At 75.6% G+C, this 56,074-nt stretch carries 58 protein-coding genes and 1 riboswitch (1 of these 59 cut by a window edge); of the genes, 37 read left to right on the top strand and 21 right to left on the bottom strand.

Translation table 11 applies throughout. The features are described from left to right. Positions 1 to 72 precede the first annotated feature (72 nt). Positions 73 to 1,023: a proteasome assembly chaperone family protein gene (locus tag PGN05_RS00555; RefSeq protein WP_419750235.1), complete on the bottom strand. Its 951-nt coding sequence runs from the start codon at positions 1,021 to 1,023 to the stop codon at positions 73 to 75. Between the two features lie 67 nt (positions 1,024 to 1,090). Then, on the bottom strand, positions 1,091 to 2,404 hold the full coding sequence (locus tag PGN05_RS00560; RefSeq protein WP_419750237.1) for an AI-2E family transporter: 1,314 nt from the start codon (positions 2,402 to 2,404) through the stop codon (positions 1,091 to 1,093). Between the two features lie 79 nt (positions 2,405 to 2,483). Here PGN05_RS00560 and PGN05_RS00565 point away from each other — a divergent pair, with 79 nt between their 5' ends. From PGN05_RS00565 to PGN05_RS00625, 13 genes are all read left to right on the top strand, one after another. Continuing rightward, positions 2,484 to 2,951 carry a PPOX class F420-dependent oxidoreductase gene (locus tag PGN05_RS00565; RefSeq protein ID WP_419750238.1) on the top strand — a complete coding sequence of 156 codons (468 nt, stop codon included), beginning with the start codon at positions 2,484 to 2,486 and terminating at the stop codon, positions 2,949 to 2,951. Between the two features lie 38 nt (positions 2,952 to 2,989). Then, entirely contained in the window at positions 2,990 to 3,577 is a 588-nt protein-coding gene (locus PGN05_RS00570; protein ID WP_419750240.1) for a hypothetical protein, read from the top strand. A gap of 83 nt (positions 3,578 to 3,660) precedes the next feature. Beyond that, a complete protein-coding gene (locus PGN05_RS00575; protein ID WP_419750242.1) occupies positions 3,661 to 4,206 on the top strand; it encodes a hypothetical protein in 546 nt (181 codons plus the stop codon). Positions 4,207 to 4,244: 38 nt separating this feature from the next. Further along, positions 4,245 to 4,991 carry a dienelactone hydrolase family protein gene (locus tag PGN05_RS00580; protein WP_419750244.1) on the top strand — a complete coding sequence of 249 codons (747 nt, stop codon included), beginning with the start codon at positions 4,245 to 4,247 and terminating at the stop codon, positions 4,989 to 4,991. A gap of 44 nt (positions 4,992 to 5,035) precedes the next feature. Continuing rightward, the gene (locus PGN05_RS00585; protein ID WP_419750245.1) at positions 5,036 to 5,434 is read left to right on the top strand and encodes an ankyrin repeat domain-containing protein; all 399 of its coding nucleotides are present in this window, start codon (positions 5,036 to 5,038) and stop codon (positions 5,432 to 5,434) included. Positions 5,435 to 5,501: 67 nt separating this feature from the next. Beyond that, complete coding sequence (locus tag PGN05_RS00590) at positions 5,502 to 6,839, top strand: AI-2E family transporter (RefSeq protein ID WP_419750247.1); 1,338 nt, start codon at positions 5,502 to 5,504, stop codon at positions 6,837 to 6,839. A gap of 96 nt (positions 6,840 to 6,935) precedes the next feature. Next, entirely contained in the window at positions 6,936 to 7,199 is a 264-nt protein-coding gene (locus PGN05_RS00595) for a hypothetical protein (protein WP_419750248.1), read from the top strand. A 14-nt stretch (positions 7,200 to 7,213) separates the two neighbouring features. Beyond that, positions 7,214 to 7,639: an AAA family ATPase gene (locus PGN05_RS00600; RefSeq protein ID WP_419750250.1), complete on the top strand. Its 426-nt coding sequence runs from the start codon at positions 7,214 to 7,216 to the stop codon at positions 7,637 to 7,639. A gap of 79 nt (positions 7,640 to 7,718) precedes the next feature. Continuing rightward, positions 7,719 to 8,138, top strand: a complete 420-nt coding sequence (locus tag PGN05_RS00605) for a DUF350 domain-containing protein (RefSeq protein WP_419750252.1) — start codon at positions 7,719 to 7,721, stop codon at positions 8,136 to 8,138. Positions 8,139 to 8,244: 106 nt separating this feature from the next. Next, positions 8,245 to 9,015, top strand: coding sequence for a 3-oxoacyl-ACP reductase FabG (gene fabG, locus PGN05_RS00610; RefSeq protein ID WP_419750253.1), 771 nt, complete (start codon positions 8,245 to 8,247; stop codon positions 9,013 to 9,015). A gap of 160 nt (positions 9,016 to 9,175) precedes the next feature. Further along, the gene (locus PGN05_RS00615) at positions 9,176 to 9,787 is read left to right on the top strand and encodes a TetR/AcrR family transcriptional regulator (RefSeq protein WP_419750255.1); all 612 of its coding nucleotides are present in this window, start codon (positions 9,176 to 9,178) and stop codon (positions 9,785 to 9,787) included. 80 nt (positions 9,788 to 9,867) lie between these two features. Further along, complete coding sequence (locus PGN05_RS00620) at positions 9,868 to 11,451, top strand: MDR family MFS transporter (protein WP_419750257.1); 1,584 nt, start codon at positions 9,868 to 9,870, stop codon at positions 11,449 to 11,451. Positions 11,452 to 11,492: 41 nt separating this feature from the next. After that, entirely contained in the window at positions 11,493 to 12,116 is a 624-nt protein-coding gene (locus PGN05_RS00625; RefSeq protein WP_419750259.1) for a GDSL-type esterase/lipase family protein, read from the top strand. A 30-nt stretch (positions 12,117 to 12,146) separates the two neighbouring features. On the opposite strand, the gene PGN05_RS00630 is transcribed toward PGN05_RS00625, so the two are convergent. Beyond that, a complete protein-coding gene (locus PGN05_RS00630) occupies positions 12,147 to 13,964 on the bottom strand; it encodes a flavin-containing monooxygenase (RefSeq protein ID WP_419750261.1) in 1,818 nt (605 codons plus the stop codon). Positions 13,965 to 14,088: 124 nt separating this feature from the next. Between PGN05_RS00630 and PGN05_RS00635 the strand changes: the two genes are divergently transcribed. Next, positions 14,089 to 15,258: a GAF domain-containing protein gene (locus PGN05_RS00635; RefSeq protein WP_419750263.1), complete on the top strand. Its 1,170-nt coding sequence runs from the start codon at positions 14,089 to 14,091 to the stop codon at positions 15,256 to 15,258. A gap of 19 nt (positions 15,259 to 15,277) precedes the next feature. Here the strand turns inward: PGN05_RS00635 and PGN05_RS00640 are convergent, their stop codons facing one another. The 5 genes from PGN05_RS00640 to PGN05_RS00660 form a co-directional block, all read right to left on the bottom strand. Further along, positions 15,278 to 18,103 (bottom strand): FAD-binding and (Fe-S)-binding domain-containing protein, encoded by a 2,826-nt coding sequence (locus PGN05_RS00640; RefSeq protein WP_419750264.1) that lies wholly within the window; start codon positions 18,101 to 18,103, stop codon positions 15,278 to 15,280. A gap of 43 nt (positions 18,104 to 18,146) precedes the next feature. Next, positions 18,147 to 18,788: a response regulator gene (locus tag PGN05_RS00645; protein WP_419750265.1), complete on the bottom strand. Its 642-nt coding sequence runs from the start codon at positions 18,786 to 18,788 to the stop codon at positions 18,147 to 18,149. Continuing rightward, positions 18,785 to 20,131, bottom strand: coding sequence for a sensor histidine kinase (locus PGN05_RS00650; protein ID WP_419750267.1), 1,347 nt, complete (start codon positions 20,129 to 20,131; stop codon positions 18,785 to 18,787). Before PGN05_RS00650 ends, PGN05_RS00645 begins: the two co-directional genes overlap by 4 nt. A gap of 224 nt (positions 20,132 to 20,355) precedes the next feature. Then, complete coding sequence (locus PGN05_RS00655) at positions 20,356 to 20,919, bottom strand: glycosyltransferase (protein WP_419750268.1); 564 nt, start codon at positions 20,917 to 20,919, stop codon at positions 20,356 to 20,358. 183 nt (positions 20,920 to 21,102) lie between these two features. Next, complete coding sequence (locus PGN05_RS00660; protein WP_419750269.1) at positions 21,103 to 21,504, bottom strand: cupin domain-containing protein; 402 nt, start codon at positions 21,502 to 21,504, stop codon at positions 21,103 to 21,105. Between the two features lie 124 nt (positions 21,505 to 21,628). Here PGN05_RS00660 and PGN05_RS00665 point away from each other — a divergent pair, with 124 nt between their 5' ends. From PGN05_RS00665 to PGN05_RS00675, 3 genes are all read left to right on the top strand, one after another. Then, a complete protein-coding gene (locus PGN05_RS00665) occupies positions 21,629 to 23,020 on the top strand; it encodes an MFS transporter (RefSeq protein WP_419750270.1) in 1,392 nt (463 codons plus the stop codon). 88 nt (positions 23,021 to 23,108) lie between these two features. Beyond that, positions 23,109 to 24,677 (top strand): FGGY family carbohydrate kinase, encoded by a 1,569-nt coding sequence (locus PGN05_RS00670; protein WP_419750272.1) that lies wholly within the window; start codon positions 23,109 to 23,111, stop codon positions 24,675 to 24,677. Continuing rightward, positions 24,674 to 26,248, top strand: coding sequence for an FMN-binding glutamate synthase family protein (locus PGN05_RS00675; protein ID WP_419750274.1), 1,575 nt, complete (start codon positions 24,674 to 24,676; stop codon positions 26,246 to 26,248). Before PGN05_RS00670 ends, PGN05_RS00675 begins: the two co-directional genes overlap by 4 nt. Before the next feature lie 95 nt (positions 26,249 to 26,343). Here PGN05_RS00675 and PGN05_RS00680 read toward each other — a convergent pair whose 3' ends face one another. Beyond that, a complete protein-coding gene (locus PGN05_RS00680; protein WP_419750275.1) occupies positions 26,344 to 26,967 on the bottom strand; it encodes an FMN reductase in 624 nt (207 codons plus the stop codon). After that, positions 26,964 to 28,067 (bottom strand): LLM class flavin-dependent oxidoreductase, encoded by a 1,104-nt coding sequence (locus PGN05_RS00685; protein WP_419750277.1) that lies wholly within the window; start codon positions 28,065 to 28,067, stop codon positions 26,964 to 26,966. The genes PGN05_RS00680 and PGN05_RS00685 overlap by 4 nt, the downstream gene beginning before the upstream one ends. A gap of 245 nt (positions 28,068 to 28,312) precedes the next feature. Between PGN05_RS00685 and PGN05_RS00690 the strand changes: the two genes are divergently transcribed. From PGN05_RS00690 to PGN05_RS00720, 7 genes are all read left to right on the top strand, one after another. Then, positions 28,313 to 29,035, top strand: coding sequence for a hypothetical protein (locus PGN05_RS00690; RefSeq protein WP_419750279.1), 723 nt, complete (start codon positions 28,313 to 28,315; stop codon positions 29,033 to 29,035). Between the two features lie 126 nt (positions 29,036 to 29,161). Further along, a riboswitch (cyclic di-AMP (ydaO/yuaA leader) is annotated at positions 29,162 to 29,323 on the top strand. A gap of 234 nt (positions 29,324 to 29,557) precedes the next feature. Further along, positions 29,558 to 30,436 carry a lytic transglycosylase domain-containing protein gene (locus PGN05_RS00695; protein ID WP_419750281.1) on the top strand — a complete coding sequence of 293 codons (879 nt, stop codon included), beginning with the start codon at positions 29,558 to 29,560 and terminating at the stop codon, positions 30,434 to 30,436. Between the two features lie 176 nt (positions 30,437 to 30,612). Continuing rightward, the gene (locus PGN05_RS00700) at positions 30,613 to 31,251 is read left to right on the top strand and encodes a class I SAM-dependent methyltransferase (protein WP_419750283.1); all 639 of its coding nucleotides are present in this window, start codon (positions 30,613 to 30,615) and stop codon (positions 31,249 to 31,251) included. Then, the gene (locus tag PGN05_RS00705; protein WP_419750284.1) at positions 31,248 to 31,895 is read left to right on the top strand and encodes a TetR/AcrR family transcriptional regulator; all 648 of its coding nucleotides are present in this window, start codon (positions 31,248 to 31,250) and stop codon (positions 31,893 to 31,895) included. Before PGN05_RS00700 ends, PGN05_RS00705 begins: the two co-directional genes overlap by 4 nt. 55 nt (positions 31,896 to 31,950) lie before the next feature. Beyond that, the gene (locus tag PGN05_RS00710; protein ID WP_419750285.1) at positions 31,951 to 33,444 is read left to right on the top strand and encodes a flavin-containing monooxygenase; all 1,494 of its coding nucleotides are present in this window, start codon (positions 31,951 to 31,953) and stop codon (positions 33,442 to 33,444) included. Continuing rightward, the gene (locus PGN05_RS00715) at positions 33,441 to 34,271 is read left to right on the top strand and encodes an SDR family NAD(P)-dependent oxidoreductase (protein WP_419750286.1); all 831 of its coding nucleotides are present in this window, start codon (positions 33,441 to 33,443) and stop codon (positions 34,269 to 34,271) included. Before PGN05_RS00710 ends, PGN05_RS00715 begins: the two co-directional genes overlap by 4 nt. A 17-nt stretch (positions 34,272 to 34,288) precedes the next feature. Further along, complete coding sequence (locus PGN05_RS00720; RefSeq protein WP_419750287.1) at positions 34,289 to 35,017, top strand: DUF72 domain-containing protein; 729 nt, start codon at positions 34,289 to 34,291, stop codon at positions 35,015 to 35,017. Here the strand turns inward: PGN05_RS00720 and PGN05_RS00725 are convergent. Further along, a complete protein-coding gene (locus PGN05_RS00725; RefSeq protein WP_419750288.1) occupies positions 35,007 to 35,378 on the bottom strand; it encodes a DUF2784 domain-containing protein in 372 nt (123 codons plus the stop codon). The genes PGN05_RS00720 and PGN05_RS00725 overlap by 11 nt on opposite strands. A gap of 59 nt (positions 35,379 to 35,437) precedes the next feature. Here PGN05_RS00725 and PGN05_RS00730 point away from each other — a divergent pair, with 59 nt between their 5' ends. Beyond that, positions 35,438 to 35,854, top strand: a complete 417-nt coding sequence (locus PGN05_RS00730; RefSeq protein WP_419750289.1) for a hypothetical protein — start codon at positions 35,438 to 35,440, stop codon at positions 35,852 to 35,854. A gap of 3 nt (positions 35,855 to 35,857) precedes the next feature. On the opposite strand, the gene PGN05_RS00735 is transcribed toward PGN05_RS00730, so the two are convergent. After that, positions 35,858 to 36,238 carry a VOC family protein gene (locus PGN05_RS00735; RefSeq protein WP_419750291.1) on the bottom strand — a complete coding sequence of 127 codons (381 nt, stop codon included), beginning with the start codon at positions 36,236 to 36,238 and terminating at the stop codon, positions 35,858 to 35,860. Between the two features lie 46 nt (positions 36,239 to 36,284). Here PGN05_RS00735 and PGN05_RS00740 point away from each other — a divergent pair, with 46 nt between their 5' ends. From PGN05_RS00740 to PGN05_RS00750, 3 genes are read left to right on the top strand one after another with little or no spacing between them, the layout of a single operon-like run. Beyond that, positions 36,285 to 36,494, top strand: a complete 210-nt coding sequence (locus PGN05_RS00740; protein ID WP_419750292.1) for a DUF4177 domain-containing protein — start codon at positions 36,285 to 36,287, stop codon at positions 36,492 to 36,494. A gap of 18 nt (positions 36,495 to 36,512) precedes the next feature. Then, on the top strand, positions 36,513 to 37,331 hold the full coding sequence (locus PGN05_RS00745) for a pentapeptide repeat-containing protein (RefSeq protein WP_419750294.1): 819 nt from the start codon (positions 36,513 to 36,515) through the stop codon (positions 37,329 to 37,331). Further along, positions 37,328 to 37,873: a GXWXG domain-containing protein gene (locus PGN05_RS00750; protein WP_419750295.1), complete on the top strand. Its 546-nt coding sequence runs from the start codon at positions 37,328 to 37,330 to the stop codon at positions 37,871 to 37,873. Before PGN05_RS00745 ends, PGN05_RS00750 begins: the two co-directional genes overlap by 4 nt. Here PGN05_RS00750 and PGN05_RS00755 read toward each other — a convergent pair. Genes PGN05_RS00755 through PGN05_RS00775 form a run of 5 tightly spaced genes read right to left on the bottom strand, consistent with a single transcriptional unit; the run spans position 37,870 to position 43,195 of the window. After that, on the bottom strand, positions 37,870 to 38,313 hold the full coding sequence (locus PGN05_RS00755; protein ID WP_419750296.1) for a hypothetical protein: 444 nt from the start codon (positions 38,311 to 38,313) through the stop codon (positions 37,870 to 37,872). The genes PGN05_RS00750 and PGN05_RS00755 overlap by 4 nt on opposite strands. Before the next feature lie 40 nt (positions 38,314 to 38,353). Next, positions 38,354 to 39,313, bottom strand: a complete 960-nt coding sequence (locus tag PGN05_RS00760; protein WP_419750297.1) for an anti-sigma factor RsbA family regulatory protein — start codon at positions 39,311 to 39,313, stop codon at positions 38,354 to 38,356. Then, complete coding sequence (locus PGN05_RS00765) at positions 39,310 to 40,194, bottom strand: MEDS domain-containing protein (RefSeq protein WP_419750299.1); 885 nt, start codon at positions 40,192 to 40,194, stop codon at positions 39,310 to 39,312. The genes PGN05_RS00760 and PGN05_RS00765 overlap by 4 nt, the downstream gene beginning before the upstream one ends. A gap of 51 nt (positions 40,195 to 40,245) precedes the next feature. After that, positions 40,246 to 41,652 carry a Re/Si-specific NAD(P)(+) transhydrogenase subunit beta gene (gene pntB / locus PGN05_RS00770; RefSeq protein ID WP_419750301.1) on the bottom strand — a complete coding sequence of 469 codons (1,407 nt, stop codon included), beginning with the start codon at positions 41,650 to 41,652 and terminating at the stop codon, positions 40,246 to 40,248. 4 nt (positions 41,653 to 41,656) lie between these two features. Further along, positions 41,657 to 43,195 (bottom strand): Re/Si-specific NAD(P)(+) transhydrogenase subunit alpha, encoded by a 1,539-nt coding sequence (locus tag PGN05_RS00775; RefSeq protein WP_419750302.1) that lies wholly within the window; start codon positions 43,193 to 43,195, stop codon positions 41,657 to 41,659. A gap of 291 nt (positions 43,196 to 43,486) precedes the next feature. Here PGN05_RS00775 and PGN05_RS00780 point away from each other — a divergent pair, with 291 nt between their 5' ends. Then, a complete protein-coding gene (locus tag PGN05_RS00780) occupies positions 43,487 to 45,550 on the top strand; it encodes a putative bifunctional diguanylate cyclase/phosphodiesterase (RefSeq protein ID WP_419750304.1) in 2,064 nt (687 codons plus the stop codon). Between the two features lie 44 nt (positions 45,551 to 45,594). Beyond that, complete coding sequence (locus tag PGN05_RS00785) at positions 45,595 to 46,413, top strand: HDOD domain-containing protein (RefSeq protein ID WP_419750306.1); 819 nt, start codon at positions 45,595 to 45,597, stop codon at positions 46,411 to 46,413. A 98-nt stretch (positions 46,414 to 46,511) separates the two neighbouring features. On the opposite strand, the gene PGN05_RS00790 is transcribed toward PGN05_RS00785, so the two are convergent. Then, complete coding sequence (locus PGN05_RS00790) at positions 46,512 to 47,687, bottom strand: acyl-CoA dehydrogenase family protein (protein ID WP_419750307.1); 1,176 nt, start codon at positions 47,685 to 47,687, stop codon at positions 46,512 to 46,514. Then, positions 47,684 to 48,859 carry an acyl-CoA dehydrogenase family protein gene (locus tag PGN05_RS00795; protein ID WP_419750309.1) on the bottom strand — a complete coding sequence of 392 codons (1,176 nt, stop codon included), beginning with the start codon at positions 48,857 to 48,859 and terminating at the stop codon, positions 47,684 to 47,686. Before PGN05_RS00795 ends, PGN05_RS00790 begins: the two co-directional genes overlap by 4 nt. A gap of 145 nt (positions 48,860 to 49,004) precedes the next feature. Between PGN05_RS00795 and PGN05_RS00800 the strand changes: the two genes are divergently transcribed. Then, positions 49,005 to 49,364, top strand: a complete 360-nt coding sequence (locus PGN05_RS00800; RefSeq protein ID WP_419750310.1) for a zf-TFIIB domain-containing protein — start codon at positions 49,005 to 49,007, stop codon at positions 49,362 to 49,364. 40 nt (positions 49,365 to 49,404) lie between these two features. After that, complete coding sequence (locus PGN05_RS00805) at positions 49,405 to 50,232, top strand: hypothetical protein (RefSeq protein WP_419750311.1); 828 nt, start codon at positions 49,405 to 49,407, stop codon at positions 50,230 to 50,232. Between the two features lie 93 nt (positions 50,233 to 50,325). On the opposite strand, the gene PGN05_RS00810 is transcribed toward PGN05_RS00805, so the two are convergent. Beyond that, positions 50,326 to 51,498: a 4-hydroxybenzoate 3-monooxygenase gene (locus tag PGN05_RS00810; RefSeq protein WP_419750313.1), complete on the bottom strand. Its 1,173-nt coding sequence runs from the start codon at positions 51,496 to 51,498 to the stop codon at positions 50,326 to 50,328. Between the two features lie 50 nt (positions 51,499 to 51,548). After that, positions 51,549 to 52,325 (bottom strand): IclR family transcriptional regulator, encoded by a 777-nt coding sequence (locus tag PGN05_RS00815; protein WP_419750314.1) that lies wholly within the window; start codon positions 52,323 to 52,325, stop codon positions 51,549 to 51,551. Between the two features lie 69 nt (positions 52,326 to 52,394). Here PGN05_RS00815 and pcaH point away from each other — a divergent pair, with 69 nt between their 5' ends. The 5 genes from pcaH to pcaC form a co-directional block, all read left to right on the top strand. Next, positions 52,395 to 53,141 carry a protocatechuate 3,4-dioxygenase subunit beta gene (pcaH, locus tag PGN05_RS00820; protein ID WP_419750316.1) on the top strand — a complete coding sequence of 249 codons (747 nt, stop codon included), beginning with the start codon at positions 52,395 to 52,397 and terminating at the stop codon, positions 53,139 to 53,141. Between the two features lie 156 nt (positions 53,142 to 53,297). Continuing rightward, positions 53,298 to 53,954, top strand: a complete 657-nt coding sequence (pcaG, locus tag PGN05_RS00825) for a protocatechuate 3,4-dioxygenase subunit alpha (protein WP_419750317.1) — start codon at positions 53,298 to 53,300, stop codon at positions 53,952 to 53,954. Beyond that, positions 53,951 to 55,276, top strand: a complete 1,326-nt coding sequence (gene pcaB, locus PGN05_RS00830) for a 3-carboxy-cis,cis-muconate cycloisomerase (protein ID WP_419750318.1) — start codon at positions 53,951 to 53,953, stop codon at positions 55,274 to 55,276. Before pcaG ends, pcaB begins: the two co-directional genes overlap by 4 nt. After that, positions 55,273 to 56,052, top strand: coding sequence for a 3-oxoadipate enol-lactonase (gene pcaD / locus PGN05_RS00835; protein ID WP_419750319.1), 780 nt, complete (start codon positions 55,273 to 55,275; stop codon positions 56,050 to 56,052). The genes pcaB and pcaD overlap by 4 nt, the downstream gene beginning before the upstream one ends. Then, positions 56,049 to 56,074: the beginning of a 4-carboxymuconolactone decarboxylase gene (gene pcaC, locus PGN05_RS00840; protein WP_419750320.1), read on the top strand. Its footprint extends 373 nt past the window's final position; only the first 26 of its 399 coding nucleotides appear in the window; it begins with the start codon at positions 56,049 to 56,051; its stop codon lies beyond the right edge, outside the window. Before pcaD ends, pcaC begins: the two co-directional genes overlap by 4 nt.

Consider the following 56,074-nt stretch of genomic DNA (forward strand, 5'->3'; position numbering starts at 1 on the left):
GTCCCACGGTGGGTTCCCGCGGAAACCGCCAGTGGAGCCCCCGTCGGTTGCCGCGGAACCCGACAGTGGGGGTCAGTCGCCGCGGCGGCGTTCCTGCTCGGCGAGGAAGCGCTCGAACTCGGCGCCGATCTCCTCGCCGCTGGGGACCTCGCCGACCTCGCTGAGCAGGTCGTTGCCCTCGCGGGCGGCGGCGAACTGGTCGTACTGCTGCTCGAGCGCCGCCACCACCGCGGTGTTCTCCGGCGAGCGGGCGATCTGCTCGTCGACCTCGGTGCGGTGCGCCTCGGCCGCCTCGCGCAGCGGCTCGATCGGCAGGTGCAGGCCGGTCAGCCGGGAGAGGTGCTCGAGCAGGGTCAGCGACGCGGCCGGGAAGGTGGCCTGGGCCAGGTAGTGCGGCACGTGCGCGGCCACGCCCAGTGCGTCCACCCCCGCCTCGCCCAGCCGCAGCTCCAGCAGCGCCGGGACGCTGCCCGGGATGCGCAGCTCGCCCCAGTACACGGGGTAGGACTCGATGAGCTGCCGGCGGGTGGCGTGCGCGGTGACCGTGACCGGGCGGGTGTGCGGCACGGGCATGGGGATCGCCTGCAGTGCCACCACCGAGGTCACGCCGAGGCGCTCGACCAGCCCGCCGATGGCGGCCACGAACCGCTCCCACGCGAAGTCCGGCTCGGCCCCGTGCAGCAGCAGGAACGGCTGGCCGGCGTCGTCCTCGACCGCGTAGAGCAGGATCTCCGGCGCGGTGAAGGACTCGTAGCGGTCGCCGTTGAAGGTCATCCGCGGCCGGTGGGCGCGGTAGTCCACCAGGGCGTCGACGTCGAACCGGGCGATCAGCTCGTGCGGCAGGCTGGCCAGCAGGTGGGAACCGGCGAGGGCGCCCGCGTGCGCGGCGTCGAACTCGCCGGCGAGCTCGTGCACCAGCACCAGCCCCCGGCGCTCTCCGGGCGCGCCCACCTGCTCCTCCCGGGCCAGGAACGGCTCGGCCTCGGGCAGCAGCTCGACGAGCTCCTCCGGTCGCAGCACCACGGGGTCCTCCTCGGACGGTCGGTTCTCCCTCAGGTCAGCCGTCCGGGCCGGGTCGGCATTCCCGCCGTCACCCGGCGGTGCTGGGCCCGCCGTCCGCCGGCGGGGCGACCTGCTCCCGCTGCACCTCGGCGCCGCCCGCGTCGCCGGTGACCTGCGGGCGGGTGCCGTCGTCGCTCACCTCCGGCGAGCGGCCGTCCAGCTCGTCGCGGACGTACCGGTAGATGACCGCGATGAGCGCCGCGACCGGCACGCCGAGGAAGGCACCGGTGATGCCGGCCAGGCTGCCGCCGGCGGTCACCGCGAGGATCACCACCGCCGCGTGCAGGTTGAACCCGCGGCCCTGGATGATCGGCTGCAGCACGTTGCCCTCGATCTGCTGCACGAGCAGCACGATCCCGAAGACGATCAGCGCCACGGTGAAGCCCTCGTCGACCAGGGCGATCAGCACCGCGAAGGCGCCGGCGACGAACGCACCGATGATCGGGATGAACGCGCCGAAGAAGGTCAGGACGGCCAACGGCAGCACCAGCGGCACGTCGAGGATCCACAGGCCCAGGCCGATGAAGAACGCGTCGACGAAGCCGACCAGCGCCTGCTGCTTGATGAACTCCGACAGGGTCGACCACGTCTTGTGCGACAGCGCGGCCACGTGCGGCGCCGCGCGCGGGCCGGTCTGCGCCGTCAGCCACGGCACCCAGCGCGGGCCGTCCTTGATGAAGAAGAACGCGAGGATCAGCGCGAGGACCAGGTTGATCAGCCCGTTGCCGACGGCGGTCGCACCGGTCAGCGCGGCGCCGGCGATGTTCTGCGCGTTGTCCTGCAGCGAGTTGATGGCGTTGTCGACGGCCTGCCCGACCTGGTCCTCGCCCAGGTTGAACGGCGGCCCGGCCAGCCACTGCTGCACCTGCTGCAGCCCGCTGATCGCCTGGTCGGTGAGGTCGCCGACCTGGTCGGCCACCGACGGTGCGATCGCCGCGATGATGCCGCCGAAGAGCGCGAGGGCCAGCACGGTCACCACGCCCGCGGCCAGCGCCGGCGGCCAGTGGTGACGGCGCAGGAACCGGGTCGGCGGCCACAGCACCGTGGCGAACAGCAGACCGAGCACGATCGGCAGCAGGATCACCCACAGCCGGCCCAGGACCCAGCCGATGACGACGATGCCGGCGACGATGAGCAGCATCTGGGCGGAGAAGACCGCCAGCGACCGCAGCGCCTTCTGCAGGCGCGGCCCGCGACCCGCGCCCGGTGCGGGGGCCGCGGTGACGGCGGCGGCGTCCGGGTCGCTGGTGTGCTCCCGCCCCTCGACGGGACGGTCGGTGCGCGAGCCCGCCGCGGCAGGGACACCCCCGTCGCGGGCACGGCCGGAGGCCCGGAGCCTCATGCGCTCGATCACGGTAGGTGGATGTCCGCTCCGGGCGCACCGGAAACGATCATCGGGCGTGAGTCGTAGCGTCGCGGCCATGCCGAAGACCGCCACCGCCGACCGCGTCGACCGCGCCGCGCTCGAGGAGTTCCTCCGTCCCCGCCACAAGGCGGTGTTCCTCACCCGCCGGGGCGGGGGTGGCATCCAGCTCTCCCCGGTCACCTGCGGGCTGGACGGCGAGGGGCGGGTCGTCGTCTCCACCTACCCGCAGCGGGCCAAGGTCGCCAACGCCCGCCGCGACCCGGCGGTCTCGCTGTGCGTGCTCTCCGACGACTTCGACGGGCCGTGGGTGCAGGTCGACGGCCGGGCCGAGGTGCTGGACCTGCCCGACGCCCTCGAGCCGCTGGTCGACTACTACCGCTCGATCAGCGGAGAACACCCCGACTGGGACGAGTACCGCGCCGCCATGACCCGTCAGGGGAAGTCGCTGCTGCGCGTCACCATCGACCGGTGGGGACCGGTCGCCACCGGCGGCTTCCCGCCGGGGGGCGCCGCCGGCGGGTGACCCGTGCCGCGCCCCGGGAAAGGTGCCAGGCTTGCCGGGTGCCGTTCGTGCTGATCGCCGCCGGGGATGCCGGCTCCCGGCCCGCCGTCCCCGGGCCCGCCGTCCCCGGGCCCGCCGTCCCCGGGCCCGCCGTCCCGCGGCGGCCGGACGGACAGCCGCTGCTCGAGCCGGGAGCCGACGGGGAGTGGCAGGGGGCCGTCACCGACCCGGCCGGGGTCGTCGACGTCGTGCTCGCCCTGGTGCGGACCTCCGGCTGGTGGGTCGGGGTGGGCGCGGGCCCGGCGGCCGCGGGGGTCCGGACGGCGCCGGTGCTGCTCAGTGCCCGCCGCGCGGTGGACGCCGCCCGCCGACGTGGCTCGCGGGTGGCGGTGCGCGGCGCGGTGCCGGCGGACGCCGCCGACGCCCAGGCGGTGCTCACCGCGCTCGCGGTCCTGGTGCAGCGGCGCAGCACGCCGGCGTGGGCGGCGATCGACCTGGTCGGGGACGGGTGCACCCAGGCGCAGGCGGCGGCCCGGCTGGGGGTCTCCCGGCAGGCGGTGGGGCAGCGGCTGGCCGCCGGCATGTGGGAGCTGGAGCGCGAACTGCGGCCCACCGCGGCCCGGCTGCTGGCCCGCGCGGAGGGGTGAACCGGGGCCGCCGTCGCGCGCGGTGATCACCGGGGGCCGAGAATGGTCGGGCGTCGCCGTCCGTCCGTCCCGAGGGAGAGCCCGTGTCCGAGTCGTCCGCGCCAGGCGGCATCCGCCACCTCGAACTGCTCGGCGTCTACACCAACGACCACCTGGCCGCGGCCACCGGCGGCATCGAGCTGGTCTGCCGGATGCTGGGCCGGCACCGCGGCACCGCGTTCGAGCCGCGGCTGGCCGAGCTGCTCGCCGAGCTGCGGGAGGAGCGCGCCGCGCTCGAGTCGACGATGCAGACCCTCGGCATCCCGGTCCGCCAGTACAAGCAGATCGCCACCTGGGTGGGCGAGAAGCTGTCCCGCGCCAAGCTCAACGGGCACCTGCTGTCCCGGTCGCCGCTGAGCGACCTGGTCGAGTTCGAGTTCATCGCCACCGCGGTGCTGGCCAAGCGGGCCGGGTTCGAGACGCTGCGGGAGGCCGCCGCGACCGAGGGCCGCATCGACGCCGCGCTGTACGACCGGCTGATCGCCCAGGCCGACAAGCAGCACTCCTGGCTGGCCGACGCCCGCCGGGAGGTCGCCGCGCGGGTGTTCGGCGGGGACCCGGGTGCCGCGGACGACGCCGCCGCGACCTGAGGGGGCGGCGGTCCGCCGTCCCCGGTAGAAACCCGGGCATGTGCCACGACACCGACAGTCGCCCGCCCGCTCCGCCGCGCTCCGGCGAGGTCACCGAGCGCGGGACCCTGACGCTCACGGCCGCCGACGGCACCGAGTTCGCCGCCGCCCTCGCGCTGCCCGCGGAGCCGGCGCGGGTCGGCGTCGTCCTGCTCCCCGACATCCGCGGGCTGCACCCCTACTACGTCGCGCTGGCCGAGCGGTTCGCCGAGGCCGGGCTGGCCGCCGTCGCGGTCGACTACTTCGGCCGGACGGCGGAGCTGCCGGGCACCGGCACCCGGGACCAGGACTTCGACTGGCAGGCGCACATCCCGCAGACGACGCCCGCCGGGGTGGACGCCGACGTCGCGGCCGCGATCGCCTACCTGCGCGAGCGCACCCGCCCCGACCTCCCGGTCGTCACCGTGGGGTTCTGCTTCGGGGGCAGCCACTCGTGGCGGCTGGCCGGCGGCGACCTAGACCTCGCCGGCTGCATCGGCTTCTACGGGCGCCCGGCCATGGTCGGGGAGGTCCGCGCCACCCGGCCGACGCTCATGGTGGTCGCCGGGGCCGACGCGGCCACGCCCGTGGACGACCAGCTGGCGCTGGCCGAGCAGCTGCGGGGCGGCGGCGCCGAGGTGGAGACCGCGGTCTACGACGGCGCCCCGCACTCCTTCTTCGACCGCGCCTACGGGGACTGGGCCGAGGCCTGCGCCGACGTCTGGCGGCGGGTGCTCGCCCTCACCGACCGTGTCGCGGCCGCCTGAGCCGGCCCGCTCGCCCGGCCGCGCCGACGCCTAGGCTCGCCGGGGTGAGCGAACCGATCGACCCGGGGGTCATCGAGCTGGCCGGGCGCGTCTTCGACCTGGCCCGCGGCGGCGCCACCGAGGAGCTCGCCGCCTACCTGGACGCGGGGGTGCCGGCCAACCTGACCAACGACAAGGGCGACACCCTCCTCGTCCTGGCCGCCTACCACGGGCACCCCGAGACGGTGGCCGCGCTGCTGGAGCGCGGCGCCGACCCCGGTGCGGTGAACGACCGCGGCCAGACCGCCCTGGCCGCCGCGGTCTTCAAACAGTCGGTCGAAACGGTGCGCCTCCTGCTCGCCGCCGGCGCCGACCCGGACGCCGGCGGGCCGACCGCGCGCCAGACCGCGGCGTTCTTCGACCTGCCGGCCATGACCGCGCTGCTGGACGGTGGCGGTCCCTGACCGGCGTGGCGGGTCGTGTCACGCTGAGCAGGACACGCGGCACCGCACGGGGGAGAGCGGGGAGCAGATGGTCGCGCAGCAGCGCCTGCCCGGGGACACCGGCGGTGCGGAGCCGACCCCGGCCCGGGGCCTGAGCGCCGCGGACGCCGCGGCGGTCGACACCGCCGCGGCCATGGGCGCGGCCGCGGTGCAGGGGGACCCGGTGGGCGAGGTCCCCGCGCCGGCGGCCGTGCCCGGCCGCCCGGAGAGCGTCGGTCCGCCGACCGCCGGGCTGCCCCGCTGGCTGGTGCTGCTGGTCGGCGCCGCGGCCGCGACGGTCGCGATCGCCGGCGTCCGGTCGATCGCCTGGCTGGTCGGTCCGGTCCTGCTCGCGCTGGTCGTCGTCGTCGCCCTCATGCCGGTGCAGCGCTTCCTGCAGCGGCACGGCTGGCCGCGGTGGGCGAGCGCCACGGTGCTGCTGGTCCTGGTGTGGGGCATCCTGCTGGCGTTCGTCGCGCTGCTCGTGGTGTCGATCGCCCAGTTCGCCAACCTGCTGCCCGACTACGCCGGCGCGGCCGAGGCGTTGGTCGCCGACGTGGTCGCCGATCTCAACGACCGCGGCATCGTCTCCGGGCAGCTCTCCGACCTGGTCTCCCAGTTCGACTACAGCCAGCTGGTCGGCGTGGCCACCGGCCTGCTCGCCCGGGTCAGCGACGCCGCGACCACGCTCGTGCTGCTGCTGGCGGCCATCGTGTTCCTGGCCATCGAGTCCGGCGGGTTCGGCCGGCGGCTCGGGCTGGTCGCCGCCGAGCGGCCGCACCTGCCCATCGCCCTCGGCCTGTTCGCCCGCGGCACCCGCAGCTACCTGCTCGTGAGCACGGTGTTCGGCGCGATCGTCGCGGTGTTCGACACGATCGCGCTGGCCATCATCGGCATCCCGATGCCCGTCGTGTGGGGGCTGCTGTCGTTCATCACCAACTACGTGCCCAACATCGGCTTCGTGCTGGGCGTGGTGCCGCCGGCGATCCTCGCGCTGCTCGGGGGCGGCTGGACGGAGTTCTGGATCGTCATCGCGGTCTACGCGCTGCTGAACTTCGTCGTCCAGACGCTCATCCAGCCGCGCTTCGTCGGGGACTCGGTGGGGCTGTCGATGACCGTCACCTTCGTGGCGCTGCTGTTCTGGGGCTGGGTGCTGGGCGCGCTGGGCGCCCTGCTGGCCATCCCGCTGACCCTCCTGGTCAAGGCGCTCATCGTCGACGTCGACCCGCGCGGCCACTGGCTGGACGCGCTGCTGCGGGAGGAGCCCAGAGCCCCCCGGACCAGCCGCGCGCGCCAGCGGGCCAACGCCCGCCGGGCGGCCCTCGCCTCGGTGCGGGCGCTGCACCCGCACCTGCCCGGCCGGCGGCAGTCCAGCGGTGACGACTGAGCTCGAAACCGCAGGTCAGCGCGGAATGTCGTACCCATGGAGGACGTTGTCCCCATGTCGGGCGCAGGGCTCGACGCGAGTCCTCTGAGGAGAGCGATGAAGGGCGATCGAGTCGAGATCGTGATCGACGCCGGTGGGTCGACGCGCACGTACGACATCGAGGCCACCCGTGCGGGACGGCGGGTGGACGTGACCCACGGCCGGGGCATCGTGGAGGTCAGCGAGACGACCCGCGGCGGCACCCCGGTGCGCACCGCGCGGTTCATGTCCGGGCGGGTCCTGGCGCTCGTGGAGCACCCCGCTCCGCGGCGGGCCCTGGACGACGACGCCGAGGTGACGCAGCTGCGGCACTCGGCCTGAGGGAGGACCCCACGGTGGCTCCGGAGCTGGTCGTCATGGCCGGGCTCCAGGCCGCCGGTCGAAGGACCCCCGTGCTCCCCACCACTCGCAGGCTCGCGGCGGGACCCTGCACGGCGGCCTGGCCGAACGCCCGGCGCCGGGAGGCGCGGCAGCGGCGCGTGGTCGCCGAGCTGCTGGCCGAGGGGCGCAGCGTCGTCGTCGACAACACCAACCCGACCGCGGAGGAGCGGGCACCGCTGGTCGCGGCCGCCCGCGCCGCCGGGGTCGCCGTCCGCGCGGTGTGGCTGGACACGCCCCTGGCGGTCTGCGCGGGCCGCAACGACGCCCGCGAGGGGCGCGCCCGGGTGCCACCGGCGGGGCTGTACGAGACCGCGGCGCGGTTCGTGCCGCCGTCGCTCGCCGAGGGGTTCGACCGGGTGGACCTCGTCCCGACCGGGTGACCGGCACGCCGGAGGGCCGGGCGCCGGGCCGGTGCGGTAGAACCTGAGCTCCGTTCCCCGCCGACCTGGAGGTCCCACCGTGCTGGCCAGCATCGGATACGCCGTCGCCTACACGGGAGTCGGCATCGTGCTGCTGACCCTCGGGTTCCTGGTCCTCGACCTGCTGACCCCCGGCCGGCTGGGCCGGCACATCCACGAGGAGCGGTCGGTCAACGCCGGGCTGGTCCTGGCCACCGGGTTCCTCGGGCAGGGGGCCGTGGTCTTCGCCGCGATCTGGACCAACGCGACCAACGGGTTCGGCGAGGCCCTGCTCTACACCGTCGTGTTCGGCGTGCTGGGCGTGGTGCTGCAGGCGGTGGCCTTCGTGGTGCTGGACGTGATCACCCCCGGGAAGCTCGGGGCGCACGTCACCGAGGTGGCGTTCCACCCGGCCAGCCTGGTGCTGGCGGCGGTGCAGCTGTCGGTGGCCGCGATCATCATCGCCTCGATCTGGCCCTGAGCCCCCGCCCGCGACCCGCCGGGGGCTACCGGTGGGTAGGGCCGGCGGTCCGCGCCCGTACCGTGTCGGGAGCGCTCCGGACGGCGCAGCAACGAGAGGAACACTGATGAGTGAGTCGAGCAGCACTGCCGCCCGTGTGGCGATCGTGACCGGGGCCGCCCGGGGTATCGGCGCGGCCACCGCCCTGCGGCTGGCCCGGGACGGGTTCGCCGTGGGCGTCCTGGACCTGGAGGAGTCCGCCGGCAAGGAGACCGTGCAGGCCATCGAGGCGGCCGGCGGGCGCGCCGTGGCCGTCGGCGCCGACGTCAGCGACCCGGAGCAGGTCGAGGCGGCGGTCGCCCGCGTCGCCGAGGAGCTGGGCGCCCCCACCGTGCTGGTGAACAACGCCGGGGTGACGCGGGACAACCTGCTGTTCAAGATGACCGAGTCCGACTGGGACGTGGTCATGAACGTGCACCTGCGCGGGGCCTTCCTCATGACCCGCGCGGTCCAGAAGCACATGATCGAGGCCGGCTGGGGCCGGGTCGTCAACCTCTCCAGCACCTCGGCGCTGGGCAACCGCGGCCAGGCCAACTACTCGGCGGCCAAGGCGGGTCTGCAGGGCTTCACCAAGACCCTGGCGATCGAGCTGGGCAAGTTCGGCGTCACCGCCAACGCGGTCGCCCCCGGCTTCATCCAGACCGAGATGACCAAGGCCACCGCCGAGCGGGTCGGCGTCTCGTTCGACGACTTCATCGCCGGAGCGTCCCAGGAGATCCCGGTGCGGCGCGTCGGCCAGCCCGAGGACATCGCGCACGTCGTGTCGTTCCTCGTCAGCGAGGGCGCGGGCTTCGTCTCCGGCCAGGTCATCTACGCCGCCGGCGGCCCCAAGGCCTGAGAGAGGCTCCGTCCTCCTGGGGTGGCCCGGGGGGCGCGGGGGAGATCGTGTGGGGCCCGGCCGGGAGTGTTCCCGGCCGGGCCCCGTTGCGTGTGCGCCGGTGACACGCTGCACAAGCAGCAAGCTTGCACAGTGTGCAGTGAGGGCGTTCACTGGATCCGTGACCAGCCCGGGCCTGCGTGAGCGCAAGAAGCAGGACACCCGGCGCGCGCTCGCCGAGGCCACTCTCCGGCTCGCGGTCGAGTCCGGCCTGTCCGCGGTGACCGTGGAGCAGATCGCCGCGGCCGCGGACGTCTCCTACCGCACGTTCTTCAACCACTTCTCCTCCAAGGAGGAGGCCCTGCTCCTGCCGGAGGGCCGGGACGACGGACGGTTCGCCCGCCGCCTGGCGGAGCAGGACCCGGCGCTGCCCCCGCTCGAGGCGGGGCGCGCGGCGCTGCAGGAGGAGCTGGCCACCCTGGAGGCCGACCGATCCGCGTGGCAGCGGCGGCTGGCCGTGATCGCCGCCGAGCCGCAGCTGGTCCCGCGGCTGGTGGAGCTGAGCTCGGCCAACGAGCGGGAGATGACCCGCGCCCTCGCCGCCCGGACCGGGCTGGACGCCGAGCGCGAGCTGTACCCGGCGCTGCTGGCGGCCGTGCTCGGCTGCGCGGTGCGGGTGACCCTCACCCACTGGTGCGCCGCCGACTCCCGGCAGCCCCTGACCGACCTGTTCTCCTCGGCGCTCGACGCCGTCGCGGCGGGGTTGCCCGCGCCGCCGCCGTCCTCCTCCTGAGCCCGCCGCGCGCCCCCGGGCGCGCAGGCCCCCTGCCGGCGCGCCCGCCGGTGTCCGTCCACCCGATCCCGAGGAGACCCGTGTCCACCACCGACGACGCCCTGCAGGCGTCCCCGCCCGGCGCGGCCGCCGTCGCCCCGATGAGCCGCCGCGAGGTGCTGCAGGCCCTCTCCGGGCTGTTCATGGGGATGTTCGTGGCGATCCTCGCCGCCACGATCGTGTCCAACGCCCTCCCGGTGATCATCCCCGAGATCGGCGGCACCCAGTCGGTCTACACCTGGGTGGTCACCGCCGAGCTCCTCGCGATGACCGCCACCGTGCCGCTCTGGGGCAAGCTCGCCGACCTGTTCAGCCAGAAGCTGCTGCTCCAGGCGTCCTTCGGCCTGTTCGTCGTCGGGTCGCTGCTGGCGGGGTTCGCGCAGGACACCACCATGCTGATCGTCGCGCGGGCGTTCCAGGGCATGGGCGCCGGCGGGCTCACCGCCCTGGTGCAGATCGTGATGGCGGCGATGATCCCGCCGCGCGAGCTGGGCCGGTACGCCGGTGTCTTCGGGGCGATCTTCGCCGTCGCGACCGTCGGCGGGCCGCTCATCGGCGGCGTCATCGTCGACACGTCCTGGCTGGGCTGGCGCTGGTGCTTCCTGCTCGGGGTGCCGTTCACCCTGCTCGCGATGCTGCTGGTGCAGCGCACGCTCAAGCTGCCCGCCGTCGCCCGCCGCGACGTCTCGATCGACTGGCTGGGCGCCCTGCTGCTCACCAGCGGTGTCAGCCTGCTGCTGCTCTGGATCACCTTCGCCGGTGACCGGTACGCGTGGCTGTCCACCGAGACCGCGCTAATGGTGGGCGGCACGGTGGTGCTGCTCGGCCTGGCCGTGCTGGTCGAGGGGCGGGTCCGCGAGCCGATCATCCCGCTGGACATCTTCCGCAGCCGGACGGTCAGCCTGGCCACCCTGGCCAGCGCGCTGGTCGGCGTCGCCATGTTCGGCGGCACCGTGTTCCTCGCCCAGTACCTGCAGATCTCGCTGGGCTACTCGCCGACCGAGGCCGGCCTGCTCACGCTGCCGCTGGTGGGTGGCCTGCTGGTGTCCTCGACCGTGGCCGGGGCGCTGATCACCAAGAACGGCCGCTGGAAGGTCTGGCTGGTCGCCGGCGGCGCCCTCATGACCCTCGGCTTCGGCCTGTTCGCCACGATCGACGCGCAGACCTCCCCGTGGCTGCTGGGCCTGTTCATGGTCGTGCTGGGCAGCGGCGTCGGCGCGCTCATGCAGAACCTCGTGCTGGCCGCGCAGAACGACGTCCCCGCCCACGAGCTCGGCGCGGCCACCTCGGTGGTGTCGTTCTTCCGCAGCCTCGGCGGCACGATCGGGGTGAGCGCCCTGGGGGCGCTGCTGGCCCACCGGGTGGCCGGCGACCTCAGCGTGCTCGGCGGCGGGACGTCGGGCGGCGGCGAGGCGGCTGTGCCCGACGTCTCCACCCTCCCGGAGCCGGTGCGCGCGCTGGTCGAGAACGCCTACGGCGACGCCACCGCGGACCTGTTCCTGGTCGCCACGCCGCTGGCCGCCCTCGCCCTGGTCGTCGTCCTCTTCATCCGCGAGAAGGCGCTGCAGACGACGTCGGGCGCGCAGCGGCTGGCCGAGGAGCAGGCGGCGGTCCCGGTGCACTGACGGCCGGGCATGGCGGAGGGGTGGGCGGTGTTGGACAGAACGTGACCCGCTCGCCCCTCCGACTCCTCCTGCTCGGTGACTCGCTCGCGTACGGCTCCGGCGCCGCCCGGGCGCAGGACACGCTGGGACCCCGGCTGGCCACCGCCCTCGCGGCCGCGGGGTACGAGGTCGACCTGCACGTCCTCGCCGTGCCGGGAGCGGTCTCCCGCGACCTCGCCGCGCAGGTGCGCCGCGCCGTCCCGCTGGCCGCCGACCTCGCCGTGGTGGTGGTCGGGGCCAACGACCTGGCCCGGCTGGTGCCCCCGCCGCAGGCCGCCGCCGCCCTCGGGGACGCCCTGCGCGGGCTGCGCGCGGCGGGCGTGGACGTGGTCGTCGTCCCGGCCCCGGACATGTCGACCGTCCCGTTCGTCCCGGCCGCCTACCGGCCGCTGGTCCAGGCGGCGTCCGCGCGGCTGCAGCAGGAGCAGGCCGTGGTCGCGTCGGCCGCGGGCGCGCTGGTCGCCCCGGTGTCGCACGCGGTCGGGACGGCGTTCGCCGCGGACCCCGCCCTCTTCTCGCCCGACCGCTTCCACCCGTCCTCGGCCGGCTACGCCCGCATCGCCGACGAGCTGGTGCCGCACGTGGTGGCCGCCGCGCACGCCCGCCGGGACGGCGCCGCCGCCTGAGCTGCGCCGCCGCCTGAGCCTCGCCGCCGGTCAGGAGCGGTGCTGCACCTCCGGCAGGCCGTGGACCGGGGTCGGGATGCCCACCTGCCGCGCCTTGAGCTGCAGCGCCAGGAACAGCGAGTAGTGCCGGGACTGGTGCAGGTTGCCCCCGTGGAACCACAGCCCCTCCTGGCGGGTGGGCTTCCACATGTTGCGCAGCTCGCCCTCCCACGGCCCCGGGTCCTTCGCCGTCCCTGACCCCAGGCCCCACACCCGGCCGACCCGGTCGGCGACCTCCGGGGAGACGAGGTCGGCGACCCAGCCGTTCATCGGCCCGTAGCCGGTGGCGTACACGACGAGGTCGGCCGGCAGCTCGGTGCCGCCCTCGAGGACGACGGCGTGCTCGGTGAGCTCGCGCACCGTCCCGTGGGCCAGGCGCACGTCGCCGTTGGCCACCAACTCGGAGGCGCCCACGTCGATGTAGTAGCCCGAGCCGCGGCGCAGGTACTTCAGGAACAGGCCGGAGCCGTCCTCGCCGAAGTCCAGCCAGAACCCGGCCTCCTCCAGGCGGCGGTAGTAGTCGGCGTCCCGCTCCCGGATCGCGTCGTACACCGGCTTCTGGACCTCGGGCAGGAACCGGTAGGGCAGCGAGGCGAAGAGCAGGTCCGCCTTGTCCGTCGTCATCCCCGCCGCCAGGGCCCGCTCGGAGTAGAGGTCCCCGAGGCCGAGCTCCATGAGCGAGTCGCTGCGGACGACGTGGGTCGACGAGCGCTGCACCATCGTGACCTCGGCGCCGTGCTCCCACAGGGCCGCGGCGATGTCGTGCGCGGAGTTGTTCGACCCGATGACCACCGCCTGCTTCCCGCGGTAGGCGTCCGGGCCGGGGTGCCGCGAGGAGTGGTGCTGGTCGCCGAGGAAGCGGTCCTGCCCGGGGAACACCGGCACGTTCGGCTTCCCAGACACGCCGGTGGCCATCACCAGGTGCTGCGGCCGCAGGGTGACCTCGCCGCCGTCCCGCTCCACGGTGACGGTCCACTCGCCCACGTCCTCGTGGTAGGCGGCCCTCGTGACGGTGCTGGCGCCCCAGTAGGTGACCTCCATGACCCGCACGTACATCTCCAGCCAGTCGGCGATCTTGTCCTTGGGGGAGAAGACCGGCCAGTTCGGCGGGAAGTCCAGGTAGGGCAGGTGGTCGTACCAGACCGGGTCGTGCAGGCACAGCGACTTGTACCGGTTGCGCCACTGGTCCCCCGGGCGCGGGTGGCGGTCGACGACGACGTGCGGGACGTCGAGCTGCCGCAGCCGGGCACCGAGCGCGATCCCGCCCTGGCCGCCGCCCACGACGACGACGTAGGGCTGGCGGGTGCGGCCGAGCTCCTCGGTCTCGGCCCGGCGGCGCTCCGCCCACGTCTGCCGGTCGCGCTGAACCCCGTGCTCGGCGCCCGCTGGCCGGCGCTCGCTGAGCGGCTCCTCGTGGCCGGCCAGCTCGGACAGGCTGGTGAGGAGGGTGAACGCCTTGCCGTCGACGAGGCGGAGCAGCCCGCGGCCACGGCCCACGGCGGTCTCGAAGGCCAGCCACGCGGTGATGACGCCGTCGGCCTCGGTCGGCTCCTCGGTGGTGCGGAAGCCGGTCGGGTCGGTGCTGTCGAGGGTGGCGGTGAGCAGGTCCCGGACGCCGTCGGGGGCCTCGACGGTCGTGATGTTCCAGCTGAAGGACACCAGGTCGCGCCAGAAGCTGGTGGGGGCGAACAGGCCCGCCGCGCGGTCGACGTCCCGGTCGGTGAGGGCGGCCTGGAACTCGGCCAGCCAGGCGTCGGTGCGCTCGGCGGGGGAGCCGGTGGTGCCGGGGCGGTCCATCGTCTGGGTCACGGGGCCTCCTGCGTCGCTGCCGGGGGAGTCGGAGGCAGCAGACCGTGCGGCGGGGCGCGCGGGAAGCGTTGCAGGGGGTTGCAGCCCTATCGTCGGAGCCCAGGTCACAGCGAGGAGCCGCCTCATGGCCGTCCAGGGCGCCCTGCCGCCGGGCGCCGACCCGCGGGCACACACCCGGCTGCTCGAACGCGTCCGGGCGGCGGCCCTGGCCGGGGGCAGGCCGCCGGCCGCGCCGCGGCCGGTGGTCGGTGCGTCGTGGGGCCGGGTGCGGGGCGCCGGTCTGGACGCCTCCGACACCCCCGACGTCCCACCGCCGGACGGCGCCGAGCTGGAACGCCACCGCGCCGCGAGCGGCCTGGCCCCGCTCCTGCCGCTGCTGCGGGAGCGGCTCCTGCCGGTGGCCCGCGACGCCGGGCAGGTCCTGGCGGTCGTGGACGCCGAGGGCCGGGTGCTGTGGCGCGAGGGTGGGCCCGAGGTGCGCCGGCGGGCCGACCGCCTCGGCGTCGTCGAGGGGCACCAGCCCTGGACCTGCGCCGCGGCCCCGCTGTACTCGCCGGTGACCGGCCGGCTGCTGGGCGCGGTCGACCTGTCCGGCCCGGCGGCCACCGTGCAGCCGAGCACGATCGCCCTCGTCGACGCCGTCGCCCGGCTGGCCGAGCTGGAGCTGCGGGCCGCCCACGCCCGCCGGCTGGACCGGCTGCGGACGCTGGCCGCCCCGCTGCTGGCCCGGCTCCCGGGTCCGGCGCTGGTCGTCGGCACCGACGGGTGGACGGCGGCCGCCAGCGGGCTGGCCCCGCCCGACCGCGTGACCCTGCCCGAGGACGTGGGCGCCGCTCCGGTCCACGTGCCCGCGCTGGGCCGGTGCACGGCCGAGCCGCTGCCCGGGGGCTGGCTGCTGCGACCCGACGGAGGGACGGACCCCGACCGCCCGGCCGGCCTGCTGCTCGACCTCACCGGTCCGCGGCCGCAGGTCCGGGTGACCGCGCCCAGCGGCACCTGGTCGGCGGGCCTCAGCCTGCGGCACGCGGAGATCCTGCTCGTGCTCGCCGGTGCCCGCGCGGGGCGCTCGGCCGCGGCGCTGTCCGCGGACCTGTTCGGCGACCCGGGGCACGCGGTCACCGTCCGCGCCGAGGTGTCCCGGCTGCGCCGGACGCTCGGGTCGGTCGTCTCGGCGCAGCCCTACCGGGTCTCCGAGGACGTGCACGTCGAGGTCCGGACGCCGGCCGACCCCGCCCGGCTGCTGCCCGCGTCGACCGCGCCGGTCGTCGCGCGGCTGCGCCGGCGCGACCCCTAGCCCGGGCGCGGGCCGGCGGTCACCGGGCGAGCAGCTGGGCCAGGTGCAGGGCCGGCCGGCCGGCCAGCTGGTCGAGCTGGGTGCGGCAGGAGAAGCCGTCGGCGAGCACGACGGCGTCCGGCCCCGCTTCCCGGACGGCGGGCAGCAGCTGGTGCTCGGCGATGGTCACCGAGACGTCGTGGTGGCCGCGCTCGACGCCCCAGTTGCCGGCCAGCCCGCAGCAACCCCCGATCCGCTGCACCGTGGCGCCGGCCGACCGCAGCAGCCGCTCGTCGGCCGCCCAGCCGAGCACGGCGGCGTGGTGGCAGTGCGGCTGGGCGACCACCTCGAGCCCGGCCAGCGACGGCGGCGTCCAGCCGGGGGTGTCCCGGAGCAGCTCGGCCAGCGTGCGGGTGGCGGCGGCGACCGCCTCGGCGGCCGGTCCGCCCACCAGCTCCAGGCTCTCGCCGCGCAGCACCGCGGTGCACGAGGGCTCGACACCGACGATCGGCACGCCGGCCTCGGCGAGCGGCGCGAGCAGCTGCACCGTCCGCGACAGCGTGCGGCGGGCGGAGTCCAGCTGCCCGGTGGTGATCCAGGTCAGTCCGCAGCAGGCCTCGGCGGGCGGCACCTGCACCGCGTAGCCGGCGTCCGCCAGCACCGCGGCGGTCGCCTCGGCCACCTCGGGGGCGAAGTGGTCGGTGAAGGAGTCCACCCACAGCGCGACCGGCCGGCCCTCGCCGGACGCCCCGCGGGCGGCCCAGCCCTGCCGGAAGGTGCGGGGTGCGAAGGCGGGCAGGGAGCGCCGCTGGTCGACCCCGGCGCCCCACTTGGCCAAACGCCCGCCGAGCCGCGAGGACATGACCCCGTTGACCAGCCGGGGAGCGCGGGCGGCGAGGTCGGCCCAGCGCGGCAGCCGGCCCAGCGTGTAGTGCGCCCGCGGCCGCAGCCGGCGCCGGTAGGACTGGTGCAGGACCTCGGCCTTGTAGGCGGCCATGTCCACGCCGGTGGGGCAGTCCCGCGAGCAGCCCTTGCAGGACAGGCACAGGTCCAGCGCCTCGTGCACCTCCGGCGACCGCCAGTCCCGCACCGGCCCGCCGGGCGCGAGCATCTCCTGCAGCACGCGCGCCCGGCCGCGGGTGGTGTCCTTCTCCTCCCGCGTCGCCGGCCACGACGGGCACATCACCCCGCCGGCCGACTGCAGGTCCGCCCGGCACTTGCCGACGCCGGTGCAGCGGTGCACCGCGGCGGAGAAGTCGCCGCCGTCGTGCCGGTAGGCCAGCGCCAGGAGCGGCCGGTCGGTGGCCGGGCGGCGGGGCGCGGCGGCCACCCGGATGTCGTCGTCCACCCGGGCCGGCCGCACCAGGACCCCGGGGTTGAGCACGTCGCCGGGGTCGAAGAGGCCCTTGACCCGCTCGAAGAGGCCCAGCGCGGCGGGGGAGTACATGGCCGACAGGAGCTCGCTGCGCGCCCGCCCGTCGCCGTGCTCGCCCGACACCGACCCGCCGAACCGGGCCACCAGCGCGGCGGCCTCGGTGACGAAGGACCGGTAGGCGGTCCGGCCCCGGTCGGGGCCGGTCCCGAGCGGGAAGTCGATCCGCACGTGCACGCAGCCGTCGCCGAAGTGGCCGTAGGGGACGCCCTGGAGCCCGTGCTCGGCCAGCAGTGCCTCGAAGCCGCGCAGGTAGGTGCCCAGCTGCTCGACCGGGACCGCGGCGTCCTCCCAGCCGGCGTGTGCCGGCCGCCCGTCGGAGGTGCGCGCGGCCAGCCCGGCGCCGTCCTCGCGGACCCGCCAGATCGCCGCGGCCTCCGCCGGATCGGTGACGACCAGGGAGTCCAGCGCGCCGGCGTCGGCGAGCACCCCCGCGGCCTTGGCCTCCACCTCGGCGACGCTGTCGCCGGTCAGCTCGACGATGAGCCAGCCGTCGCCGCGGGGCAGGTCGGGCACGACGGCGGCGGGGACGTCGCGCAGCCGCTGGACGATCCGCTGATCCATGCCCTCGCACGCCGTCGGCTCGTGCCGCAGCAGCCCGGGGGTCGCGTCGGCGGCGTCGGCCATCGAGGGGTAACCGAGCACCACCAGCCCCCGGTACGGCGCGTCGGTGACCAGCCGCACCGTCGCGCCGAGCACCAGCCCCAGCGTGCCCTCGCTGCCCACCAGGGCCCGGGCGACGTCGAACCCGCGCTCGGGCAGCAGGTGCTCCAGCGAGTAGCCCGACACCTGGCGGCCGAAGCGGCCCAGCTCGGTGCGGATGGTGGCGAGCTCGCCGTCGACCAGTCGGCGCAGGTCCTCGAGGACCCCGCCCCCGGTGGTCGGCGCGGCACCCCCGAGGGTCAGCCGCTCACCGGCGCCGGTGACCACGTCCAGCCCCACCACGTTGTCCGACGTCCGGCCGTAGCCCAGCGCGCGGGACCCGCACGCGTTGTTGCCGATCATCCCGCCGACGGTGCACCGGTTGTGGGTGCTCGGGTCCGGCCCGAACCGCAGGCCGGCGGGCCGCGCGGCGGCCTGCAGCGACGCCTGCACCACGCCGGGGTCGACGGTCGCCGTCCGCGCCTCGGCGTCGACGGCGTGCACGCGCGTCAGGTACCGGCTGGTGTCCAGGACGACGCCCGGACCCACGGCGTTGCCCGCGATGGAGGTCCCGGCGCCACGGGCGGTCAGCGGCACCCCGAGCTCCCGGCACACCGCCAGCGTCGCCTCGATCTCCTCGGGGTGGCGGGGCCGGACCACCGCGCGCGGCAGCACCCGGTAGAGGGAGCCGTCGGACGAGTACAGCGCCCGGGCGAGACCGGAGGCGTCGACGTCGGTCGGGCCGACCCGGCGCAGGGCGGCCAGCAGGTCGGCGTCGGAGGGTGCGCTCACCCCGCCAGTCTCGGCCCTGGGCCCGGTCGGCGGCGCAGGGGGGTCAGGAGCCCGCGTGCTCCTCGGTCCCGGGCAGGTGGGTGCGCGCCCAGAGGGCCGCCGAGGTGCGGTCCCGGACGCCGATGCGCTGGAAGACGCTGGTCAGGTGCGCCTTCACGGTGCCCTCCCGGATCCCCAGCACGCGGGCGATCTGCTTGTTGGCCAGCCCGCGGCCCACGAGGGCGAGCACCTCCTGCTCCCGCTCGGTGAGCTCGGAGACCCGCGCGGGGCTGCGGCGGGCGTGCAGGACGGTGCGGGCCACCCGCGGGTCGAGGGGCGAGTGCCCGCGCGCGGTCGAGCGGATCGCGGTGAGCAGGTCGGCCGGCTCGGTGTCCTTGAGCACGTAACCCCCCGCGCCCGCGTCCAGGGCCTCCATCACCCGCTGCTGGTCGGAGAAGGAGGTGAGGACGAGCACCTCGACGTCCGGGTGCTCGGTGGTGATCCGCCGGGTCGCCTCGACGCCGTCCATCACCGGCATGGACAGGTCCATGAGGACGACGTGCGGCGCGAGCCGGGCCACCTGCTCCAGCGCCTCGGCCCCGTCGGCCGCCGCGCCGACCACCCGCATGTCGGGCTCCGCCGTGATCATCCCGGTCAGGCCGGAGCGCATGAGGGCGTGGTCGTCGACGACCAGGACGTCGATCACCGGTGCGGCACCTCCAGCCGCAGGCTGGTGCCGGCGCCCGGGGCGCTGCGCATCGCCAGCGCGGCGCCCTCGGTCGCGGCGAGGTCGGCCAGCAGCCGCAGGCCCAGGTGGCCACGGGTGGGATCGCCCACCGTCGGGCCGAGGTCGAAGCCGACGCCGTCGTCGACCACCTGCAGGACCAGACCGGCCCCGGCCCGCTCGACGACGACCGACACGGTGCGCGCTCGGGAGTGCTTGGCGACGTTGCGCAGCGCCTCCTGGACGGTGCGCAGGACCAGCGCCGCCGTGGCGGGGGAGGGCTCGAGGTCGTCGGCGACCGAGACCCGGACGTCCACCCCCCGCGGCCGCAGCCGCCCGGCGAGGTCGGCGAGCGCCAGCGGGAGGTCGTCGCGGTCGAGGTCGGGCGGGTAGATCTCCACCAGCAGCGAGCGCAGCGACCCCACCGACTCGCGCAGGGCGGCCGCGGCCTGTCCCAGCCCCTCGGCGAGCTCGTGCGGCACCTCCCGGGCCCGGTCGTCGCGCAGCCCGTCGGCGGCCCGGGCGACGAGCAGGGCCGACGCCGAGACGTCCTGCACGATGCCGTCGTGCAGGCTGCCGGCGATCCGGCGCCGCTCCTCGGTGGAGGCGTCCAGCGCCCGCGCCTGCAGCAGTTCCCGCTCCCGCTGGGCCGCGCGCAGCTGGGTGACCATGCGGTGGGCCAGCGGCAGCTGCACCGCCAGCAGGGTGAGGACGACGGCGACGGAGATGGGCGCGAACTCCGACCAGATCTCGAACTGCCGGGAGGTGGCCGCCTGGTACTCGGAGTAGGTCTCGAGGAGCAGCGGCCGGCCGTCGGGCCCGTTGATCTGGCGGTAGACCTCGAGCAGCCGGCCGAACGACCGCTCGTACCGGTTCTCCGGCCGGCTCAGGTCGCTGACCTCCGCCCGCGTGACGCCGTCCCGCAGCGCCTGCCGGTCGTCCTCGTCGAGCGTGTGGACCTGCCCGATCAGCCGCGGCTCGTCGGAGTAGAGGATCCGGCCGTCGCCGTTCCAGATCTTCACGCGGATGACGTCGGCCCGGGCCATCCGGTCCCGCATGCGGGCGTCGAAGTCGGCGAGGGCGTCCGGGTCGCCGGCGAGCAGCGGGGCGTTGAGGTTGGGCTCGACCAGGATCGCCGCGAGCAGGTCGGTCGTGCGGCGGGCGTCGGCCAGGGACTCGTTCTCCGCCGCCTCGACGGCCGCCCACACGCCGCCGCCGAGCAGCAGGAGGACCGCCACCAGGTTGGCGGCCACGAACCGGCCCACGACGCGCTGCACCGAGGGGGCCAGCGGCCGCCGGCGGGCGGAGCCGTCGACCAGCGGCACCCACGGCGGTCCACCCGCGGGCGGCGGCCGGACCTCGGCGTCCGCCGGCCTGGAGCTCGTCGCCATCCCTCACCCCCGTGCCGCGGCGCAGCTCGACCGTGCCGGTCGGGCCGTCGTCGGCAACGGAACGGGACCTTCCCGTTCCGACCTGCGGGGACGTTGTGTCACCCGGTGGGCGGGGTGCGCAAGAGTCCTGCGGCCCGCAGCTGGATCCGGCCCCGGCGTCAGCCGGTCACCCGGTGCCACAGGCGGTGGAGGGCTCCGTGCGGGGGCAGCTCCCGGGAGGTCTGCCACGGGAGGCTCGCCAGGGCGACGGTGAGGGACGCCCGGTCGAGCACCTCGGCCATCGACGTGGCCAGCGCGATCGGGTCGTCGGGCGGCACCACGAGGCCGTTCTCCCGGTGCCGGAGCACGTGCGGCGGGGCCGCGGCGGACGTCGCGACGACCGGCCGGGCGGCGTCCAGGGCCGCGACGAGCGCCGGCGACGGGTCGAACGACTCGCCGGAGCGGTGGGGGAACACCAGCAGCGCGCAGCCGTGCACCGCCGTCCGGACCGCGGCGTCCGGCAGGGCGCCGCAGAAGTCCACCCGGTCCTCGATGCCCAGGTACAGGGCGTGGTGCCCGAACACGCGGCCCAGCGGACCGCTGCCCACGATCTCCAGCCGCAGCTCCGGCCGGTCGTCGGCCAGCAGGCCGAAGGCGGTCAGCAGGACGTCGACCCCGCCGGCCGGCACGAGCGGCGCGACCGACAGCAGGGAGCGTGCACCGCGTCCCACGGACGTCGACATGCCGGGCTCCTCGGTTGAGTCGGTGCCTCCACTGGACCACCCGACCGGGCGGCGGCACACCTGGACACTGGTCCTACGACTCCGGGCACCGTGCGCAGTCGGCCGGTGGCCGTGCGGTGCTCCGGTCGCCGGACGCGCGGAACCGGCACCGGGGGTGCGCCGCTGCGCACCCCCGGCCGCCGGTCACTGGGTCGGCGGCTCGTCCTTGCCGGCCTCCTCGAGCTCGTCGGCCTCCTCCTTGGTCTTGTGCACCGCGCCGTCGGCGTGCTCCGGCGGGCCGTAGACGGTGTAGAGGACCAGCGGGTTGGGCCCGGTGTTGACGAAGTTGTGCTTCGTCCCGGCCGGGACGACGACCAGGTCGCCCTGCGCCACCTTCTTCTTGCTGCCCGAGATCTGCGCCTCGCCGGTGCCGCTCACGAAGGTGAGGATCTGGTCGATGTCCTCGTGCACCTCCTCGCCGATCTCCCCACCCGGCGGGATGGTCATGATGACCAGCTGGGTGTTCTTGCCGGTCCACAGCACGCGGCGGAAGTCGGCGTACTTCTCGGCCTCGGTCGCGATCGTGTAGTGGATGACGGACGCCATCGAGGGCGCTCCTCTCGTCGGTCGAGCACGGACGGACGGCCGGGTGCCCCGCGGGCCCCGGCGGACGGCGGTCCTCCTGCCCGGTGACGTGCGGAGTTAGTCGTCCCCCGGGGACCACGTCCGGGTGAGGGGACTCACCCGCGCCCGGGGGAAGAAACCGGGCCGCCGGGGCGTCGCCATGGAGGTGACGCCGCCGATCGCTGCCCGCCCGACGGTCCGCGGCTACACCGTGTGGCTGGTCGCCCTCGCCGCCTACGCGGTCGCCGTCTTCCACCGCGCCTCCCTCGGCGTCGCCGGGGTCGAGGCCCAGGAGCGCTTCTCCGCGGGCGCCTCGGCGATCTCGCTGTTCCTCGTGCTCCAGCTGGTGGTGTACGCCGGCATGCAGGTGCCGGTCGGGGTCGCGCTGGACCGCTTCGGCTCCCGCCGGCTGATCCTCGCTGGAGCGCTCACGATGGCCGCCGGGCAGGCGCTGCTCGCCCTGGCCGGGGACGTGCCGACCGCCGTCGCCGCGCGGGTGCTGGTCGGCGCCGGGGACGCGATGACCTTCGTCAGCGTGCTGCGGGTGATCGGCTTCTGGTTCCCTGGGCCGACCGTCCCGCTGATCACCCAGCTCACCGGCATGCTGGGGCAGTTCGGGCAGATCGTCGCCGCCTATCCGCTGGTCGCGCTGCTGCACTCCACCTCCTGGGAGAGCACCTTCCTCGGCGCGGCGGCGGTCGGCGTGCTGGTCGCCGTCCTGGTGGTGGTCGCGCTGCGCGACACCCCGCCGGGCACCGAGATCGCCCCGCCCAGCGGCCTGGCCGAGGTGCGCCGCAGCCTGGCCCTCACCTGGCGCGAGCCGGGCACCCGCATCGGGCTCTACACCCACCTGGTCACCCAGTTCTCCGGCACGGTGTTCGCGCTGCTGTGGGGCTATCCGTTCCTCGTCGTCGGGCAGGGGCGCAGCCCCGCGACGGCGGCCGCGCTGCTGACCCTGCTGGTGGTCGTCGGCATCCTCGTCGGCCCGATGCTCGGCCGGCTGTGCGGTCGCTGGCCGCTGCGCCGCTCGACGATGGTCTTCGCGATCCTGGTGCTCACCGCCGCCACCTGGACCGTGGTGCTGCTCTGGCCCGGCCCCGCGCCGCTGCCCGTCCTCGTGCTGCTGGTCGTCGTCCTCGGCACCAACGGCCCCGGCTCGATGATCGGCTTCGACTTCGCCCGCACCTGGAACCCGGCCGAGCGGCAGGGCAGCGCCAGCGGCGTGGTCAACGTGGGCGGCTTCGTCGCCTCGCTGCTCACCATCCTCGCCGTCGGCGCGGTCCTCGACGTGCTGACCCCCGGGTCCTCCACCGCCTACTCGCTGGACGCCTTCCGCGCCGCGTTCGCCGTCCAGTACCTGTTCTGGGCCATCGGGTTCGTCGGGGTGCTGCGGCACCGGCGGCAGCTGCGGGCGCGGCTGGCCGACGACGGCGTCGTCCTGGCGCCGCTGCGCGTCGCCGTGGGGGCGCGACTGCGGGGTGGGTCGGCCTACCGCTGACCCCGGCCGCCGGGTCCCCGGTGGCGGCCGGGAGTCCTGGCGAGCACGATCCCGACAGGCTCAGCAGCAGCCGCTCGGGAGGGGTGTCGTGGACGTCGTCGTGGGGCTGGACTCCGGGACGACGGCGACCAAGGCGGTCACCGCCGGCACCGACGGCCGGGTCCGCGACCTGGTCAGCGTCGCCTATCCGCTGTCCGTGCCCGCCCCCGGCCGCGCCGAGCTCGACGCCGGGCGGCTCGCCTCCGCCGCCGTCGAGGCGCTCGCCGCCGTCGCCGCCCGCGCCCGCGAGCGCGGCGACGCCGTGGTCGGCGTCAGCCTCAGCGCGGCCATGCACGGCCTGGTGCCGATGGACGACGACGGCGCCCCGCTGGGCCCGGTGCTGACCTGGGCGGACAACCGCGCGGGGCCGTGGGCCGCGGCGCTGGTGGCCGACGGGCGGGCCGGCGACCTGCACGCCCGGACCGGCACGCCGGTGCACGCCATGTCGCCGCTGGTGAAGCTGTCCTGGCTGCGCGCCGAGGACCCCGACCTGCTGGCCGGCACGCCGCGCTGGGGCGGGGTCAAGGAACTGGTGGTCGCCGCGCTGTGCGGCGGCCGGCAGGTCGTCGACCGGTCGTGCGCCTCCTGCACCGGGCTCTACGACATCCGCGCCGCCCGGTGGGACGACGAGGCGCTGGGCATCGCCGGCGTCCGGCCCGGCCAGCTCGGCGAGGTGCTGCCCACGACCGCCGTCCTGCCGGGCCTGCGCCCGGAGGTGGCCCGCGCCACGGGGCTGCCGGCCGGGCTGCCGGTGGTGCTCGGCGCCTCCGACGGCCCGCTGGCCAACCTGGGCATCGGCGCCGTCCGCCCCGACGTCGCCGCGGTCTCCCTGGGCACCAGCGGGGCGATGCGGGTCGTCGTCCCCGCGCCCACCGTGGACCCCGGGCGCCGGCTGTTCTGCTACGCGCTCACCGACGACCACTGGGTGGTCGGGGGCGCGGTGAACAACGGCGGTTCGGTGGTGCGCTGGGCGGCGCAGGCGCTGGCGGCCGGCGCCGGCGGCCCCGCGCCCGAGGGGGAGGACGCCGACGCGCTCGACGCCCGGCTGCTCGACGAGGCCGCCGGGGTCCCGCCGGGCAGCTCCGGGCTGCTGTGCCTGCCCTACCTGCTGGGCGAGCGGGCGCCGTGGTGGCGGTCGGGCCTGCGCGGGGCCTACCTCGGGCTGCGCCGCGAGCACCGCCGCCCGCACCTGGTCCGGGCCGCGGTGGAGGGCGTGTGCCAGCAGCTGGCGCTGGTCCGCGACGCGTTCGCCGCGACCGACCTGCCGGTCCGCGAGGTGCGGGCCACGGGCGGGGCGGTGGCGTCGTCGCTGTGGGTGCGCACGCTGGCCGCGGCGCTCGACCTCCCGGTGCGCGTGGCCGACTCGCCGGAGGGGACCGGTCTGGGCGCCTGCCTGCTGGGGCTGCACGCGCTGGAGGCGCTGCCCGACCTGGCCGCGGCGACCGCGCTGGTCGAGGTCGGCGACCCGGTGCTGCCCGACCCCGCCGAGGTCGCCGTCTACGCCCGCCTGCGCCCGCTGGTCGACCGCTCCACCCGGGCGCTCGCCGACGTCCTCGCGACGCTCGACGCGGTCGACGACATCGAACCGGTCCGACGCGAGGAAGGAGCACGATCATGAGAGGTGCCGCACGGGCGGCAGTCACCGGGCTGGCGGCGCTGGGCGCCGTCGCCGCGCGCGACCTGGTGCAGCGCGAGCACACCCTGCTGCGCAATTTCCCGCTGATCGGGCACGCGCGCTACCTGCTGGAGGCGATCGGCCCCGAGCTGCGCCAGTACCTGGTGGCCGGCAACAACGAGGAGCGGCCGTTCACCCGCGACCAGCGCCGCTGGGTGTACGCCTCGGCGAAGAAGGAGAACAACTACTTCGGCTTCGGCACCGACAACGACCTCGAGTACACCGCCGGCTACCCGGTGATCAACCACCGGACCTTCGGCCGGGCCGTCCCGCCGTCGGCCCCGTCCTCGGCGCACGACGTGCGGGTGCCGTCGGCGAAGGTGCTGGGCGGCCCGCGCGGCCGGGCGCACGCCTTCCGCCCGCCGTCGGTGGTCAACATCTCCGCGATGAGCTTCGGGTCGCTGTCCGGGGCGGCGGTGGAGGCGCTCAACCGCGGCGCGGCGCTGGCCGGTTGCCTGCAGAACACCGGCGAGGGCGGCATCTCGGTGCACCACCGGCACGGCGGCGAGCTGGTCTACCAGATCGGCACCGCCTACTTCGGCTGCCGGGACGAGCACGGCCGGTTCGACCTCGATCGGCTCAAGGACCTCGTCGCCGGAGCCCCCGTCCGGGCGCTGGAGATCAAGCTCAGCCAGGGCGCCAAGCCGGGGCTGGGCGGCGTCCTGCCCGCGGCCAAGGTGTCCGCGGAGATCGCCGCGGCCCGCGGCGTGTCCGAGGGGGTGGACTGCATCAGCCCGTCCCGGCACGCGGAGTTCTCCGACACCGACAGCCTGCTCGACTGGGTCGAGCTGCTCGCGGCCGAGACCGGGCTGCCGGTGGGCATCAAGTCAGCCGTCGGCGACATGACGTTCTGGCACGAGCTGACCGACCTCATGGCGCGGACCGGCCGCGGGGTGGACTTCGTGACCGTCGACGGCGGGGAGGGCGGCACCGGCGCGGCGCCGCTGATCTTCACCGACTCGGTCTCGCTGCCCTTCCAGCTCGGCTTCGCGCGGGTCTACGCGACGTTCGCGCAGGCCGGCCTGCACGAGCAGGTCACGTTCATCGGCGCGGGCAAGCTGGGGCTGCCCGACAACGCGATCGTGGCGTTCGCGCTGGGCTGCGACATGGTCAACGTCGGCCGGGAGGCGATGTTGGCGATCGGCTGCATCCAGGCGCAGAAGTGCCACACCGACACCTGCCCGACCGGCGTCGCGACGCAGAACGCCTGGCTCGCGCACGGCCTGGACCCGCAGCTGAAATCGGTGCGGGTGGCCAACTACATCGAGACGCTGCGCCGGGACCTGTTCAAGGTGGCCGAGGCCTGCGGCGTGGAGCACCCGGGCCTGATCCGGTCCGACACGGTGGAGATCCTCGACGGCCGCACCAGCTCCACGCCGCTCGGCGAGGTCTACGGCTACCGGCCGGAGTGGGGCCTGCCCTCGGCCGCGGACCAGGCAGAGGTGGTCCGTCTCCTGGCCGGGGACGCGCCCCAGGGCGGCTCCGCCCCGGCGTCCCCCGACGCCGTCGGCTGAACCGGCCGGCGAGGCAGAGGAAGCTCTTCCTGCGTCAGGGCGGCTCTGACGTGGGGATCGCTTCCTCCACCTCGGCCACCTCGGCCACCTCGCCGTCATGCCTCGCCGCGGAGGAGCTCCTCGAAGGAGGGGACGTCCGCGAAGGGGTCCACCGGACGGCGCTCGGTGGCCCGCCCGGCGACCAGGTCGGCCAGCTCGCCGGCCGCCCGGTCGATGCGCGTGGCCAGCGCCCGGTCGACGCCCCCGGCGCCGGCCCAGTCCTCCGGGGCGGCGAAGACCCCGGTGGGGACGGCGATCGCGCGCAGGTAGGCGAACAGCGGCCGCAGGGCGTGCTCGACCACCAGTGAGTGCCGAGCCGTGCCGGCGGTGGCCCCGAGCAGCACCGGCATGCCGGTGAGCGCGTCCTTGTCCAGGACGTCGACGAACGTCTTGAACAGGCCGCTGTAGGAGGCGGAGAACACCGGGGTCACCGCGATCAGCCCGTCGGCCCCGACCACGGTGTCGATCGCGGCCCGCAGCGGAGCGCTGGGGAAGCCGGTGACGAGGTGGTCGGCGAGGTCGCGGGCGTGCTCGCGCAGCTCGACGACCTCGACGGTGGCGTCGTCCCCACGGGCCCGCAGGGCCGCCACGGTGGCGGCGGTCAGCCGGTCGGCCAGCAGCCGGGTGGACGACGGGGTGGACAGGCCGGCGCTGACGACGGCGAGGGTGCGGGTGCTCATCGGGCCGGGACCTCCTCGGCGTCGCGCGCGTCGCGGGCGGCGACGAGGGAGGCGTGGGTGGGGGCGTCGGGCACGTGCGCCGGCCGGCGGGCGGCGAACTCGCGGCGCAGCACCGGCACGACCTCCTCGCCCAGGAGGTCCAGCTGCTCGAGCACGGTCTTCAACGGCAGCCCGGCGTGGTCGACGAGGAACAGCTGCCGCTGGTAGTCCCCGACGTAGTCGCGGAAGCCCAGGGTGCGCTCGATGACCTGCTGCGGGCTGCCGACGGTCAGCGGGGTCTCCCGGCTGAAGTCCTCCAGCGACGGGCCGTGCCCGTAGACCGGGGCGTTGTCGAAGTACGGCCGGAACTCCGCCACCGCGTCCTGCGAGTTCCGGCGCATGAACACCTGGCCGCCCAGCCCGACGATCGCCTGGTCGGCGGACCCGTGACCGTGGTGCTCGAAGCGCTGCCGGTAGAACTCGACCATCCGCTGGGTGTGCTCCTTGGGCCAGAAGATGTGGTTGGAGAAGAACCCGTCGCCGTAGAAGGCGGCCTGCTCGGCGATCTGCGGCGAGCGGATCGAGCCGTGCCAGACGAACGGTGCGACGCCGTCCAGCGGGCGCGGGGTGGAGGTGAAGCCCTGCAGCGGCGTGCGGAACCGGCCCGACCAGTCCACGACGTCCTCGGTCCACAGCTTCCGCAGCAGCGCGTAGTTCTCCACCGCCAGCGGGATGCCGTTGCGGATGTCCTGCCCGAACCAGGGGTAGACCGGGCCGGTGTTGCCGCGGCCCAGCATCAGGTCGACGCGGCCGCCGGCGAGGTGCTGCAGCATCGCGTAGTCCTCGGCGATCTTCACCGGGTCGTTGGTGGTGATCAGCGTGGTGGCCGTCGACAGCTGCAGGCGGGTGGTCTGCGCGGCGATGTACGCCAGCGTCGTGGTGGGCGAGCTGGAGAAGAACGGCGGGTTGTGGTGCTCACCCAGGGCGACCACGTCGAGGCCGACCTCCTCGGCCTTCTTCGCGATCGTGACGACCGCCTGGATCCGCTCCGCCTCGCTCGGCGTGCGGCCGGTCGTGGGGTCGGTCGTGATGTCGCTGACCGTGAAGATGCCGAACTGCATGTCGGGCTCCGTGTGGTTGAGAGTGCAACTACTGTTCCCTGTAACACGCGTGCGTGTCCCGCTGTTCCGGGTCTTCCTCGCACGCTCCGTCACCTCGTCGAGACCCTCCGCAGCGCTGAGTGATCATCTCGGCACGGGGCGGTGAACGACACCCGTGTTGCTCTCGCGTCGCACGGCGGCGGAGCCGGGCACCCGGCAGGGTCGGGGACGCTGCAGTCGCTGTAGCCGATCGGGGGAGGCCGGGGATGGTCGAGCAGGGCGAAGGGGACGTCGACCCCACCGGGGAGTCGGCCGGGCTCGCGGCGCTGTTCGAGCCGCGACCGCGGTTCCGCCGGCGGCTGCGCGGCTACGACCGGGCCGACGTCGACGACTACGTCGCCTGGGTGGAGAGCGAGCTGCTCGTCCGTCCGGTGCCGGGAACCAGTGGGATCCGGTGCAGTCGCTGTAACGACGCCGCCGTCCCTGCCCCTCCCGTACCGGCCCTGGCGGTCGCGGACGCGGAGCAGCGCGACGCGGTGCTGCTCGTCGGCGCGATGCGCGAGCTGCTCCGGCTGGCCGAGGTGCGGGCGGCCGAGGTGGTCGCCGAGGCCGAGCGGGACGCCGAGCAGGTCCGCGCGACCGCCCGGGCCGAGGCCGAGGCGCGGCTGGGCAACGTGTCCGACCTGCGGAACGCCGCCCTCGAGCGGGTCCGCCGGCAGGCCGAGGAGCTGCTCCGGGAGGCCGCCGCGGAGCGGGCGCGCCTGCAGGAGGAGGCGGCCGCCGCCGCTGCCGAACTCGCCGACCTCCGTCGTCGGCAGGACGACGCCCGCGAGTCCCTGCGCCTCCTGACCGACAGCCTCGGTGCCGCGCTGGAGGGCTCGCCCGCCGTCGGGCCCGACCGGGCGGCGTCCGACGCCCCGCGCGGCGGGGCCGTGCGGCTCACCGGGAACGTGGTGCTCACCGAGCCCCGGGAGCCGGTCGCCGGTTGAGCGGAGCCGGCGCCCACCGCGACACAGCTCACGGTGCCGATGTGACGGCCGGGATTGTCACGGGACGGTAACGGCCCCTACGGTGGCTCTCGTCCGCCTGGTCGTCTCTCCCCACACGGGGAGCCTGGGTGGACGCCGCCGAGTCGTGTCCGCAGCCGTGGCCACGAGCCGGGGACCCACCGCAGCACTGGGGTGAGTCCGGCCTGCCGAGCGTCGCTCGGAGGGCCGGTAGGGCGCCTTCCCGCCCGAACCCGTCAGCTAACCCGGTAGGCGGCCACGGAAGAAACGGAGAGTCTCCGCATGCCCCGCCCCCGGGCCCTCGCGGCTCGCAGGGACACCCGGCCGCGCGCACCTCGCGCCTCCTCCCGGCCCGCTGATCCCGCCTGACCGCGCCCGCCGGTCTCCCGCGTCACTTCCCGACGCCGCCGGCGCACCCACCCCCAGCCCGCGCCGCCCTGGGCTGCCCCCCGCACCGCGGAGGGTCGGCCCGCGCGCACTCTCGCCCCGGAGCACCCACACCCGATGATCGACCGCACCCAGCAGTTCCCCGCCGTCCAGGCGGACACCGCCGAGTTCCCCACCCCCGAGCTCGGTGCCCAGCGCCCGACCCGCCGGCGCGTGCACCTGCCGGCCAAGGGTCGCCGCCCGGCCTTCCTGCTGGCCGCGGCCGCCGCCGGGGCCGTCGTGGTGAACCTGCTCGCCGGCGGCCAGCCGCCGGCCGAGGCCGAGACCAGCACGGTCAGCGCCTCGCACAGTGTCGCCGAGGCCCTCGGTATCGCGCCGCAGGCCGCGGCCGAGGCGCCGACCGCCGAGGTGGCTCCCGACGACTTCGCCTCGCTCGAGGACCTGGCCGCCTCCCGCGGCGAGCGCGAGGCCGCCGAGGCCAGCGCGGCCCAGGCCCAGGCCGCCGCCGAGCAGGCCGAGCGGGACCGGCTGGAGGCCGAGCGGCTCGCCGCCGAGCAGGCCGAGCGCGACCGGCTGGAGGCCGAGCGGGTCGCCGCCGAGCGCGCCGCCCAGGAGGCCGCCGAGCGCGAGGCCGCTGAGCGCGCCGCCCGAGAGGCCGAGCGGGCGCCGGCCGCTCCCGCTGCGAGCGGCGGCTCGTCCTCCGCTCCCAGCGGCTCCTTCAAGGAGTACGCCATGTCCAAGGTCGGCAGCGCGGACCAGTTCAGCTGCCTGGAGAACCTGTGGGGCAAGGAGAGCGGCTGGAACCCCAACGCGCAGAACCCGACCAGCACCGCCTACGGCATCCCGCAGTTCCTCAACTCGACGTGGGCCGGCACCGGCATCGCCAAGACCTCGGACGGCTACCGGCAGATCGACGCCGGGCTGATCTACATCGAGAACCGGTACGGCAGCCCCTGCGCGGCCTGGGCGCACTCGAAGGCCAACAACTGGTACTAGAAGGACCCCCCTGCCCCCCGCCGCTCGCGGGCTCGCGGCGGGGGGCAGGGGGGCCGCCCGTCCTCCCCACCCCTCGCACCCTCAGGGGGGGGCCCTGGGCGGGGGCTCAGGTGCCGAGGCGGGACCCCGTCCTCCGGGGCGGTGACCTGACCCGGGCGGATGGTGGACTGGCCGGCGTGAGATCCGTCCCCGCCGGGTTCGTCCGCGCCCACACCCAGGTCCAGCGACCGTCCTCGGTCCCGGAGGTCCGGCTGCACGTGGCCGAGGACGTCGTCGCCCTCTGGGAGGCGATGGAGACCGCGGAGGGCGGCGCCGGCCAGGCGCCGCCCTTCTGGGCTGCGGCGTGGCCGGGCGGCCAGGCGCTGGCCCGGTTCGTGCTCGACACCCCGGAGGTGGTGGCCGGCCGGGCGGTGCTCGACCTCGGGACGGGCAGCGGCCTGGTCGCCATCGCCGCCCTCCGGGCCGGCGCCCGCTCGGTGCTGGCCAGTGACGTCGACCCGTTCAGCCGGACGGCGGTCGTCGTCAACGCGGCCCTCAACGGCGTGGGCGGGGTGGGCGTGGCCGGCGACGTGCTCGACGGTGACCTGCCCGGCATCGAGGTCGTGCTCGCGGGGGACGTCTGCTACGACCGGGAGATGACCGAGCGGGTGCTGCCGTTCCTCGACCGCGCCCGCGCGCGCGGCTGCGAGGTGCTGGTCGGGGACCCCGGCCGGCCCTACCTGCCGCACGAGCGGCTGGTGGCGGCCGCCGTCTACGACATCCCCGAGACCGAGGGCCCCGGGCTGCGGCGGACGACGGTGTGGCGGCTGCCGTGACCGGTCCGGCGCCGGCCCCCGGCCGCGGCCGCCGCGCGCGCCGGCCCTCCGGCGACGACCGCGAGCGCGCCCTCCTGGCCACCGCCGAGGCGCTGCTGGCGCAGCGGCCGCTCGCCGAGATCTCCGTCGACGACCTCGCCCGCGGCGCGGGGATCTCCCGGCCGACGTTCTACTTCTACTTCGCCTCCAAGGACGCCGTCGTCCTCGCGCTGCTGGACCGGGTGGTGGCCGAGGCGCACGCGCTGCGGTCGGCCGCCCTCGCCGGTGCCGGCGGCGACGCGCGGGCCGGCTGGCGGGCGGCGCTGGTCGCCGTGCGCGACACCTTCACCGCGCACCGGGCGCTGACCGCGGCGGCGACCCAGCTGCTGGCCGGCAGTGCCGAGGTCCGCGAGCTGTGGGCCCGGGTGATGGAGGGCTTCGTCGCCGAGACCGCGGCCGCCATCGAGGCCGAGCGGGCCCGGGGGGCGGCGCCCGGCGGGCCCCCGGCGCGGGACCTCGCCGTCGCCCTGAACTGGATGAACGAGCGGGTCATCCAGGGCACGCTCGCCGGCCAGCAGCCCGCCGTCGGGGAGGCGGACCTCATCGACGTCCTGCTCACCGTCTGGTTGCGCGCCATCTACGGCACCGACGAGCCGTCGAGGTGATCGACACCGTGTCGACTACCGTGGTGCCGGTCACCGGCCGAGCAGGGGGAGCGCCATGACCGACACCACCGCGCACGTCGACGTGCTGATCGTGGGGGCCGGGCTCTCCGGCATCGGGGCCGCCTGCCACCTGCAGCGGAGGTGTCCGGGCCTGAGCTACACGGTCCTCGAGTCGCGCGAGGCGATCGGCGGCACGTGGGACCTGTTCCGCTACCCGGGCGTCCGGTCGGACTCGGACATGTTCACCCTCGGCTACACGTTCCGGCCCTGGACCCAGCCGCGGGCGATCGCCGACGGCGCGACGATCCGCGGCTACGTGCAGGACACCGCCCGCGAGCACGGCGTGGACCGGCACATCCGGTTCTCGCACCGGGTCGTCTCCGCCGAGTGGTCCACCGCCGAGGCGCGCTGGACGGTGACCGCGGAGCGCACCGACACGGGGGAGACCGTCCGGCTGACCTGCTCCTGGCTGTCGGTCTGCTCCGGCTACTACCGCTACGACGAGGGCTACCGGCCGCGGTTCCCCGGCGAGGAGCGCTTCCGGGGGCCGATCGTGCACCCGCAGCACTGGCCCGCCGACCTGGACCACGCCGGCAAGCGGGTCGTCGTCGTCGGCAGCGGCGCGACCGCGGTCACCCTGGTGCCGACCATGGCGGAGACCGCCGCGCACGTGACGATGCTGCAGCGGACCCCCAGCTACGTGCTGGCGCTGCCCGGCCGCGACCCGCTGGCCGACGCCCTGCGCCGCCGGCTGCCGGCGCGCGCGGTCTACCCGCTCGTGCGGTGGAAGAACGTGCTGGTCTCCATGGCCTCCTACCAGTTCAGCCGCCGGCGGCCGGCCGCCATGCGGCGGTTCATCCAGAACCTGGCCCGCAAGCAGCTGCCGGCCGGGTTCGACGTCGAGACCCACTTCGGCCCGCCCTACGACCCGTGGGACCAGCGGCTGTGCCTGGTCCCCGACGGCGACCTGTTCCGCTCGATCCGCGAGGGCCGCGCCGACATCGTGACCGACCGGATCGCGACGTTCACCGAGACCGGGATCGCGCTGGAGTCCGGCGCCGAGCTCGAGGCCGACGTCGTCGTCACCGCCACCGGGCTGAACCTGCTGCCCATCGGCGGCATGACCCTCACCGTGGACGGCGAGCCGGTCGAGCTGTCGGAGCGGGTGTCCTACAAGGGCATGATGATCTCCGGCGTGCCGAACTTCGCGATGACCATCGGCTACACCAACGCCTCCTGGACCCTCAAGGCCGACCTGGTCGCCGGCTACGTCTGCCGGCTGCTCGACCACATGCGCGCCCGCGGGCTGGCCACGTGCACCCCGGTCGCACCGCCCGGCGGCGGCACCGAGCCGTTCATCGGGCTGAGCTCCGGCTACGTGCAGCGCAGCCTCGCCGCGCTGCCCCGGCAGGGCGCCCGCGCACCCTGGCGGCTGTACCAGAACTACGTGCGCGACGTGTGGCTCATGCGCCACGGCCCGCTCGAGGACGCCGGCGTGCGGTTCGCCGCCCGGCCGGCGTCCCCCGTCGCCGCGGAGGTGGCCGCGTGAGGCTCGCGCCCTACGACTTCGCCGGCGGGACGGCGGTCGTCACCGGCGCGGCCGGTGGCATCGGCGCCGCGCTGGCGCACGGCCTCGCGCTGCGCGGCAGCTCCCTCGTGCTGCTCGACCGGGACGCCGACGGGCTGGCGACCGTGGCCCGGGGGATCGGCGCCGCGCACCCCGGGCTCCCGGTCACCACCCACCGGGTCGACCTGTCCGACGCCGCGGACACCCGGCGGGTCGCCGACGTCCTCGTCACCGGCCACCCCGAGGTCACCCTGCTGGTGAACAACGCCGGGGTCGCCCTCGGCGGGCGGTTCGACCAGGTGACCCTCGAGGAGTTCGAGTGGGTCCAGGAGGTCAACCTGCGCGCCGTGGTCCGGCTCACGCACGCCCTGCTGCCCACGCTCAAGGCGCACCCCGGCTCGCACCTGGTGAACGTCTCCAGCCTGTTCGGGCTGATCGCCCCGGCCGGCCAGGCGGCCTACGCGACCAGCAAGTTCGCCGTCCGCGGGTTCACCGAGGCGCTGCGGCACGAGCTGGCCGCCGACGGCGTCGGCGTCACCTGCGTGCACCCCGGCGGCATCCGCACCCGGATCGCCGCGGACGCCCGCGTCGGCTCGGGCGTGCCGGCCGCGGAGGGCGAGCGCGGCAAGCACGAGTTCGACCGGCTGCTCCGGATGGACCCGGCGCAGGCGGCGGAGGTCATCCTCACCGCGGTGCAGCGGCGGCGCCCGCGGCAGCTCGTGGGCTGGAGCGCCGTCGTCCCCGACCTGCTGGCCCGCCTGGCGCCCGGCGCGCACGGCCGGCTGTTGGCGGCGCTGGCGCGGCGCTGACGGGGTAGGGACCGGCGGTGGCCGTGCACATCGGGACGTCGGGCTGGAGCTACGACCACTGGGACGGCGTGCTGTACCCGCCGGGCACCCCACCCCGGGACCGGCTGGCGCACTACGGAGCCCGCTTCGGCACCGTCGAGCTCAACGCGAGCTTCTACCGCTGGCCGCGGACGGCGACGTTCGCCGGCTGGCGCCGCCGCCTGCCGCCGGGCTTCCAGCTCTCGGTCAAGGCACCGCGGGGGCTCACCCACGCCAAGCGCCTGTACGCGCCGGAGGTCTGGGTGGAGCGGCTGGTCGCCTGCTGGCACGAGCTGGGCGACCGCCGGGCGGTGCTGCTGGTCCAGCTGCACCCGGCGCACGAACGGGACGACGAGCGGCTGCGGTACTTCCTGGGCCTGCTGCCGGACTGGATGCGGGTGGCCGTGGAGTTCCGGCACCCCAGCTGGCACGTGGACGAGGTGTTCGCGCTGCTGGAGCGGTACGGCGCGGCCTACTGCGTGATGAGCGGCGCCGGGCTGCCCTGCGTGCTGCGGGCGACCGCGCCGTTCGTGTACCTGCGGCTGCACGGGCCCGACGCCGTGCACCTCTACGCCGGCTCCTACCCCGATCCCGACCTGCGCTGGTGGGCCGACCGGGTGGGGGAGTGGGCCGGGGCCGGCCGCGACGTGTACGCCTACTTCAACAACGACGGGCACGGGCACGCCGTCCGCAACGCCGAGACGCTGCGCGCCCTCGTCACGGGGTGACCCGGGTGCGGCGGGCGGCCCGGACGGCGAGCAGCCCGTAGCCGACGGCGTTGGGCAGCAGCGCGACGGTGTAGATCCCGGCCTGCACCGCGGGACTGCCGACGTCCAGGCCCAGCGGGGCGAACACGAAGTGGCCGAGGAAGCCCCCGGTGTAGACCTCCCCGCCGGCCCGCTCCCGCAGCGCCAGCTCCCACTCGGTGAGCGGGCACGGCGCACCCGCGAGGTGCACCGCCAGGATCGCCGCGGCCACGGGGGCGTGCAGCAGCACCAGCCGGGGCCACCGCAGCGCCAGCAGCGCGCCGGTGAGCAGGAGGCCGACGGCGAGCCCGTGCACGACGGCGACGGCGTACGCCCAGGACACGCCCCCAGCGTGGCATGGCGGAGGCGCGCGGAGGGACCCCCGGCGGGAGACTGGGCGGCATGAGCGAGCGCGAGGAGAGCGGCCGCGACCCGGGCGCCCGGGTGCCCCGGTCCATCGAGGAGTTCGTCAGCCAGCTGCGCGGGTTCACCGACCGCGCCCGGGGGATGGCCGCCGGCGCCGTCCCCTTCTCGCTGCCGAAGCTGCCCTCGCCGCCCGGCGCGATGTCGGCGGCCCAGCTGCAGGCGATCGACAAGGCCGTGCGCGGTCAGCGCCAGCAGATCCAGGCGATGACGGCCCAGCTGGCGGCCTTCGACGAGCAGCTGGCCGTCTTCGAGCGGATCCTCGAGCCGCTGGTCGAGTGGAGCTCCACGTGGGCGCGGCTGGAGGAGTCGGTGGCCGACCTGGTCCGCCGTCAGCCGCCCGAGCCCGACGACGGCCCCGCCGGAGACGGGACGGCGGGCGGCGCGCGCTCCTGACCCTCAGCGCCGATCGCGGCGCAGCGGGTGGTCCGGCGGCACCTCGACCAGCGCGATGCGGACACCGTCCGGGTCGGCGACCCAGGCCTCGACCAGCCCCCACGGCTCGGTCCGCGGTTCGTGCAGCACCGGCACGCCCGCCGCGCGCAGCCGCTCGAACTCCGCGGCGACGTCGCGCACCTGCAGCCACAGCGCCAGCCCCTGGGGCGGCTCGCCCGAGCCGGACACCTCGAGCAGGCCGTTGCCGAGGAAGAAGACCACGCCGGGGTGCTCCGGCGGGCCGAACTCGCGGTAGACCGCGAGGCCGAGGACGTCGCGGTAGAAGGCCTGGGAACGCGTCGGGTCGCGGGGCCGGAGGAGGACCCGGCTGCTCAGGACGTCCACGGGGGCATCATCGGGGCTGGACGGCACCGACGACGGGAGGAGCCCCGTGGCGCAGCGCTTCGAGTACAAGGTGGTGGAGCTCCGGGAGGGGCTCATGGGCGGCAAGATGTCCGGTGACAAGCTGGAGAAGGTGCTCAACCAGCACGCCCGCGAGGGGTGGCAGCTCAAGGCGATCACGTCGGTCGAGGTGAAGGGTCGGATCGGCCCGGGCGGCGTCGAGGGCGTGCTGGTCACCCTGGAGCGGGCCACCGCCTGACCGTCCGGAGGACCGCCCGTGCCCGCTTCTCCCGACGTCCGGGCGCGCCTGCGCGCCGACTGCGCCCGCTGCATCGGGTTGTGCTGCGTGGTGCCGGCGTTCACGGCGTCGGCTGACTTCGCGATCGACAAGCCGGCCGGCCGGGCCTGCGTGCACCTGCAGCCCGACGCCCGCTGCGGGATCCACGACCGGCTCCGGGAGCGCGGCTTCCCCGGCTGCACCGCCTTCGACTGCTTCGGTGCCGGCCAGCAGACCGTGCAGGTCACCTTCGGCGGGTGGGACGGCGGGCCGGAGGCGGCGGCGTCGATGGCCACCGCCTTCGGCGTCCAGCGCCAGCTGCACGAGCTGCTCTGGTACCTCGCCGAGGCCCTCGCGCTGCCCGCGGCCGCGCCGCTGCACCGCGAGCTGGTCGCCGCCCGCGACCGCGCCGAGCGGCTGACCGGCGCCGGTCCCGCCGAGCTCGCGGCCGTGGACACCGCCGCGCTGCGGCAGGAGGCCGGCGCGCTCCTGCTCTCGGTGAGCGAGCTGGCCCGCGCCGGGGTGCACGGGCGGACCCGGCTCCGGCGCGGCGCGGACCTGGTGGGGGCGAAGCTCCGCTGCGCCGACCTGCGCGGAGCCGCCCTGCGGGGCGCCTACCTGATCGGCGCCGACCTCCGGGACGCCGACCTGCACCTCGCCGACCTGCTCGGCGCCGACCTGCGCGCTGCGGACCTGCGGGGCGCCGACCTCTCCGGCGCGCTGTTCCTCACCCGCCCGCAGGTGGCCGCCGCCCGCGGGGACGCCGCCACCCGGCTGCCCCCCGTCCTGGAGCACCCGGCGCACTGGGTGGCGCCGTGAGTGAGCCGCTGCGCTGGCTGGCGCGGCACCGCGGCGGGGCGGCGCCGGTCGACGTCCTCGCCCTGGCCGACCGGCTGCCCGCCGTCGAGCCCGCGACCCTGGTCGGCCGCTGGCGCGGCCGGGAGCTGCCCACCGGGTCGCGGCTGGACGGGCTGCTGGCCGCGCACCACTGGTACGGCAAGGAGGTCGTCGACGCCGAGACGGTGCACCCGCTGCTGTTCCGCGACCGCGCCGGCGTGCCGCGGCCGGTGCAGCCGGCGCTCGCGCCCCTGCTGCTGCTCCGGCGGGTGCCCGGGCTCGCCCGCAGCGCGCCGGCGCGCGCCGCGTTCGCCGCCGTCCGGCCGCTGCTGCGCACCGGCCGCCCCGCTGCCCGGGTGCGCCGGGTGGAGCACCGCGGCGTCCTCACCGCGGCGATCGTCTACGACCGGCTCCCGGTGGTCGACGCCTTCCGGCAGGTCGCCCCCGACGTGCTGCTCGGGCTCATGGACATGCGCGGCCTGGCCGAGCCGTTCGCCTTCGTGCTGGAGCGCGACCTCGACTAGATCGGTGGGAGCTCGTCCTCGTCCTCGCGCCGCCCGCGCCGGCGCAGCAGGCCGGCGACCGAGCCGACCCGGTCGCTGGCCTGCCGCAGCCCGTGGATCAGCGGCAGCACGTCCTCGGAGAGCCGCCGCAGCGTGTCCGGGACCGTGTCGATGACCGGGTCGTCGAGCACCTTGCCCACCCGCTCCAGCCCCGGGCGCAGCGCGCGCACCGGCTCCTCGAGCTCCTCGACCAGCGTCTCCAGCCGCTCGGCGGTGCGCTGGGCCGACGCGATCGTCTCGGTCGCGACGGTGGTGGCGGTGATGAGGTCCCGGACGGCGGTGTTCAGGTCGCTGAGCGTCCGCGGCAGCTGCGCCAGGGCCTCGGTCTGGTTCTGCAGCAGCGTGAGCAGCTCGGACAGCCCCGGGATGCGCGGCATGCCCAGGCTCCGGAAGGGGTCCACGGGGCAACGGTGGGCGACGGCGGGCCGCGCCGCAAACCGGCTAGCGCCAGGTGGTGACCCGCACCGTGGTGCCGCGGGGGGTGGAGCGCACCTGGACCAGGTCGCAGAGCTGGTGCACCAGGTAGACGCCGCGCCCGCCCACCTGCCGGGTCGGCGGCGGGCGGCGACCGACCAGGGGGTCGGTCAGCCGGCCGGCGTCCGAGAACTCCACCACGGCCGCGCCGGGCTCGGTCCACATCGCCAGCGTCCCGCGGCCCGCGCCGTGCCGGATGCTGTTGGTGGCCAGCTCGGAGGCCGACAGCTCCAGGGCGGCGACCTGCTCGTCGGTCAGCCCGCAGGTCCGCGCGTACGAGGCGACGGTCCGCCGCACGGCCGGCACGTCGCCGGAACCGAACTCCCCCCGCAGCACGCCCTCGCTCGCGGGCGGCGGGAGCGCGCCGCCCAGCAGCTCGGCCGGCGTCCGGGGCGCGTGGTCGGGGGACGGCAGGGGGCCGTCCGGGCCGGTGCGGTACGGGTGGGTGACGAGCGCGCGGGCGCTGACCGCCGGCGGCAGGCCCTGCACGTCGTAGGGGCACAGCAGCCGCCAGGCCGGGCCGCCGCCGGCGCCGAAGGCCGCGTTCAGCAGGTGCTCGTGCAGCTCGCACTCCACCAGCTCGGCCGCCGACCGGTCCGGGTGGGCCGGCTCACCGACCCCGCGCAGCGTGCGGCCGGTGCGCGCGGCGCGGTCGAGCGCCGCGGCCCAGGCGGCGACGATCCGGCCGGGGTTGGCCCCCACGTCGGTCATGTCGAGGAACTCGACCCGTCCGGCGTCCTCGGCCAGCGCGGCGCGGAGCTGGGCCAGTCGGCGCGTCGGCTCGACGAGGAGCACCGCCTCGTCCCGGGCGAGCCCCTCGCGCACGAAGCCCAGCACGCCGGTGAGGAACTCGTCGTCCCCGCGATAGGGCAGGGTCTCGTGCACGAACGCGGGGAGGGGGGCGACCCCGGTCCCGGCCGCGGTCACGCAGGGGACCGGCGCAGGGTGGCGCGGGCGATCCGGTCGTAGCCGAGCAGCCGCCACACCCGGGCGAACAGCGGCGTGGCGCCGACCAGCTCGGGACGGCGGCCGCAGGAGGCCCGGTCCTGGGCCCACGCGGCCAGCGCGCGGCACCCGGCCGCGTCGAAGAAGGTGAGGCCGGAGACGTCGAGGGTGGCCACCGCGTCCCCGTCCGCGGGGGAGGTGGTGAGCAGGGCACGCAGCCGCTCCGCGCCGAAGGCGTCGACGCTGCCCGCGACGGCCAGCCGGTCCCCGTCGACGAACACCCGGAAGGGCGCCAGCTCGTCGGCGTGCACCCCGTCGGGAACGCCCAGCTGGGGGTGCACGGTGGCCACGTCGCGCAGGACGTCGGGATCCACGGCGCCGCGCCGGTAGGCGCACAGGGCCGACATGCCGGATCCGCCGGCCATGAAGCCGTCGGCCAGGTGCTCCCAGCGCACCAGCTCGCGGCGCTGGTCGGGGTCGGCGGCCAGCCCGGTCAGCTCGGCGACCACCCGCAGCCCGCGGGACCCGCCGTCCACGGCCCCGCGGGTGGCGGCGTCGTAGAAGGCGAGCTGCCGCTCGGGGGAGAAGGCGCCGGCGCCCTCGTAGGCCCCGGCCAGGGGCAGCAGGGTCAGCGTGCCGTCGGCGACCAGGTCGTCGACCGCGCCGAGTGGACCGGGCCGGCGGCGCAGGAGGTCGATGCCCTCGTCGTCGCCGACGTAGAGCAGCCGCTCGCCCCGGGCCAGCCCGCCGGCCAGGAAGGACCCGGCCACGTCGGCCAGGGACTCGGCGTCGTCGTACACCCAGCACACGTGGTCCGCCGGACCGACGGCGACCGGCTCGGCCACCTCCCCCTGGCAACGCACGCACCCACGGTAGGTCGTCGTACGCGTGCGGAACAGTCCCCGGGGCGGACGTCACAGGGCGCGCAGGATGTCGTCCACCCGCTCCCGCGCGTCGCCGAAGAGCATGCGGGCGTTGTCCCGGAAGAACAGCGGGTTCTGCACCCCGGCGTACCCGGTGTTCATCGACCGCTTGAAGACGACGACGTGCTCGGCCTCCCACACCCGGAGGACCGGCATGCCCGCGATCGGGCTGCCCGGGTCCTCCAGCGCCGCCGGGTTGACCGTGTCGTTGGCGCCGATGACCAGGACGACGGACGTGTCGGCGAGGTCGTCGTTGATCTCGTCCATCTCCAGGACGATGTCGTAGGGCACCTTCGCCTCGGCCAGCAGCACGTTCATGTGGCCCGGCAGCCGGCCGGCGACCGGGTGGATGCCGAAGCGGACCCGGACGCCCTTGTCGGTGAGCTTGCGGGTCAGCTCGGCGACCGGGCCCTGGGCGTGGGCGACCGCCATGCCGTAGCCGGGGGTGATGACCACCGAGTCGGCGCCGCGCAGCAGCTCGGCGACCTCCTCGGCGGTGATCTCGGTGTGCTCGCCCGCCACGTCGCCGCTGGCGACCGCGCCCTCGTTGCCGAAGCCGCCGGCGATGACCGACAGGAACGAGCGGTTCATCGCCCGGCACATGATGTAGGACAGGTAGGCACCGGAGGAGCCGACCAGGGCGCCGGTGATGATCAGCAGGTCGTTGTCGAGCAGGAACCCCGACGCGGCGGCCGCCCAGCCGGAGTAGCTGTTGAGCATCGACACGACCACCGGCATGTCGCCGCCGCCGATCGAGGCCACCAGGTGCCAGCCCAGCGCGAGGGCCAGGGCGGTGACGGCGGCCAGCACGCCCAGGCCGGGGCTGACCACGAACGCGACGGTGAGGGCGGCGAAGGCGACCAGCGCACCGAGGTTGAGCCAGTTGCGGCCCGGCAGCATGAGCGGGTTGCTCTTCACCCTGGCCGACAGCTTGAGGAAGGCGACGATCGAGCCGGTGAACGTGACCGCGCCGATGAAGACGCCGATGACCACCTCGGCGGAGTGGATGCCGAGCAGGTCGGCGGGCACCTCGGTCTGCTCCGCGCCGGCCCGCTCCACCGACAGGTAGCCGTTCCAGCCGACGAGCACCGCGGCCAGGCCGACGAAGCTGTGCAGCACCGCGATGAGCTCGGGCATGCCGGTCATCTCGACCCGGCGTGCCCGCCACAGCCCGATGCCCGCGCCGGCGACCATCGCCACCGCGATCAGCGCGACCGCGGCGGCGTCGAGGTCGCGGGCGGCGAGCCCGATCGTCGCGGCCAGCGCGATGACCATGCCGGCGATGCCGTAGCCGTTGCCCGACCGGGCGGTCTCGTGTCGGGAGAGCCCGGCCAGGCTGAGCACGAACAGCAGCCCGGCGACGATGTAGGCCGCCGCGGCGGCGGAGGTGGCGTCCACTGGGTCAGCTCCTCGTGAACATGCCGAGCATGCGGCGGGTCACGGCGAAGCCGCCGAAGACGTTGACGGAGGCCACCAGCACCGCGACGAAGGCGAGCACGGTCACCAGCGTGCTGGTGTGCCCGAGCTGCAGGAGGGCGCCGACGACGATGATCCCGGAGATCGCGTTGGTCACCGACATCAGCGGCGTGTGCAGGGCGTGGTGCACGTTCCCGATGACGTAGAACCCGACGACGATCGCCAGGGCGAACACGGTCAGGTTGCCGATGAGCGGGCTCGGGGAGAACGCCGTCACCAGGAACAGCGCGACGGCGGCGGCCGCGACCAGCCCGGCGCGTCGCGCGGGGGAGGCCGGCGGGCGCTCGACCGGGGCGGCCGGCGGGCGGGCGGGTGGGGGAGCGGGGGCGGCCGCGGAGACCTGCACCGGCGGCGGCGGCCAGAGGACCTCGCCGTCGCGGACGACGGTCATCGACCGCAGCACGACGTCGTCCAGGTCGAGGACCACCTGGCCGTCCTTGCCGGGGGTCAGCAGCTTCACCAGGTTCACCAGGTTGGTGCCGAACAGCTGCGAGGCCTGGCCGGGCAGCCGGCCCGGCAGGTCCGTGTAGCCGATGATCGTGACCCCGCCGGGCGTGGTCACCACCTGGTCGGGCACCGACCCGGCGACGTTGCCGCCCTGCGCGGCGGCCATGTCCACGACCACGCTGCCGGGCCGCATCGCGGCGACCATCTCCTCGGTGATCAGCCGCGGCGCCGGGCGGCCGGGGATCAGCGCGGTGGTGATGACGATGTCGACCTCGCGGACCTGCTGGGCGTACATCAGCGCCGCCCGCTGGTCGTAGTCCTCGGACGTGACCGACGCGTACCCGGTGCCGCCACCGGGCTGCGGCTCGTCGGCCGGCACCCCCACGTACTCCCCGCCCATCGACTCGATCTGCTCGGCCACCTCGGGTCGGACGTCGGTGGCCCGCACCACCGCCCCCAGGCTGCTCGCCGCGCCGATCGCGGCCAGCCCTGCCACCCCGGCGCCGACCACCAGCACGGTGGCCGGCGGCACCTTGCCCGCGGCGGTGACCTGACCCGTGAACGACCGCCCGAAGGTGTGCGCGGCCTCGATGACCGCGCGGTAGCCGGCGATGTTGGCCATCGACGACAGCACGTCCAGCGACTGGGCCCGGGAGATGCGGGGGACGGCGTCCATCGCCAGCGCGGTGACCGGCCGGGCGGCGAGGGCCTGCACCAGGTCGGGGTCCAGCGCGGGGCTCAGCGTGCTGGCCAGCACCGCGCCGTCGCGCAGCAGCCCGATCTCGGCGGGCGTCGGCTTGGCCACGTGCAGGACGACGTCGGCGGCCCACGCCTCGGCCGCCGTGCCGAGCCGCGCGCCGGCCTCCGCGTAGGCCTCGTCCGGGGAACTCGCCGCCAGCCCGGCGCCCCGTTCCACCAGCACCGCGTAACCGAGCGCGAGCAGCTGCCGCACCGTCGCGGGGGTGGCCGCCACCCGCGTCTCCCCGGGCCGGGACTCCCTGGGCACTCCGATCAGCACGTCCCCTCCGTTCCCGGCGGCGACGACGCCGCACCTCGAGGTCCTGCGGTGCGGGGCCGATCATGCCGGTCCCCGCGGGGTTCGCGCGTGCGGTGGCGCGCCGTCCCGCCGTCACCCCGCGCCGTGACCGGCGGTCCCCGCGACGCCTTCGGGCGGCCGACCCCACCCGGGAGGGTGACGCCGTCCCCGCTCCGGCTCCACCCGCGGGCCGGAGCTGCCGTACTGGTCCTCGTGCCGGGGAACCGGCCCATCGACCGGCCGGGAGGCCGGTCCACCCACGGAGGGGGGAAGGTGTCAGCGCCGAGCGTGCCGGCCGAGCCGCTGGTGTCCGCAGAGATCGTCTCCTCGATCTTCTACGGCGCCGCGGTCAGCGACACCCTCGTCCTCCTCGTCGCGGAACTGGTCGGCGGGACGCACCGGGTCACCTGGGGGAACGAGGGCGCCACCCACCTGCTGGGCTACGGCCTCGAGGACCTGCGGTCCCTGCCGGTCGCGGCGCTGGTGCCCACCCTGCGCGGCGGCGAGGTCAAACTGCTGCTGCGCCGGGAGCGCAGCGCGCGCATGACCCTGCCGGTCCGCTCGGCCAGCGGCGCGTTCGTCGAGTCCGTCGTCATCGCCACGCCCACCCCGTCGGGCCGGATGTGGACGCTGCGGCTGGTGGCCGCGGCCAACGAGCAGGAGCGGGCGCTGCGGGCCACGGCCGACGCCTCCGAGCAGCGCTTCGCCACGCTCACCGAGCGCTCCCCGATCCCCACCCTGCTGTCGGAGCAGGGCATGCGCCTGGCCCACGTCAACGACGCGTTCTGCAGCCTCGTCGGGCTGCAGGCCGAGCAGCTGCTGGGCACCGGCTGGATGGCCACCGTCCACCCCGACGACCTCGACGGCGTGATCGAGCAGGTCGTCGCCGTCCTCGGCGGCGGGGACGGCGAGGCCCAGGCCCGGCTGGTCCGCGAGGACGGCACCGAGCGGACCACGGTCATCCGGTTCGCCCACCTGTTCACCCCGGGCGTCGGCGCCGGGTTCGTCGGCACCATCGAGGACATCACCGACCGGCTCGCCTTCGAGGCGCGGCTGGCCCACCAGGCCAACCACGACCCCCTCACCGGGCTGCCCAACCGCACCCGGCTCGCCGAGCACGTCGGCGCCCGCTTCACCCGGGGCGGCGGGGGCCTGGCCTGCCTCTTCCTCGACCTGGACAACTTCAAGGTGGTCAACGACTCGCTCGGCCACGCGGCCGGTGACGAGCTGCTGATCGAGGTCGCCACCCGGCTGCGCGCCACCGTGCGCCCCGGTGACCTGGTCGCCCGGTTCGGCGGCGACGAGTTCGTCGTCGTCTGCGAGGGCCTCGACGAGGACGCCGCGGTCACCCTGGCCGCCCGGATCGGCGCGGCGCTGGCCCGGCCGGTGCGCCTGGGCGGGGTGGAGGTGCGGCCGCACGCCAGCGTCGGCGTCACCGTGCAGACCGACGAGCACACCGCGGCCGAGGAGCTGATCCGCGACTGCGACATCGCCATGTACCAGGCCAAGGCCGGGGGCAAGGGCCGCATCACCGTCCTCGACCAGCAGGCCCGTGCCGAGGCCCGGGACAAGCTGCGCCTGGTCGCGGACCTGCGCTCCGCCATCGAGCGGCGCCAGATCACGCTGCTCTACCAGCCGATCTTCAGCACCGCCGACCGGACGTCGGTCGCCGTGGAGTCGCTGGCCCGCTGGAGGCACCCGGAGCGCGGCCCGATCAGCCCGGCGACGTTCGTGGCGCTGGCCGAGGAGAGCGGCCTGATCGGCGGGCTCGGCCTGCTGGTGCTGGACGAGACCTGCCGGCAGCTGGCCGCCTGGGACCGCGAGCTCGGGCCGGCCGCCCCGCTGCGGGCCAACGTCAACGTCTCGGCGCTCCAGCTCGACGAGAACCTGCACCCGCAGGTGGTCGCCGCCCTCGAGCGGCACGGCCTGGAGCCGGCGCGGCTGTCCGTCGAGATCACCGAGTCCGCGCTGATGAAGGACCCCTCCTCGGCCCGCGCGGTGCTCACCCAGCTGCGCGACCTCGGGGTGCAGCTCGCGATCGACGACTTCGGCACCGGCTACTCGTCGCTGGCCTACCTGCGGCACCTGCCGGTCGACTGCCTGAAGGTGGACCGCTCGTTCGTCGCCGAGCTCGCCCACGGGCACACCGAGATCGCCTCGGCGGTCATCGCGCTGGCCCAGAACCTCGGTCTCACCACCGTCGCCGAGGGCGTGGAGACCGCCGAGCAGGCCGAGCAGCTGGCCCGCCTGGGCGCCGGCTACCTGCAGGGGTACAGCCTGGCCCAGCCGATGACCGGCGCGTGCACCGCCGACTGGTTCGCCGCCCGCGCCCGATGACCCCGCCCCCCGCCGCCCACCCGCTTCCCCGTACTGGAGCCGTCGTGTCCTCCGCCCTGGCCGCCGCCCCGTCCTTCGACCTGGAGGCGGTGCTCGCCAGCATCGACACCATGGCCGCGCAGAAGCCGGTCGCGGCGCAGGTCGTGTCGGTCGCCAACGCCGAGGACACCGGCGCCAAGGCGCTCGCCGACATCCTGGCCGCCGACGTGGCGCTGGCCAGCCGGGTGATGAAGCTGGCCAACTCCGCCTACTTCGGCATGCGCGGCCGGGTGACGTCGCTGCAGTTCGCGGTGACCGTCGTCGGCTTCACCACGGTCCGGACCATGGCCACCGTCGCGCTCACCGACCTGGACGACGAGTCCCGCCTGCCGCAGGACTTCTGGCGGGTCAGCACCAGCGTCGCGCTGGCCGCCTCGACCCTGGCCGGCCGGTTCGGCGAGCGGCCGCAGGACGCCCTGTGCCTGGGGCTGCTCGCCCCGGTCGGCATCGCGCTGCTGCACCACAACGACCACGACGGGTACGCGGAGCTCACCGCCACGGAGCTCACCACCGCCGACCGGCGCGCTGCCGAGGTGCGCCGCTACGGCATCCACGCGTTCCGGCTGACCGCCGTGGCGCTGGAGCAGTGGGGCTTCCCCCGGAGCATGGTCGACCCGCTGGGCGCGGTCGACGACCTCGGCTCGGCGGACGGCGCGCTGCTGCGCGCGGCGCTGGAGGTCGCGTCGCGGCTCACCACCGACGACTACACGGCGGTGCCGGTCGAGCAGCTGACCGCCGGGGTGCTGCGCGAGGACGCCGTCGCGCCGGTGCTGGACAAGGTCCGCGCCGAGGCCGAGGAGCTCCGCCTGGCGATGCTGGGCTGACGAAGGACCCCGTCCTCCTCACCGCTCGCAGCTCGCGGCGAGCCTCTGGACGGGGCCGTGCGCGCGGCGGGGCCCTGCAGGGGGGCGGCCGGGGTCTCTCAGCCCGTGGTCGGCGGGGTGTAGGGCGCGCCCAGGGGGTCCACGGTCTCGTAGGTGCCGACCCCGGCCGCCAGCCGGGACAGCGCCCAGTCGCCGTCGCCCAGCACGTGGTCGATCGCGGTGAGCCGGCTGGTGTAGTGGCCCACCTTGTACTCGGCGGTCACGCCGATGCCGCCGTGCAGCTGGATGGCCTCCTGGCCGATGTGCCGGCCGGCGCGGCTGGTCTGCAGCCGGGCGCGGTCGGCCGCGGCGACGACGTCCCCGCCGGCGGCCTGGACCATCGACGCCCACAGCGCGGTGCTCCGGGCCAGTTCCAGGGAGACGTACATGTCCGCCGCGCGGAAGGTCAGCGCCTGGAACTTGTTGAGCGTCACCCCGAACTGCTTGCGGGTCGTGAGGTACCCGGCGGTGGTCCGCAGCGCGGCCTCCATCGCCCCGACCGCCTCGTGGCTGTAGGCGATCCGGGCTCGCGCCAGCACCTGCTCGATCTCGGCCGTCCGGTCGGCGGTGCCCTCGCCCAGCAGCTCGGCCGGGGTGCCGTCGAGGCGCAGGTGCGCGGCGCGGGTCCCGTCGTGCGTGCGGTAGCCGGTGCGCGTCAGGCCCTCGGCGTCGCCGCGGACGAGGAACAGCGCCGTTCCGCCGTCGACGACGGCGCTGACCACGAGGACGTCGGCGCGGGCGCCGGCCGCCACCGGCTCCTTGACGCCGGTCAGCCGCCACGTGCCGCCGTCCGCCGTGGCGGTGACGCCGGCCGCGGCCGGGGACCACCGGGTCCGGGGCTCCGCGAGTGCCGCGGCCGGCACGCTGCCGCCCTCGGCCAGGGGACCGAGGACCGCGCTGCGCTGGGCGGCGGTGCCGACGGCGGCGACCAGCCCGCCGGCGAGGACGACGGCCTCCACGAAGGGCTCGGGGGCCAGCACCCGGCCGACCTCCTCGGCGACGATCGCCACCTCCACCGGGCCGGCACCCATCCCGCCGTCCTCCTCGGCGAAGGGCAGCCCGAGGACCCCCATCTCGGCCAGCCGCGCCCAGGTCTGCTCGTCGAACCCGGGATCGGCGGCCACCACCTTGCGGCGCTGCTCGCTGTCGCCGTACGCGCGGTCCAGCAGGGCGCGGACGGCGTCGCGCAGGTCGTTCTGCTCGCTGTCGTAGGTGAAGTCCACGGTCTGTCTCACAACCCCAGGATCGAGCCGGCGATGATGGTGCGCTGCACCTCGTTGGAGCCCCCGTAGATGGAGACCTTGCGGTGGTTGAGGTACTCGGGCGTGGCGACCCGGGCCCAGTCCGGGACGTCGGAGCCGTCCTGCGCGAACGAGGCCAGCGAGAGCGGCCCCGCGATGTCGACGAGCAGCTCGGTGGCGGCCTGCTGCAGCTCCGAACCGCGCAGCTTGAGCACCGACGACGCCGGGTGCGGCTTGCCGTCGGCCGAGTGCGCCGCCACCCGCAGCGCGGTCAGCTCCAGCGCGAGCAGCTCGTTCTCCACCTCGGCGATGCGGGCGGCCATGAGGGGGTCCTCGGCCAGCGGCCGACCGCCGGCGGTGACCGACCGGGCGTGCTCCTTGGCCTGGGCGAGCAGCCGCTTGGTGGCGCCGACGCGGGCGATGCCGACGCGCTCGTTGCCGAGGAGGAACTTCGCGTAGTCCCAGCCGCGGTTCTCCTCGCCGATGAGGTTACCGGCCGGCACGCGGACGTCCTCGAAGAAGACCTCGTTGACCTCCCGGCTGCCGTCGATGAGCTCGATCGGCCGCAGCGTCACCCCGGGGGAGTCCATCGGGAAGACGAGCATGGAGATGCCGCGCTGCCTCTTCTCCGCGGTCGGGTCGGTGCGGACGAGGCAGAAGATCCAGTCGGCGTGCTGGCCGAGCGTCGTCCAGGTCTTCTGGCCGTTGACGACCCAGTCGTCGCCGTCGCGGACGGCGGTGGTCCGCAGGCTGGCCAGGTCGGAGCCCGCGTCGGGCTCGGAGAAGCCCTGGCACCACCAGATGTCGAGGTTGGCCGTGGCCGGCAGGAAGCGCTCCTTCTGCTCCTGGGTGCCGAAGGCCGCGATGACCGGGCCGATCATGCTGGCGTTGAAGGCGAGCGGCTCGGGGACGCAGGCCAGCTGCATCTCCTCCCGCCAGATGTGCAGCTGCAGCGGCGTCCAGCCCCGGCCGCCCCACTCCACCGGCCAGTGCGGCACGGCGAGACCGGCGGCGTTGAGGAGCCGCTGGGTCCGGGTGTAGTGGTCCTTGGACACGTCGCGGCGGGCCGCGACGGAGTCCCGGATCTCCTGGGGCACCTCGGTGGTGAAGAACGTCCGCATCTCCTGCCGGAACGCCTCCAGTTCCGGGGACAGCTGCAACCGCATCGGACCTCTCTCCTGACGTCGGACCCCCGTGGTGACCGTCGTCTCGCAGGGTGGGACCCCGACCATGCCACAAGGGCTACTGGCGGGTAGTCCCGGGACCGCGCGCGGCGGGAACCGTCCCCCGGCGGCCGCGCGTTGCCCCGCCATGGACCTGATCTGTCCGAAGTGCCAGGGCTCGATGCGGACCTACGAGCGCAACGGCGTGCACGTCGACCAGTGCTCCGACTGTCGCGGCATCTTCCTCGACCGCGGCGAGCTGGAGCGGCTCATGGACGCCGAGAACGCCTGGCACGGCGGGTCGGCCGGGGGGCAGGGCGCGGCGTCGCGCGGCACGGCGTCCGCCGGCGGAACGGCGCACGGGGGCGGGGGCTCCGCGGGCGGGCTCGGCGCGGGCGGACTCGGCGCCGTCGTCGGTGAGGTGCTCAACCAGGTGCAGGGGAAGAAGCACTCCTCCGGCCACGGCTCGAAGCGCAAGCAGTCGTTCCTGGGCGACCTGTTCGGCTGAGCGCCGTGCACGGCGGCGCCCCGCGAGGCACCCTCGAAGCGTGTTCGACGTCGACTGGATGGGTCAGCTGGCCCGCGAGGTGCTCCGCGAGCGGGTGCCCGCGCTGATCGCCGAGGCCTGCGCCTGGACCGTCGGCCTCTCCGACCGCCCGCACCACGAGCGCCGGCGCGGGCGGCTGACCGGGACCGGCGGCACGATCGGCGACCGCGTCGCCCGCGGGCAGTCGATCAGCGGCGACGAGGACGGCCGGCTCGACCTGGGCGACGCCCGGCCCGGCAGCTTCCGCGACGCGCTGAACGGGCTGGACGCCGACGGCGTCGTCTACGCCGACCACTTCGACCGGGAGGTGCTCGAGCCGTTCGTGCTGGGCACCTGCGTGCTCGCCGCCGAGCGGGCGCGGGCCACGCGGCCGGCGGAGTGGGCCGAGCTGCTCGACGACCTCGGCGAGGACGGGCGGGACCTGGTGGGCGTCGTCCGAGCGGGGGAGTGGGAGGCGCCGCTGCGCACCGAGGCCGAGCACCTGGTGCTCGCCGCCCTGGCCGACCAGCCGCTGCTGGCGGTGGAGGCCGAGGGCCTGCCGCTGTCGCTGGTGCGCGCCGCCGAGGCGCTGACCCGCGAGGCCGCGGACCCGGGCGTGGCACCCCCGCGGGAGGACCCCGACGCCTCGGGGGCGGTCTTCCTCGCCCGCGCGGCGCTGGCCGCCGGGGAGCTGGCCCCGCCGGTGCCCCCGACGGACGCGGGCCGGCTGCTCACCGCGCTGCTCGCCGAGGGCCTGGAGCCCGAGGAGCTGCCGGCCGTGCTGGTGCACCTGCCGCTGGCCCCCGGCACCGCCGACGCCGTCCTGACCCTCCTGGACGCCGGCCGCTGAGCCCTCCCCGCCGGGCGCGTCGACGCCCAGCCGGGCCAGCACGCGTGCTCCGGCGACCAGCGCCGCCGACGATCGGTGCGGCGACCGGCCGGGTCAGATCTCGAGCGGCAGGCCGGTGTAGTTCTCGGCGAGCTCGCGCGCGGCCGGCTCGGACTCGACGATCCGGCGCAGCTGGGACAGCTGCAGTTCGGCGTCGAACTCGTCGCCGGAGCGGTGCAGCATCGAGGTCATGAACCAGGAGAAGTGAGTGCACCGCCACACGCGGGCCAGCGCCCGGTCGGAGTAGGAGTCGACCAGGTCGCTCTGCTTCTCCTGCAGCAGCCGGACCAGCGCCTGCGCGAGCAGGGTGACGTCGGCGAAGGCCAGGTTGAGGCCCTTCGCGCCGGTGGGCGGCACGATGTGCGCGGCGTCCCCGGCCAGGAACAGCCGGCCGCGGCGCATCGGGGCGCTCACGAACGACCGCATCGGCAGCACCGACTTCTCGGTGATGGTGCCGGTGTTGACGCTCCACCCCTCGAGCGCGAACCGCCGCTCGAGGTTGTCCCAGATCCGGTCGTCGGACCAGTTCCCGATCTCCTCGCCCGGGTCGACCTGGAGGTACAGCCGCGACACCGAGGGCGAGCGCATCGAGTAGAGCGCGAAGCCCTCGGGGTGCCAGGCGTAGATCAGCTCGTCGGTGGCCGGCGCCGCGTCGGCGAGGATGCCCAGCCACGCGTACGGGTAGGTGCGCTCCCACACCCGGCCCGCGCCGGCGGCCTGCACCACCGGGCGGGAGGCGCCGTGGAAGCCGTCGGTGCCGGCGATGGCGTCGCACTCCAGCACCTGCTCGGTGCCGTCGGCGTCGGTGAACCGGATCCGCGGGGAGTCGGAGTCGACGTCCTCGGGGCGGACGTCGGAGACCTCGAACAGCAGCGGCGGGCCGCCGTCCAGCTGCGTGCGGATGAGGTCCTTGGTGACCTCGGTCTGGCCGTAGACCCACACGGTGCGGCCGCACAGCTCGGGGAAGTCCAGCGTCGCGCGGGTGCCCGGGTACTGCAGGTGGATGCCGCGGTGCTCGAGGCCCTCGCGCTGCAGCCGGTCGCCGACGCCGGCGGCGGTCAGCGTGTCGACGGAGTGCTGCTCGAGGATGCCCGCGCGGATGCGCGCCTCGACGTAGTCCCGCGACCGGTTCTCCAGGACGACGGTGTCGATGCCCTGGAGGTGCAGCAGCCGCGACAACAGCAGGCCGGCCGGGCCGGCGCCGATGATCCCCACCTGAGTACGCACCCGGCGAGTGTGACGGCCGGTACGCCGCCGAGGGAACCGTCGGCTACCGCTCAGTGGAAGTGCTGAGCGCGCGACACCTGCCGGCCGATGCCCCGCGCGGCCACCTCGAGGACCGGCACCAGCCGCGTGACGTCCCGCCGGTGGCTGGGGACGACGATGCCCAGCGCGGCGACGACCGCCGGGGCCCCGCCCCGCTCCGCGACCACCGGGACGGCGACCGACAACGTGCCCAGCGACATCTCCTCGGCGGTGCGCGCGTACCCCCGCCGACGCACCTCGGCCAGCTCGCGGCGCAGGCGGGCCGGGTCGACCACGGTGTGGCGGGTCTCCCGCGTCAGGCCGCGCAACATGGCCTCGACCAGGTCGTCGGGCGCCGACGCCATCAGCACCTTGCCCACCCCGGTCGCGTGCAGCGGCAGACGGCTGCCCACCTGGCTGACCACCGGCGCCGACTCCCGCCCGGAGATCCGCTCGACGTAGAGCGCCGAGCGCCCCTCCCGGACCGCGAGGTGCACGGTGTCGCGGGTGGCGGTGTGCACGTCCAGGAGGAACGGGGCGGCGACCTGCCGCAGCTCCAGCTGCACCGGCGCCAGCAGGCCCAGGTCCCACAGCTTGCGGCCGACCTCGTACCGGCCGTCGGCCCGCCGCTGCAACGCCCCCCAGTCGGTCAGCTCGGCCAGCAGGCGGTGGGTGGTCGACAGCGGCGTGCCGGAGCGCTCGGCGATCTCCGACAGCGTCAGGCGCGGCGTGCTGCTGGTGAACGCGTCGAGCACGGCCAGTGCCCGTGAGGTGACCGATCGCCCGGTCGTCGCGCTGCCACCGGCCACGCGCGCCTCCTTCCACTGGACGGCAGTCCCGGTTTGGGCAGCCTAGCCCGTCGGTCGTACGGTCCCAGCATGACCGGGACCACTTCCGAGAGCCGGCTGCACCTGCCGCGCTACCTGCGCGAGGACCCCTCGCTGCGCACCCCCGTCGGCTTCCCCGACTACAAGAGCACCGGCCTGCGGGCACCGCTGCGCGCGCCGGTCGACCTGCCGCACCGGCTCACCGAGCTCACCGGGCCGGTCCTCGGGGAGGACCGGATCACGGCGGCGGACGCCGACCTGACGCTGCGCAACGGTGGCGAGGCCGTGGGCCAGCGCATCCTCGTGTACGGCCGGGTGCTCGACAGCGACGGCCGCCCGGTCCCCAACGCGCTCGTCGAGGTGTGGCAGGCCAACGCCGGCGGGCGTTACCGGCACGTCGTCGACGTGTTCCCGGCGCCGCTCGACCCGCACTTCGACGGGCTGGGCCGGGTGGTGACCGACAGCCTCGGCCGCTACGAGTTCATGACGATCAAGCCGGGTGCCTACCCGTGGGGCAACCACCACAACGCCTGGCGGCCGGCGCACATCCACTTCTCGCTGTTCGGCCAGGCGTTCACCCAGCGCCTGGTCACCCAGATGTACTTCCCGGACGACCCGCTGTTCGGCCAGGACCCGATCTTCAACTCGATCCCGGCCGCGGCGCGGCACCGCGCGATCAGCCAGTACAGCCTCGAGCGGACCGTGGACAACTGGGCGCTGGCCTACGAGTGGAACATCGTGCTGCGCGGCAAGGACCAGACCCCGTTCGAGACCGAGGACGACGGGGACGTCGCGTGATGACGGTCGCGGGAGCATCGCAGCGAGGCACGAGCGAAGAGCGGACCGAGATCGGAACCGCGCGAGAGGACGTCGCGTGATGACGGTCGCGGGAGCATCGCAGCGAGGCACGAGCGAGGAGCGGACCGAGATCGGAACCGCGCGAGAGGACATGGCGTGACCCTGAACCCGCTGGACGTCCCGGACGTCACGGAGCCCTACCAGCCGCTGCCCGGGCGCAAGCGCCACACCGGCTTCCTGACCGAGCCCCTGCGGTGGGGCCTGAGCCCGAGCGCGACCGTGGGGCCCTACCTGGCCATCGGCCTGTCCTGGCCCGACGGCATCTGGGCCGCCGACGAGGGCACCGAGGGCGGCATCTGGATCCGCGGCCGGCTCTTCGACGGGGCCGACCAGCTGGTCCCCGACGCGATGATCGAGAGCTGGCAGGCCGACCCGAACGGCGGCTTCCCGTCGCCGGAGGACCCCCGCGGAGCGGCCTCCTACCCGGGTTTCCGCGGCTTCGCCCGCGCGCAGACCGTGGAGCCCCCGGGTGAGTTCGGCATCTTCACGCTCAAGCCCGGCCGCGTGCCGGACGGCGAGGGCGGCCTGCAGGCGCCGCACATCGACGTCTCGGTCTTCGCCCGCGGCCTGCTCGACCGGGTGGTCACCCGCATCTACTTCGCCGACGAGGCCGAGGCCAACGCGGAGGACGTCGTCCTGCGCGGGCTGAGCGAGGAACAGCGGCGCACCCTGGTGGCGGAGAAGACCGACGACGGCTACCGGCTCGACATCCACCTGCAGGGGGACCAGGAGACGGTCTTCTTCGACCTGTGAGCCTCTTCGCCGGCACCTTCGCCCGTGGCGCGGCGGCGGCCGCGGTCTCCGACGACGCCTGGTTCCGGGCGCTGCTGGAGGTCGAGGCCGCCCTCGCGCGGGCGGCGGCGCGCACCGGGCTCGTGCCGACGACCGCGGCCGACGCGGTCACCGCCGCCTGCGCCGACCCCTCGCGGCTGGACCTCGCCACCGTGGTGGCCCGGGCCGCCGACGCGGGCAACCCGGTGCCGCCGCTCGTGCGCGCGGTGCAGGACGCGGTGGGGGGGCGCGACGCGGTCGCCGTGCACGTCGGCGGCACCAGCCAGGACGTGCTCGACACCGCCCTCGTGCTGCTGGCCCGGGACGCGGTCGCGGCGATCGACGCCGACCTGGCGGCGGCGGCCGACACCGCTGCGGGGCTGGCGCGGGCGCACCGGGACGACGTCGTCATGGGCCGCACGCTCCTGCAGCAAGCGCTGCCGACCACGTTCGGGCTCAAGGCCGCCGGGTGGCTGGCCGGTCTGGACGGCGCCCGGCTCCGGCTGGCCGAGGTGGTGGCCTCGCTGCCGGTGCAGTACGGCGGCGCGGTCGGCACGCTGGCGGCCAGCGACGGCTCGGGCACCGCGGTCCGCGCGGCGCTGGCCGAGGAGCTGGGCCTGGTGGACACCGCCGTCCCCTGGCACACCGTGCGGCTGCCGATCGCCGACCTCGCCGGCGCGCTCGGCGCGGCCGCGGGGGTGGTGGCCACCGTCGCCGTCGACGTCGTGCTGCTGGCCCAGTCCGAGGTGGCCGAGGTCGCCGAGGTGGGGGAGGGGCGCGGCGGCTCCTCGGCGATGCCGCACAAGCGCAACCCGGTCGCGGCGATCTCCGCGCGCGCCTGCGCCCGCCGGGCACCCGGGCTGGTCGCGACCCTGCTCGCCGCCATGGAGCAGGAGCACGAGCGAGCCGCCGGCGCCTGGCACAGCGAGTGGCCGTCGCTCACCGAACTGCTCAGCACGGTCGGCTCGGCCGCGGCCTGGCTGGCCGAGAGCCTGCGCGGCCTGCGTCCCGACGTCGCCCGGATGGCGGCCACCGTCGCCGCGGCCGACGAGGGGCCGCTCGCCGGTGCGCTCGCCGACGCACTCGCCCCCGCCCTGGGCCGGGGGTCGGCCCACGACGCCGCGGCCGCCGCGGTCCGGGAGGCGCAGCAGACCGGCCGGACGCTCGCGGAGGTGGTCGCCGCCCGCACCGACGTCGACGGCGCCGCCGTCCTGGCCGCCGCCGCACCGGACGTGGGGGAGGCCGGCGCCCAGGTGGACGCCGCCCTGGCCGAGCACGCCGCACTCACCGAAGGGGAGAAGTGACAGCCGTCGAGGTCTCGTACACCGAGGAGGGCCCGCGCGACGCGCCGGTCGTCGTCCTCTCCAACTCGCTGGGCGCTACGCGGGGCATGTGGGACCCCCAGGTGCCCGCGCTGGCCGAGCGGTTCCGGGTCATCACCTACGACACCCGCGGACACGGCAGCTCCCCGGCACCCGCGGGGCCGTACACGCTCGACGACCTGGTGGACGACGTCCTCGCGCTGCTGGACCGCCTCCGGGTGGCCCGCGCGCACGTGGCCGGCCTCTCGCTGGGCGGCATGACCGCGATGCGGCTGGCCGCACGGGACCCCGACCGCGTCGGGCGGATCGCCCTGCTGTGCACCTCCGCGAAGACCGAGCCGCAGGGGTTCCTCGACCGGGCCGCGGCCGCCCGCGCCGAGGGCACCGCGTCCTTCGCGCCGACCGTGGTGAGCCGCTGGCTGACCCCGCCGTTCGCCACGGAGCACCCGGACCTGGTGGCCCGCCTCCAGGCGATGGTCGCCGGCTGCGACGACGACGGCTACGCGGCCTGCGCCGAGGTGGTCGCCGGCATCGACCTGCGCGAGGAGCTCGGCCGGATCACCGCCCCCACGCTCGTCGTCTCCGGTGCCGAGGACCCGGCGCTGTCGCCGGACCACCAGCAGGCGATCGCCGACGGCGTCGCCGGCGCCCGCCTCGTGTCGATCAGCCCCGGCGCGCACCTGGCCAACCTCGAGCAGCCGCTGCAGGTGACCGGCGAGCTGCTCGCCCACTTCGACACGGCAGGCGGTGCCCGGTGAGCGAGCTGCCCTCCACCGACGA

It is taken from the genome of Geodermatophilus sp. CPCC 206100 (genome assembly GCF_048569675.1).
Classification (GTDB): Bacteria; Actinomycetota; Actinomycetes; order Mycobacteriales; family Geodermatophilaceae; genus Geodermatophilus.

What these genes read in the sequence shown, in the direction of transcription:
- PGN05_RS00560 (WP_419750237.1), bottom strand. Translation starts at nt 2,404, where the DNA reads ATGAGGCTCCGGGCCTCCGGCCGTGCCCGCGACGGGGGTGTCCCTGCC.
- PGN05_RS00565 (WP_419750238.1), top strand. Translation starts at nt 2,484, where the DNA reads ATGCCGAAGACCGCCACCGCCGACCGCGTCGACCGCGCCGCGCTCGAG.
- PGN05_RS00580 (WP_419750244.1), top strand. Translation starts at nt 4,245, where the DNA reads ATGTGCCACGACACCGACAGTCGCCCGCCCGCTCCGCCGCGCTCCGGC.
- PGN05_RS00590 (WP_419750247.1), top strand. Translation starts at nt 5,502, where the DNA reads ATGGTCGCGCAGCAGCGCCTGCCCGGGGACACCGGCGGTGCGGAGCCG.
- PGN05_RS00595 (WP_419750248.1), top strand. Translation starts at nt 6,936, where the DNA reads ATGAAGGGCGATCGAGTCGAGATCGTGATCGACGCCGGTGGGTCGACG.
- fabG (WP_419750253.1), top strand. Translation starts at nt 8,245, where the DNA reads ATGAGTGAGTCGAGCAGCACTGCCGCCCGTGTGGCGATCGTGACCGGG.
- PGN05_RS00635 (WP_419750263.1), top strand. Translation starts at nt 14,089, where the DNA reads ATGGCCGTCCAGGGCGCCCTGCCGCCGGGCGCCGACCCGCGGGCACAC.
- PGN05_RS00655 (WP_419750268.1), bottom strand. Translation starts at nt 20,919, where the DNA reads ATGTCGACGTCCGTGGGACGCGGTGCACGCTCCCTGCTGTCGGTCGCG.
- PGN05_RS00660 (WP_419750269.1), bottom strand. Translation starts at nt 21,504, where the DNA reads ATGGCGTCCGTCATCCACTACACGATCGCGACCGAGGCCGAGAAGTAC.
- PGN05_RS00675 (WP_419750274.1), top strand. Translation starts at nt 24,674, where the DNA reads ATGAGAGGTGCCGCACGGGCGGCAGTCACCGGGCTGGCGGCGCTGGGC.
- PGN05_RS00680 (WP_419750275.1), bottom strand. Translation starts at nt 26,967, where the DNA reads ATGAGCACCCGCACCCTCGCCGTCGTCAGCGCCGGCCTGTCCACCCCG.
- PGN05_RS00685 (WP_419750277.1), bottom strand. Translation starts at nt 28,067, where the DNA reads ATGCAGTTCGGCATCTTCACGGTCAGCGACATCACGACCGACCCCACG.
- PGN05_RS00690 (WP_419750279.1), top strand. Translation starts at nt 28,313, where the DNA reads ATGGTCGAGCAGGGCGAAGGGGACGTCGACCCCACCGGGGAGTCGGCC.
- PGN05_RS00695 (WP_419750281.1), top strand. Translation starts at nt 29,558, where the DNA reads ATGATCGACCGCACCCAGCAGTTCCCCGCCGTCCAGGCGGACACCGCC.
- PGN05_RS00710 (WP_419750285.1), top strand. Translation starts at nt 31,951, where the DNA reads ATGACCGACACCACCGCGCACGTCGACGTGCTGATCGTGGGGGCCGGG.
- PGN05_RS00730 (WP_419750289.1), top strand. Translation starts at nt 35,438, where the DNA reads ATGAGCGAGCGCGAGGAGAGCGGCCGCGACCCGGGCGCCCGGGTGCCC.
- PGN05_RS00795 (WP_419750309.1), bottom strand. Translation starts at nt 48,859, where the DNA reads ATGCGGTTGCAGCTGTCCCCGGAACTGGAGGCGTTCCGGCAGGAGATG.
- PGN05_RS00800 (WP_419750310.1), top strand. Translation starts at nt 49,005, where the DNA reads ATGGACCTGATCTGTCCGAAGTGCCAGGGCTCGATGCGGACCTACGAG.
- pcaH (WP_419750316.1), top strand. Translation starts at nt 52,395, where the DNA reads ATGACCGGGACCACTTCCGAGAGCCGGCTGCACCTGCCGCGCTACCTG.